This is a genomic window from Catenulispora sp. GP43, from assembly GCF_041260665.1.
Classification (GTDB): domain Bacteria; phylum Actinomycetota; class Actinomycetes; order Streptomycetales; family Catenulisporaceae; genus Catenulispora.
In genome coordinates this window covers 742,879-798,115 of sequence record NZ_JBGCCT010000001.1, presented here as the reverse complement: position 1 = coordinate 798,115, position 55,237 = coordinate 742,879, and the positions used below count along the sequence as shown (strand labels likewise).

Annotated in this window: 56 protein-coding genes and 1 pseudogene (2 of these 57 running past the window's edge); 31 read left to right on the top strand and 26 right to left on the bottom strand. The window is 71.2% G+C overall.

Annotated elements, in window-relative coordinates:
- The 3 genes from ABH926_RS03600 to ABH926_RS03590 form a co-directional block, all read right to left on the bottom strand.
- Window positions 1–865: the start of a cell wall-binding repeat-containing protein gene (locus ABH926_RS03600; RefSeq protein WP_370363796.1), read on the bottom strand. It extends 1,019 nt beyond the left edge of the window; the window shows 865 of its 1,884 coding nt (coding positions 1–865); it begins with the start codon at window positions 863–865; its stop codon lies off the left edge, out of view.
- Between the two features lie 84 nt (window positions 866–949).
- The gene (locus ABH926_RS03595; RefSeq protein WP_370363795.1) at window positions 950–2,110 is read right to left on the bottom strand and encodes a sensor histidine kinase; all 1,161 of its coding nucleotides are present in this window, start codon (window positions 2,108–2,110) and stop codon (window positions 950–952) included.
- A complete protein-coding gene (locus tag ABH926_RS03590; RefSeq protein ID WP_370363794.1) occupies window positions 2,103–2,912 on the bottom strand; it encodes a response regulator in 810 nt (269 codons plus the stop codon). Before ABH926_RS03590 ends, ABH926_RS03595 begins: the two co-directional genes overlap by 8 nt.
- Before the next feature lie 127 nt (window positions 2,913–3,039).
- Here ABH926_RS03590 and ABH926_RS03585 point away from each other — a divergent pair, with 127 nt between their 5' ends.
- The 3 genes from ABH926_RS03585 to ABH926_RS03575 all read left to right on the top strand — a co-directional run bounded on the left by ABH926_RS03585 (window position 3,040) and on the right by ABH926_RS03575 (window position 6,639).
- Window positions 3,040–3,468 (top strand): DUF3052 domain-containing protein, encoded by a 429-nt coding sequence (locus ABH926_RS03585; protein WP_370363793.1) that lies wholly within the window; start codon window positions 3,040–3,042, stop codon window positions 3,466–3,468.
- 135 nt (window positions 3,469–3,603) lie between these two features.
- Entirely contained in the window at window positions 3,604–5,769 is a 2,166-nt protein-coding gene (locus tag ABH926_RS03580) for a hypothetical protein (protein WP_370363792.1), read from the top strand.
- Window positions 5,770–5,793: 24 nt separating this feature from the next.
- A complete protein-coding gene (locus ABH926_RS03575) occupies window positions 5,794–6,639 on the top strand; it encodes an LLM class F420-dependent oxidoreductase (protein WP_370363791.1) in 846 nt (281 codons plus the stop codon).
- A gap of 120 nt (window positions 6,640–6,759) precedes the next feature.
- On the opposite strand, the gene ABH926_RS03570 is transcribed toward ABH926_RS03575, so the two are convergent.
- Both ABH926_RS03570 and ABH926_RS03565 read right to left on the bottom strand, forming a co-directional pair.
- Complete coding sequence (locus ABH926_RS03570) at window positions 6,760–8,820, bottom strand: MFS transporter (RefSeq protein ID WP_370363790.1); 2,061 nt, start codon at window positions 8,818–8,820, stop codon at window positions 6,760–6,762.
- A 93-nt stretch (window positions 8,821–8,913) separates the two neighbouring features.
- On the bottom strand, window positions 8,914–9,504 hold the full coding sequence (locus ABH926_RS03565; RefSeq protein WP_370363789.1) for a DUF4245 domain-containing protein: 591 nt from the start codon (window positions 9,502–9,504) through the stop codon (window positions 8,914–8,916).
- A 172-nt stretch (window positions 9,505–9,676) separates the two neighbouring features.
- Between ABH926_RS03565 and glpX the strand changes: the two genes are divergently transcribed.
- A complete protein-coding gene (glpX, locus tag ABH926_RS03560) occupies window positions 9,677–10,708 on the top strand; it encodes a class II fructose-bisphosphatase (protein WP_370363788.1) in 1,032 nt (343 codons plus the stop codon).
- Between the two features lie 48 nt (window positions 10,709–10,756).
- Here the strand turns inward: glpX and ABH926_RS03555 are convergent, their stop codons facing one another.
- Window positions 10,757–11,014, bottom strand: coding sequence for an exodeoxyribonuclease VII small subunit (locus ABH926_RS03555; protein WP_370363787.1), 258 nt, complete (start codon window positions 11,012–11,014; stop codon window positions 10,757–10,759).
- A 22-nt stretch (window positions 11,015–11,036) separates the two neighbouring features.
- Between ABH926_RS03555 and ABH926_RS03550 the strand changes: the two genes are divergently transcribed.
- Complete coding sequence (locus tag ABH926_RS03550) at window positions 11,037–11,540, top strand: N-acetyltransferase family protein (RefSeq protein ID WP_370363786.1); 504 nt, start codon at window positions 11,037–11,039, stop codon at window positions 11,538–11,540.
- On the opposite strand, the gene xseA is transcribed toward ABH926_RS03550, so the two are convergent.
- Window positions 11,515–12,795, bottom strand: a complete 1,281-nt coding sequence (xseA, locus tag ABH926_RS03545; protein ID WP_370363785.1) for an exodeoxyribonuclease VII large subunit — start codon at window positions 12,793–12,795, stop codon at window positions 11,515–11,517. The two genes, ABH926_RS03550 and xseA, sit on opposite strands and share 26 nt — an antisense overlap.
- A 97-nt stretch (window positions 12,796–12,892) precedes the next feature.
- Here xseA and ABH926_RS03540 point away from each other — a divergent pair, with 97 nt between their 5' ends.
- Window positions 12,893–13,879, top strand: coding sequence for a 4-hydroxy-3-methylbut-2-enyl diphosphate reductase (locus tag ABH926_RS03540; RefSeq protein ID WP_370363784.1), 987 nt, complete (start codon window positions 12,893–12,895; stop codon window positions 13,877–13,879).
- Between the two features lie 5 nt (window positions 13,880–13,884).
- Here ABH926_RS03540 and ABH926_RS03535 read toward each other — a convergent pair whose 3' ends face one another.
- The 4 genes from ABH926_RS03535 to ABH926_RS03520 all read right to left on the bottom strand — a co-directional run bounded on the left by ABH926_RS03535 (window position 13,885) and on the right by ABH926_RS03520 (window position 17,140).
- A complete protein-coding gene (locus tag ABH926_RS03535; protein WP_370363782.1) occupies window positions 13,885–14,454 on the bottom strand; it encodes a hypothetical protein in 570 nt (189 codons plus the stop codon).
- Between the two features lie 42 nt (window positions 14,455–14,496).
- Complete coding sequence (locus tag ABH926_RS03530) at window positions 14,497–15,117, bottom strand: DUF6542 domain-containing protein (RefSeq protein WP_370363781.1); 621 nt, start codon at window positions 15,115–15,117, stop codon at window positions 14,497–14,499.
- Between the two features lie 123 nt (window positions 15,118–15,240).
- Window positions 15,241–16,335 (bottom strand): DNA recombination protein RmuC, encoded by a 1,095-nt coding sequence (locus ABH926_RS03525; RefSeq protein WP_370363780.1) that lies wholly within the window; start codon window positions 16,333–16,335, stop codon window positions 15,241–15,243.
- An 88-nt stretch (window positions 16,336–16,423) separates the two neighbouring features.
- Window positions 16,424–17,140, bottom strand: a complete 717-nt coding sequence (locus ABH926_RS03520; protein WP_370363779.1) for a hypothetical protein — start codon at window positions 17,138–17,140, stop codon at window positions 16,424–16,426.
- A 203-nt stretch (window positions 17,141–17,343) separates the two neighbouring features.
- On the opposite strand from ABH926_RS03520, the gene ychF reads away from it, so the two are divergent.
- The 3 genes from ychF (at window position 17,344) to ABH926_RS03505 (ending at window position 19,184) form a co-directional block, all read left to right on the top strand.
- A complete protein-coding gene (ychF, locus tag ABH926_RS03515) occupies window positions 17,344–18,417 on the top strand; it encodes a redox-regulated ATPase YchF (RefSeq protein ID WP_370363778.1) in 1,074 nt (357 codons plus the stop codon).
- A gap of 236 nt (window positions 18,418–18,653) precedes the next feature.
- The gene (locus ABH926_RS03510; RefSeq protein ID WP_370363777.1) at window positions 18,654–18,875 is read left to right on the top strand and encodes a ribbon-helix-helix protein, CopG family; all 222 of its coding nucleotides are present in this window, start codon (window positions 18,654–18,656) and stop codon (window positions 18,873–18,875) included.
- Between the two features lie 99 nt (window positions 18,876–18,974).
- Window positions 18,975–19,184, top strand: a complete 210-nt coding sequence (locus ABH926_RS03505; RefSeq protein ID WP_370363776.1) for a Fic family protein — start codon at window positions 18,975–18,977, stop codon at window positions 19,182–19,184.
- Here the strand turns inward: ABH926_RS03505 and ABH926_RS03500 are convergent.
- Both ABH926_RS03500 and ABH926_RS03495 read right to left on the bottom strand, forming a co-directional pair.
- Window positions 19,150–21,132 carry a cell wall-binding repeat-containing protein gene (locus tag ABH926_RS03500; protein ID WP_370363775.1) on the bottom strand — a complete coding sequence of 661 codons (1,983 nt, stop codon included), beginning with the start codon at window positions 21,130–21,132 and terminating at the stop codon, window positions 19,150–19,152. The two genes, ABH926_RS03505 and ABH926_RS03500, sit on opposite strands and share 35 nt — an antisense overlap.
- 100 nt (window positions 21,133–21,232) lie before the next feature.
- Window positions 21,233–22,624 (bottom strand): MFS transporter, encoded by a 1,392-nt coding sequence (locus ABH926_RS03495; protein WP_370363774.1) that lies wholly within the window; start codon window positions 22,622–22,624, stop codon window positions 21,233–21,235.
- A gap of 97 nt (window positions 22,625–22,721) precedes the next feature.
- On the opposite strand from ABH926_RS03495, the gene ABH926_RS03490 reads away from it, so the two are divergent.
- Window positions 22,722–23,714: an ArsR/SmtB family transcription factor gene (locus tag ABH926_RS03490; RefSeq protein ID WP_370363773.1), complete on the top strand. Its 993-nt coding sequence runs from the start codon at window positions 22,722–22,724 to the stop codon at window positions 23,712–23,714.
- Window positions 23,715–23,860: 146 nt separating this feature from the next.
- Window positions 23,861–24,640, top strand: coding sequence for a hypothetical protein (locus tag ABH926_RS03485; RefSeq protein WP_370363772.1), 780 nt, complete (start codon window positions 23,861–23,863; stop codon window positions 24,638–24,640).
- A gap of 413 nt (window positions 24,641–25,053) precedes the next feature.
- Here the strand turns inward: ABH926_RS03485 and pstB are convergent, their stop codons facing one another.
- The 7 genes and pseudogenes from pstB to ABH926_RS03450 form a co-directional block, all read right to left on the bottom strand.
- Window positions 25,054–25,830 (bottom strand): phosphate ABC transporter ATP-binding protein PstB, encoded by a 777-nt coding sequence (gene pstB, locus ABH926_RS03480; protein ID WP_370363771.1) that lies wholly within the window; start codon window positions 25,828–25,830, stop codon window positions 25,054–25,056.
- 12 nt (window positions 25,831–25,842) lie between these two features.
- The gene (pstA, locus tag ABH926_RS03475; protein WP_370363829.1) at window positions 25,843–26,868 is read right to left on the bottom strand and encodes a phosphate ABC transporter permease PstA; all 1,026 of its coding nucleotides are present in this window, start codon (window positions 26,866–26,868) and stop codon (window positions 25,843–25,845) included.
- Between the two features lie 66 nt (window positions 26,869–26,934).
- Window positions 26,935–27,903: pseudogene (gene pstC, locus ABH926_RS03470) on the bottom strand (phosphate ABC transporter permease subunit PstC); the annotation flags it as partial.
- A 208-nt stretch (window positions 27,904–28,111) separates the two neighbouring features.
- Entirely contained in the window at window positions 28,112–29,296 is a 1,185-nt protein-coding gene (gene pstS, locus ABH926_RS03465) for a phosphate ABC transporter substrate-binding protein PstS (RefSeq protein WP_370363770.1), read from the bottom strand.
- A 272-nt stretch (window positions 29,297–29,568) separates the two neighbouring features.
- A complete protein-coding gene (locus tag ABH926_RS03460; RefSeq protein WP_370363769.1) occupies window positions 29,569–30,477 on the bottom strand; it encodes an NUDIX domain-containing protein in 909 nt (302 codons plus the stop codon).
- A complete protein-coding gene (locus tag ABH926_RS03455) occupies window positions 30,477–31,418 on the bottom strand; it encodes a CHAD domain-containing protein (RefSeq protein ID WP_370363768.1) in 942 nt (313 codons plus the stop codon). The genes ABH926_RS03460 and ABH926_RS03455 overlap by 1 nt, the downstream gene beginning before the upstream one ends.
- Before the next feature lie 172 nt (window positions 31,419–31,590).
- Complete coding sequence (locus tag ABH926_RS03450) at window positions 31,591–33,885, bottom strand: RNA degradosome polyphosphate kinase (RefSeq protein ID WP_370363828.1); 2,295 nt, start codon at window positions 33,883–33,885, stop codon at window positions 31,591–31,593.
- Window positions 33,886–33,912: 27 nt separating this feature from the next.
- Here ABH926_RS03450 and ABH926_RS03445 point away from each other — a divergent pair, with 27 nt between their 5' ends.
- On the top strand, window positions 33,913–34,665 hold the full coding sequence (locus ABH926_RS03445; RefSeq protein ID WP_370363830.1) for a hypothetical protein: 753 nt from the start codon (window positions 33,913–33,915) through the stop codon (window positions 34,663–34,665).
- A gap of 82 nt (window positions 34,666–34,747) precedes the next feature.
- Window positions 34,748–35,365, top strand: a complete 618-nt coding sequence (locus ABH926_RS03440; protein ID WP_370363767.1) for a class F sortase — start codon at window positions 34,748–34,750, stop codon at window positions 35,363–35,365.
- A 166-nt stretch (window positions 35,366–35,531) separates the two neighbouring features.
- Here the strand turns inward: ABH926_RS03440 and mshD are convergent, their stop codons facing one another.
- Both mshD and ABH926_RS03430 read right to left on the bottom strand, forming a co-directional pair.
- On the bottom strand, window positions 35,532–36,476 hold the full coding sequence (gene mshD, locus ABH926_RS03435) for a mycothiol synthase (RefSeq protein WP_370363766.1): 945 nt from the start codon (window positions 36,474–36,476) through the stop codon (window positions 35,532–35,534).
- Window positions 36,473–37,267 (bottom strand): response regulator transcription factor, encoded by a 795-nt coding sequence (locus ABH926_RS03430; RefSeq protein ID WP_370363765.1) that lies wholly within the window; start codon window positions 37,265–37,267, stop codon window positions 36,473–36,475. Before ABH926_RS03430 ends, mshD begins: the two co-directional genes overlap by 4 nt.
- 114 nt (window positions 37,268–37,381) lie before the next feature.
- Here ABH926_RS03430 and ABH926_RS03425 point away from each other — a divergent pair, with 114 nt between their 5' ends.
- The 11 genes from ABH926_RS03425 (at window position 37,382) to ABH926_RS03375 (ending at window position 44,866) form a co-directional block, all read left to right on the top strand.
- Window positions 37,382–38,353, top strand: a complete 972-nt coding sequence (locus ABH926_RS03425) for an alpha/beta hydrolase (RefSeq protein WP_370363764.1) — start codon at window positions 37,382–37,384, stop codon at window positions 38,351–38,353.
- The gene (locus tag ABH926_RS03420; protein WP_370363763.1) at window positions 38,350–38,601 is read left to right on the top strand and encodes a MoaD/ThiS family protein; all 252 of its coding nucleotides are present in this window, start codon (window positions 38,350–38,352) and stop codon (window positions 38,599–38,601) included. Before ABH926_RS03425 ends, ABH926_RS03420 begins: the two co-directional genes overlap by 4 nt.
- A gap of 55 nt (window positions 38,602–38,656) precedes the next feature.
- Window positions 38,657–39,883 carry a hypothetical protein gene (locus tag ABH926_RS03415; RefSeq protein ID WP_370363762.1) on the top strand — a complete coding sequence of 409 codons (1,227 nt, stop codon included), beginning with the start codon at window positions 38,657–38,659 and terminating at the stop codon, window positions 39,881–39,883.
- Window positions 39,880–40,641, top strand: a complete 762-nt coding sequence (locus ABH926_RS03410) for a DUF2993 domain-containing protein (protein ID WP_370363761.1) — start codon at window positions 39,880–39,882, stop codon at window positions 40,639–40,641. The genes ABH926_RS03415 and ABH926_RS03410 overlap by 4 nt, the downstream gene beginning before the upstream one ends.
- A gap of 100 nt (window positions 40,642–40,741) precedes the next feature.
- Window positions 40,742–41,275 (top strand): sigma-70 family RNA polymerase sigma factor, encoded by a 534-nt coding sequence (locus ABH926_RS03405; protein WP_370363760.1) that lies wholly within the window; start codon window positions 40,742–40,744, stop codon window positions 41,273–41,275.
- Complete coding sequence (locus ABH926_RS03400; RefSeq protein WP_370363759.1) at window positions 41,272–41,988, top strand: anti-sigma factor; 717 nt, start codon at window positions 41,272–41,274, stop codon at window positions 41,986–41,988. The genes ABH926_RS03405 and ABH926_RS03400 overlap by 4 nt, the downstream gene beginning before the upstream one ends.
- A 98-nt stretch (window positions 41,989–42,086) precedes the next feature.
- On the top strand, window positions 42,087–42,167 hold the full coding sequence (locus ABH926_RS03395; protein WP_344661945.1) for an Ms5788A family Cys-rich leader peptide: 81 nt from the start codon (window positions 42,087–42,089) through the stop codon (window positions 42,165–42,167).
- Window positions 42,168–42,368: 201 nt separating this feature from the next.
- Window positions 42,369–43,232 (top strand): sulfurtransferase, encoded by an 864-nt coding sequence (locus tag ABH926_RS03390; protein ID WP_370363758.1) that lies wholly within the window; start codon window positions 42,369–42,371, stop codon window positions 43,230–43,232.
- Window positions 43,229–43,528 carry a DUF1416 domain-containing protein gene (locus tag ABH926_RS03385; RefSeq protein WP_370363757.1) on the top strand — a complete coding sequence of 100 codons (300 nt, stop codon included), beginning with the start codon at window positions 43,229–43,231 and terminating at the stop codon, window positions 43,526–43,528. Before ABH926_RS03390 ends, ABH926_RS03385 begins: the two co-directional genes overlap by 4 nt.
- Before the next feature lie 292 nt (window positions 43,529–43,820).
- The gene (locus tag ABH926_RS03380; RefSeq protein WP_370363756.1) at window positions 43,821–44,354 is read left to right on the top strand and encodes an FABP family protein; all 534 of its coding nucleotides are present in this window, start codon (window positions 43,821–43,823) and stop codon (window positions 44,352–44,354) included.
- A gap of 68 nt (window positions 44,355–44,422) precedes the next feature.
- On the top strand, window positions 44,423–44,866 hold the full coding sequence (locus tag ABH926_RS03375) for a Fur family transcriptional regulator (RefSeq protein WP_370363755.1): 444 nt from the start codon (window positions 44,423–44,425) through the stop codon (window positions 44,864–44,866).
- Window positions 44,867–44,908: 42 nt separating this feature from the next.
- Here ABH926_RS03375 and ABH926_RS03370 read toward each other — a convergent pair whose 3' ends face one another.
- Entirely contained in the window at window positions 44,909–46,306 is a 1,398-nt protein-coding gene (locus ABH926_RS03370; RefSeq protein WP_370363754.1) for a hypothetical protein, read from the bottom strand.
- Between the two features lie 80 nt (window positions 46,307–46,386).
- Here ABH926_RS03370 and ABH926_RS03365 point away from each other — a divergent pair, with 80 nt between their 5' ends.
- From ABH926_RS03365 to ABH926_RS03350, 4 genes are all read left to right on the top strand, one after another.
- Window positions 46,387–47,394, top strand: a complete 1,008-nt coding sequence (locus tag ABH926_RS03365) for a folate-binding protein YgfZ (RefSeq protein ID WP_370363753.1) — start codon at window positions 46,387–46,389, stop codon at window positions 47,392–47,394.
- Window positions 47,395–47,598: 204 nt separating this feature from the next.
- A complete protein-coding gene (locus tag ABH926_RS03360; RefSeq protein ID WP_370363752.1) occupies window positions 47,599–48,153 on the top strand; it encodes an aerial mycelium formation protein in 555 nt (184 codons plus the stop codon).
- Window positions 48,154–48,161: 8 nt separating this feature from the next.
- Window positions 48,162–49,118, top strand: coding sequence for an asparaginase (locus tag ABH926_RS03355; RefSeq protein WP_370363751.1), 957 nt, complete (start codon window positions 48,162–48,164; stop codon window positions 49,116–49,118).
- A 58-nt stretch (window positions 49,119–49,176) separates the two neighbouring features.
- Window positions 49,177–50,157 carry a DUF5996 family protein gene (locus tag ABH926_RS03350; protein WP_370363750.1) on the top strand — a complete coding sequence of 327 codons (981 nt, stop codon included), beginning with the start codon at window positions 49,177–49,179 and terminating at the stop codon, window positions 50,155–50,157.
- 93 nt (window positions 50,158–50,250) lie between these two features.
- On the opposite strand, the gene ABH926_RS03345 is transcribed toward ABH926_RS03350, so the two are convergent.
- Together ABH926_RS03345 and ABH926_RS03340 are read right to left on the bottom strand one after the other, a co-directional pair.
- Window positions 50,251–51,615 carry an RNA polymerase sigma factor gene (locus tag ABH926_RS03345; protein WP_370363749.1) on the bottom strand — a complete coding sequence of 455 codons (1,365 nt, stop codon included), beginning with the start codon at window positions 51,613–51,615 and terminating at the stop codon, window positions 50,251–50,253.
- A 27-nt stretch (window positions 51,616–51,642) separates the two neighbouring features.
- Window positions 51,643–52,062, bottom strand: coding sequence for a YciI family protein (locus ABH926_RS03340; protein WP_370363748.1), 420 nt, complete (start codon window positions 52,060–52,062; stop codon window positions 51,643–51,645).
- Window positions 52,063–52,206: 144 nt separating this feature from the next.
- On the opposite strand from ABH926_RS03340, the gene ABH926_RS03335 reads away from it, so the two are divergent.
- Both ABH926_RS03335 and ABH926_RS03330 read left to right on the top strand, forming a co-directional pair.
- Window positions 52,207–52,566 carry a PadR family transcriptional regulator gene (locus ABH926_RS03335; protein WP_370363747.1) on the top strand — a complete coding sequence of 120 codons (360 nt, stop codon included), beginning with the start codon at window positions 52,207–52,209 and terminating at the stop codon, window positions 52,564–52,566.
- Window positions 52,566–53,621: a permease prefix domain 1-containing protein gene (locus ABH926_RS03330; protein ID WP_370363746.1), complete on the top strand. Its 1,056-nt coding sequence runs from the start codon at window positions 52,566–52,568 to the stop codon at window positions 53,619–53,621. The genes ABH926_RS03335 and ABH926_RS03330 overlap by 1 nt, the downstream gene beginning before the upstream one ends.
- Here ABH926_RS03330 and ABH926_RS03325 read toward each other — a convergent pair.
- Entirely contained in the window at window positions 53,526–55,052 is a 1,527-nt protein-coding gene (locus ABH926_RS03325) for an MFS transporter (protein ID WP_370363745.1), read from the bottom strand. The two genes, ABH926_RS03330 and ABH926_RS03325, sit on opposite strands and share 96 nt — an antisense overlap.
- An 87-nt stretch (window positions 55,053–55,139) precedes the next feature.
- Between ABH926_RS03325 and ABH926_RS03320 the strand changes: the two genes are divergently transcribed.
- Window positions 55,140–55,237, top strand: the 5' portion of a protein-coding gene (locus ABH926_RS03320) for a MarR family winged helix-turn-helix transcriptional regulator (protein ID WP_370363744.1). 403 nt of this gene lie beyond the right edge of the window; the window shows 98 of its 501 coding nt (coding positions 1–98); it begins with the start codon at window positions 55,140–55,142; the stop codon falls past the right edge of the window.

Below are 55,237 nucleotides of genomic sequence, written 5' to 3'. Positions count from 1 at the left end.
GGGTCACGTGCGAAGTGGGCGACAGGTCCACCTCGTCCTCGTCGACCTGGATCGCCGGCGAGCTGCCGTACTGGCGCGTCACGTCCAGGAAGTACTGGTGGATGCGCTGGTGCTTGGCCCAGTCGGTCGCCGGGACGTACGGGTCGTTCGTCGTGGCGTTGAAGTTCGGCTGGTCCGAGGTGCTGCCGGAGATGTCCACGGCGGAGATCTGGGCCTGGAGCCCCGGGTCCGCGGCCGCGTCGCCGACAGCGCTGTGGCCGCTGGCCGGGTTGCCCGAGGTGCCGTACAGGCCGAGCTTGAAGCCGGTCCCGTTCAGCGCGTTGCCGAAGCTCTTCAGATACGCCACCACGGCCTTCGCGGTCGCGTCCTCGTGGTAGGGCTCCATGTCGACGAAGATCGTCGTGCCCGAGCCGAACCCGAGGGCGCCGGCCTTCGCGACCGCGTCCTTGGCGTCCGAGACGCCGAGGGCTACCGGGTCGGCACCCGCGGCGGTCAGCGTCGGTCCCTGCTGCCCGGCGTAGATGGCCCACATTCCCCAGCCGGTCGCGGCCTGGTGCTGGACCCAGTCGGCGTTGTAGCCGCCGTCCGCCGGGGGGTTCGGGTTCGCGGAGGACTTGCAGTCCTGGTCGGGGTGGTAGGACGCCCCGCCGATGTAGACCCCGACGCCCCGGTATGGCGAGTGCGCGTACCAGTCGTCCATCTGCGTCGAGCTCGGCGCGACACAGGTGTCGAAGCCCTTGCCGCTGAACGCCGTGTTGGGGGTGGCCGACGCGGCGTGGGCGTCGGTCGCCGCGAGGCCGACCAGTCCGAGAGATCCCAGGGACGAGGCGGCGACGGCGGATGCGGTCAAACGAATGCGCTTCATAACGATCCCCTCCGTAAGTCCGGACCACCCTAGGGGCCCTACGTCGGCATCGCAGGTATTACCTCAACATAAACGCCCAGAACTTCACGCCGGGATGGGTAAAAGCATCTCAAAGCGACATCCGCCGTCGACGTTGCCCACCGTGACAGCACCCGAATGCGCTTCAGCGATGCCCCGCACGATCGCCAGCCCCAGGCCCGCCCCGGCCCCGACCGGGCTCTCCGTCTCCGGCGTGCGCGCGGCCGTCCCGCGCCACGCCACGTCGAAGACCCGCTCCAGGTCCTCGTCCGGGATCCCGCCGCAGGCGTCGGTCACGGCCAGCAGCACCCGCGGCTCGCCGTCCGCGCCGGCCGGGGCCAGCGCCGAGGCCTCGATGCGCACCGTGCCGTCCTCGGGGGTGTGCCGGATCGCGTTCACCACCAGGTTCGACAGCGCCCGTGACAGTTCCCTGACATCGCCGCGCACCGTGGCCGGGCCCGTGACCACTCCCGAAAGCTCGATCCCGCGGGCCCGGGCCAGCGGCTGCCCCTCGGCCAGCGCGCCGTCCACCAGGTCGGCTAGCGCCACCGACTCCAGGGTCAGGCGCAGCGCGCCGGCGTGGATCCGCGAGAGCTCGAACAGGTCGTCCACCATGCCGGCCAGCCGGTCCGCGGCCAGCCGCATCTGCATGTGGTAGCGGGCCGGGTCGGTGGCGACGCCGTCCTCCAGGGCCTCGGCCATGGCGCGCAGCCCGGCCAGCGGCGTGCGCAGATCGTGCGAGACCCAGGCGACCAGCTCGCGCCGGGAGCGCTCCAGTGCGCGCTCCCGTTCCCGCGACTCGGCCAGTTTCGCTCGTGTGGCGCGCAGTTCGCGGTCCAGGGCGGCCAGCTCGCCGGTCATCAGGGCCCTGCCGTGCGGGGCCGGGCCCGGGATCGACTCGTCCTGGCCCAGGGCCTGCAGGGCACTGCGCAGCGTGCGGCTGTCGTCCGCGACGCTGCGGCCCAGCAGGGTGGCCAGCGCCAGCGTCACCGCCGCGCCGGACAGCGAGACGATGACCGAGACCCCGGCGTCGTGCGAGGACAGGAACATCGCCCGGGAGGCGATCACGATGCCGGCGACGACCGCCAGGACCCCGGTCGCGGCCGAGGCGAACAGCGAGGCCCGCAGCGAACGCCCGCGCAGGCTCCGCAGCGCCAGCCAGCCGATGAGCGAGGCGCCGACCGCGGAGCCGGCGCCCATGGCGAAGATCAGCAACAGGTCACGCACCGGGACCCCCCGAAGCCTCGAGCCGGTAGCCGACTCCCCAGACCGTGACGATCAGTGAGGGCGCGGCCGGATCGGGCTCGATCTTCTCCCGGAGCCGCCGCACGTGCACCGTCACCGTCGACTGGTCGCCGAACGACCAGCCCCACACCTGCCGCATGAGCTCGGCGCGGCTGAACGCCTGGCCGGGGTTGGCCATCAGGAACGCCAGCAGGTCGAACTCGCGGCCGGTCAGGGCCAGCGGTTCCCCGGCCAGCCGGGCCCGGTGCGCGGTGAGGTCCACCTCCAGGCGGCCCAGGGTGAGGACCTCAGGGGCCTGCGGCTCGGCGCCGCCCGGGCCGCCCGCACCGCCGGCACCGCCCCGGCCGTGCCCGCGCGACCGGCGCAGCACGCTGCCCGCGCGCAGCACCAGCTCCCGCGGGCTGAACGGCTTGGTGACGTAGTCGTCGGCGCCGACCTGGAGGCCCAGGATCCGGTCGCCCTCCTCGCCGCGCGCCGTGAGCATGATGACCGGGACCTCGCCGAGGGCCCGCACCCGCTTGTGCACCTCGTAGCCGTCGAAGCCGGGGAGCATCAGGTCCAGCACCATCAGGTCCGGCAGATGCTCGGCCGCCGCGGCGACGGCCGAGGGTCCGTCGGCGGCCCGGCGGACGCGGTAGCCGGCGCGCGTGAGGTACGCGGCGACGACCTCGGCGACGGTGGCGTCGTCGTCGACGACCAGGATGTCCAGGGGCGGCTCGCCGTCGTGACGCTCAGCGGCTATGTCATTACCGAGCGCTGCATCGGTGGTGTCCGGCGTGGTCATCTGGTCGGCGTCCTCCTGGAGATCACATTGTGCCAGTCCGTCTTGTCCCGTTCCAAGGAAACACCGCGCGCGGTGCTGATCGGGGCTTTCCAGTGCTTACGGAACTGTGACGACTAGTGTTGCGGAGGTGACCTCCCCGCAGTCCTCCGGTTACTCCGGCACCCCGTTGCCCAAGAAGCTCGGCATCAAGGCCGGGCACTACGTGCTCTTCCACGACGCGCCCGACGGCTTCGATCCCCAGCCGCTGCCCTACGACGTGACGGTGGAGACGACCGAGGACGGCGGCGCGGGCCCCTACGACGTGATCGTGGCGTTCGCCAAGGACCGCGCGACGCTCACCGAGCACTACGCGACGCTTCCGTCTCTGCTCACCAAGAGCGGCGCGCTGTGGATGTGCTGGCCGAAGAAGGCCTCGGGCATCGTGACCGACGTCTCGGAGAGCGCGGTCCGCGAGGACGCGCTCGCGCTGCCGATCGGGCTGGTCGACGTCAAGATCGCGGCGATCGACGCCACGTGGTCCGGCCTGAAGCTGGTGTACCGGCTCGACCGGCGCTAGCCGCGGCCGTGGCGGGGAGATCGGACGCGCCGGAAGCGGCCGACCCACCGCTCACACCTGTCTCACAGGTCTCAACAGGAGCACGGTTGACGGGATCCGACATATCGCGAGCGTTCCACCAGTAGGCTGATACGCATGCGGCAGCCCCTGCAGACCCTCCTTGAGCATGTGCGGCGTGGCTTGGGCGGCGTCGTCCTGCTCGGCGGGGCGGCTCCGACGGACCTCGCGGCGATCGCGGGCCCCGTCGTCGAAGGCTTGACCCTGCTGCGGGCCGGCGGTGATCCGCAGGCCGGGCAGGTCCGGGTCGAGCCGGTCCGGGTCGAGCAGACCGCGGCGTACGGGCTTTCGGAGCGCGGGCTTTCAGCGTTCTCCGGGCTGGCCGATCTGATCCGGCCGCTGCTCGACGGCGAGGCCGGACTCGACCTCGAACGCGGGGCCGGCCACGTCGGGCGGGCCGCCGGGGAACTGCTCGCGCAGGCGGCGGCGGTGCAGCCGGTGGTCGCGGTGATCGCCGACGCGCATCTGCTGGACAAGCCGTCGGCGACCGCGATCGCGGTCGCGGTCCGGGCCACCCGCCTGGCGCCGGTGGCCTGGGTCATCGGGGTCGACGATGTGCGCCGGGCCCCGTTCGGCGCGCTCGGTGCGGTGGCGGTGCAGGTGCAGCGACCGGCCGGGTCCGGGGACCTGCCGAAGGCGACCACCCAGGCGCTCCTCGTCCTGGCCGCCAGCGCGACCGGTCACATCGACGAGGTCGGCGGCGCGCTGGAGCACCTCGGGCTGCGGGTCGGCGATCTGGCCCCGGCGGTCGCCGACGGCGTCGTGGAGGCCACGACCTCCGGCTGGCGGTTCCGCGACCTCGGTGTCGCGACCTCCATATACGCCACCGCCACTCCGACCGAGCGTCAGGCGACACACGCGGCGTTCGTCGACGCCATCTCCGAACTGCGGGAAGCCGAGAAGGGCGAGATTCTGGCCCGGCACCTCGCCGGCGCGGCGGCCGGCACCGACGGCCCGGCGGCCGAGGCGCTGGGCCGGGCCGCGGACGGCGCGCGGATGCGCGGGGCGCTGGAGGCCGCGCGGTCCTCGTACGGACGCGCGGCGAGTCTGTCCCCTGATCCGGGCGCCCGGGCCCGCTGGCTCGCCGGCGCCGCCGACACCGCGCGGCTGCTCGGCGATCTGGGCGGCGTGGGACGGGCGATCCGGGAGGCGCGCGTCCTCACCGACGACGCGACGCTGCACCACCGCCTGGACGGCATCGCGACCCGCACCTCGGTGCCGCGCACCCCGCAGACCGGGATCAAGGCCCTGCTGGAGACCGGCAGCCACACCACCGCGATCGGCCTGATCCTGGCCGGGCGCGCGATCGACGCCGAGGCGATGCTGGCGCCGGTGGTGTCCTCGGCGCTGCTGTCCGATCCGCTGGACATGGGGCCGCTGACGGTGCCGGCGATCGCGGCCGGGGCCATGTGGACGTGTGACGTCAGAGGCGCCGCAGCGGTACTGGACCGCTCAATCGCCTTATTGCGCGCGTATGGGGCGGCCGAACATCTGCCCGCTCTGTTGGCCGTGCGGGCCGAGGTGGGCTTCCGTTCGGGGCGCTGGCCGGCGGCCCGGGACGACGCGATGGAGGCGGCCGCGCTGGCGTCCCGGCTGGGGCAGGGGCCGATCCGGGCGGTGGCGCGCGGACTGGTGCTGCGTGTCAGTTCCCTGATGGGCGCGCCGGTCGAGGACGCGGCGGCGCTCGAGGCCGAGTCCTCGGGGTCCGAGGCTTATGGGCTGTGGCCGCAGCACGCCATCGGTGTCGCGTTGCTGGCCGACCGCCAGTGGGACGCGGCGGCGGCCGCGCTGGGCCGGGTCGCCGAGGGGCTGGAACGGCTGGGCGTGCGGGACCCGTCGGTGTTGCCGGTGGCCGGGGATCTGGTCGAGGCGCTGGTGCGGGCCGGGCAGGTCGCTCGGGCGCGGGAGGTGGCCGAGCAGGCGAGGGAGGCCTCGACCGCGTCGATGTCGATCGTGGTCCGCGCCGTCGCCGAACGCTGCCTCGGACAGGTCGGCCAGGCCAAGGGCGGCAAGGCGAAGCTGCACTTCGAGAAGGCCCTGCGGCTGCACGCCGAGACCGACGACCGCTACGAGGAAGCGCGCACGCTGCTCGCCTTCGGGCGTCAGAACGGGGACCCGGCGCGGCTGGAGGCCGCGGCCGACCGCTTCGCGGCGCTGGGCGCGTGGCCCTGGCTGGCGCGGGCGGAGGAGGAACTCGCCGGGAAGCGGGCGCGCAAGAAGCTCGGAGCGCTGACGGCGAAGTAGGCGTCGATGGGGTAGGACTGGCGTATGGCGAACCTCCGTTACGGGATCAAGCTCAGCCAGGACGCGACGATCGAGGAGTACAAGGCCGTCTGGCGCATCGCCGACGAAGCCGGCTTCGACCACTGTTGGAACATGGACCACTTCGCCAGCCTCGGCGGCGACGAGACCAAGGACATCTTCGAGGCCTGGACGGCCCTGGCGGGCATGGCGGCGCTGACGTCGCACGTGCGCATCGGGGTCTCGGTCACCGGCAACACCTACCGCCACCCCGCCGAGCTGGCGAAGATGGCGGTCACGGTCGACCACCTGTCGGGCGGCCGCCTGGAGTTCGGCATCGGCGCGGCCTGGGCCGAGAACGAGCACACGATGCTCGGACTGCCCTTCGGCACGGCCGGCGACCGCGCGGACCGGCTGGCGGAGGCACTGAAGATCATCACCTCCCTGTGGACCGAGCCCCGCACCACCTTCGACGGCAAGCACTACCAGCTCAAGGACGCGATCGCCGAGCCCAAGCCGGTACAGAGCCCGCACCCGCCGATCTGGATCGGCGGCAGCGGCCGCAAGCGCACGCTGCGCATGGCCGCCGAGTACGCGGCGGTGTGGAACGCCGCCGGCGGCGCCCCGGCGGACGTCGCGGAGGCCTCGGCGGTCCTGGACCGGCACTGCGCCGACATCGGCCGCGACCCGGCGACCATCCGCCGCTCGGTGCAGATCCGGGTCGGCGACGACTTCGACGCGCTGCGGCGCACGGTCGAGGAGTTCGCGGCGATCGGGATCAGCGACCCGCTGCTGATCCTGCAGACCGACGACCCGGTGGCGCGGGCCGAGCAGCTGGCGGCGGAGCTGCCGCGGTTGCGGGAGATCGGGTAGCGCTGCCGGCGAGATGCCCGGCGACTGTGCACGACGCGGTGGTTGCCGCCGGGATCGGACAGCGCTGCCTACGTTGAGATGCGAGCGGCCGGGGCAGGGGTGCGGGGGCGGAACCTCCGCTCACATCCCCGCCGCGGTGGCCGTCCCGGTCGCCTCGCCGGCCAGCAGCCGCCGGTCCTCCTGGTCCAACGTGGAATCCGCGAGCTGCCGCAGCATCGTCAGCAGCTCCGCGTGCTGCTCCGGCGACCATCCGTCCAGCTGGTCCACCAGGATCGCGCGCCGGGCGGCGCACAGCGCGTCCACCGCGGCCTCCCCGCCCTCGGTCATCACCACCGTCTGGTACGGCGGCGCGCCCTCGATCGTGACGCGGCCGGTCGAGACCAGTGCGTCGAGGTGGGGGCGGATCTCGGCCATCGAGAGGTTCAGGCGGGCCGGGACGTCCTCGACGCGTGTCGGGCCGTACTGCTTCAGGCGGAACAGGCCGTAGGCCTCCGGCACCGTGATGTCGATGCCTGATTTGTTGATTGTCTGCGTGTACCGCTCCTTCACGTTCTGGCGGCTGGACAGCATCGTCAGCGCGCGCTCCAGCTCGTCGATCGACGTGCGCTGCGTCGGGCCGGTGGAGGCCTCGGCGGCGCCGGTACCGCGGGTCGTGGTGCGCAGCGGGACTTCGCGCAGGAACAGCGACAGCACGAAGGCCACCATGCACAGGGGGACCGCGTAGAGGAACACGTAGTGCAGCGCGTGGGCGTAGGTGTGCAGGAAGGGCTGCGCCTCCGGCTTCGGGAACTGCTTGATGAGCTTCGGGTCCTCGATCGCCTTCTGGAACGGGAAGGCCGGATTGATCTTGCCGGCCGCCACCGCGGCCTTGATCTCGGCCGTCAGCTTGTTGGTGAAGATGGTGCCGAACAGCGAGGCCCCGAACGCGCCGCCGATGGAGCGGAAGAACGTCACCGCGCTGGTGGCCGTGCCGAGTTCCTCGTAGTCGACGTTGTTCTGCACCGCGATGATCAGGACCTGCATCACCAGGCCCAGGCCGAGGCCGAAGACCAGCATCGCGACCGCGTTGGAGGCGGTGGAGGTGGTGTCGCTCATCCGGGACAGCAGCCAGGCGCCGACCGTCATCACCGCGGTGCCGACGACCGGGAAGATCTTGTAGCGGCCGGTCCGGCTGATCAGCTGTCCGGAGCCGATCGAGGCGACCAGGACGCCGGCCATCAGCGGCAGCAGCTGCAGGCCCGAGGCGGTCGGCGTCGCGCCGTGCACGACCTGCTGGTACAGCGGCAGGAAGGTGAGGCTGCCGAACATGCACAGGCCGACCACGAACCCGATGGTGCTGCACATCGAGAACACCGAGTTCTTGAACAGGTGCAGCGGCAGCACCGGTTCCCTGGCGTGTTTCTCCGCGTAGAACCAGCCGATCAGGCACACCACGGCCAGCGCCCCGCACCCGAACACCTGCCACGAGCTCCAGGCCCAGGTGCTGCCGCCGAAGCTGGTGATCAGGATCAGCGAGCTGGCCGCCGCGGCGATGAGGAAGGTGCCCAGGTAGTCGATGACCGGCTTGCGGTGCGCGGTGTGGGTGTGCATGCCGATGGCGACCACGACCAGCGCGACCGCGCCGATCGGCAGGTTGACGTAGAACACCCAGCGCCAGCTGAGGTTGTCCACGAAGAAGCCGCCGATCAGCGGGCCGATCACGCTGGCCACGCCGAACACCGCGCCGATCATGCCCTGGTACTTGCCGCGGTCCCGGGGCGGCACGACGTCGGCGATCAGCGCCATCGCCAGCACCATCAGGCCTCCGCCGCCGACGCCCTGCAGCGCCCGGGAGGCGATCAGCTCGCCCATGTTCTGCGACAGCCCGCACAGCGCCGAGCCGATCAGGAAGACGACGATCGCGGTCTGGAAGACCCGCTTGCGCCCGAACTGGTCGCCGAGCTTGCCCCACAGCGGCGTCAGCGCCGTGGACGCCAGCAGGTAGGAGGTCACCACCCAGGAGATGTGGTTGGCGCCGCCGAGGTCGGAGACGATGGTCGGCAGCGCCGTGGAGACGATCGTCTGGTCCAGCGCGGCCAGCAGCATGCCCAGCATGACGCCGGCGAAGACCAGCGGGACCTCGTTCTTCTCGCCGGCGGCGGCCGCCGCGTGCCGGCCTCCGCCGGTCGACTCTGAGCTCACGTGTTCAGGTCACCATGGAACGCGTAGGCGTGCCAGGGTGCGACGGCGAATGGGTGAGACGTCTTTGTGTTCGAGGTGTTCGGGCTCTGAGGCCTACTGCTGCAGCGATCCGGCGAGCGTCTCCAACTCCGACATCGCGCCGCTGCCGGACACCACGACCGAGACCTTCCCCAGGGTCGTGGGCGCCGCGCTGCCCACCGGCGCGGTGGTGCGCACCAGCGCGTGCCGGCTGCCGTCCGGGGTCACGTAGACCTGCCACTGGTAGCCGCCGGCGGTGACCGTGCCGCCGGCGCCGGAGACCGGGGCGGCGTCGGGGGCCTGCAGGGTCAGCAACTCGTCCAGGCCCTTGCCGCCGGCGATCTGGTCCAGCGCGACGTACTGGTCGTCGGAGGTCAGGAAGCCGAGCTCCCAGCGCAGCTGCGCGCCGGGGTCGAAGTCGGCGTGCACCGAGGTGGCGCGCCAGCCCGGCGGCAGGCTGGTCGGGGCCAAGGCCTGGAAGGGGAGGTCGGCGTCGCGGCGGGCCTGGGCCAGCGGGATCGTGTAGTCGACCGTCTGGACCGCGTCCTCCGGCTTCTTGGAGTCGTGGGGGAACCACTCGACGATCGCGACGAGCGGGAGGGAGATCACCGCCATGGAAAGCAGCATGTCCCTCAGGGACTTCTTCAGCGGAGAGACGCGAGCCATACGGATATGGTCCCATCCGTCCACTTGAGGTTCGCGCCGGGTCCCGCCAGCGCCGGACATGACCCCGGCCACTTCGCGGTACCGGGCTCGTGCGAGCCTCGATACGATCTCCCTCGACATCCCTCGTGAACCGCGACGATGCGGATCCCCCTCCTCGAGGAGCTCTAAATACATGAACGCCGCAGACCCGCAGGCGAACGACAACCACACCTCCGACAGCTCCGAGGCCCCCGACCGCAACCTGGCGCTGGAGCTGGCCCGGGTCACCGAGGCGGCGGCGATGGCGGCCGGCCGCTGGGTCGGCAAGGGCGACAAGAACGCCGCCGACGGCGCCGCCGTGAACGCGATGCGCAAACTGATCAACACCGTCTCGATGCGCGGCGTGGTCGTCATCGGCGAGGGTGAGAAGGACCACGCGCCAATGCTCTTCAACGGCGAGGAGGTCGGCGACGGCTCCGGGCCGGAGTGCGACGTGGCCGTGGACCCGATCGACGGGACCACCCTGGCCGGCAAGGGCATGCCCAACGCGCTGGCCGTGATCGCGGTCGCCGACCGGCACAGCATGTACGACCCCTCGGCCGTGTTCTACATGGACAAGCTGGTCGCCGGCCCCGAGGCCGCGGACGTGGTCGACATCACCGCGCCGGTGGCCGAGAACATCCGCGCCGTGGCCCGCGCCAAGCGCCGCGAGCCCGGCGACATCACCGTGGTGGTCCTGGACCGCCCGCGCCACGAGGGCCTGGTCGCCGAGATCCGCGAGGCGGGCGCCCGCATCAAGTTCATCTCCGACGGCGACGTGGCCGGCGCGATCATGGCCACCCGCCCCGGCACCGGCGTGGACCTGCTGCTCGGCGTCGGCGGCACCCCCGAGGGCATCATCGCGGCCTGCGCGATCAAGTGCCTGGGCGGGGTGATCCAGGGCCGGCTGTGGCCCAAGGACGACGCCGAGCGCCGGCTCGCGGTGGACGCCGGGCACGACCTGGACCGCGTCCTGCTCACCGACGACCTGGTCTCCGGCGAGAACTGCTTCGTCGCGATCACCGGCATCACCGACGGCGAACTGGTCCGCGGCGTGCACTACACCGGCGGCGGCGCGACGACGCAGTCGCTGGTGATGCGCTCCAAGTCGGGCACGGTGCGCCGCATCGACTCCGAGCACCGGCTGGACAAGCTGCGGCAGTACAGCGCGGTGGCTTTCCACTGATTCCCGGCGTTCCCCGGGAGCTCTCCTGAGCTCCCGGGGCGCTTGAGCTCAGCTCTCCTCGCCGTTCCCGTTCCCATTGCCGGCGCCGATCGCGGCGTCCAGCCGGGCCCGCGCGCCGTCAAGCTTCGCCTGGCAGTGCTTGGCGAGCGCCTCGCCGCGTTCCCAGGCGGCCAGCGACTCCTCCAGCGTCAGGCCGCCGGTCTCCAGGCGCCGGACGACATCCATCAGCTCGTCGCGGGCCTGCTCGTAGCCGAGGTGGGACAGGTCCGGAGTCTCGCCGGAAATAATCGTCGTCTCGTTCGCCATGGCTTCAGGATAGTTTCCGGCTGTGACTGGTACCGAGGAAGTACGCGTGCGCCGGGCCGTGCCCGGTGACGAGGAAGAGATCCAGCGGCTGCGGCACAAGATGGCCTTCGACGTGTTCGGGGCCGAGCCGCCCGCGGCGGACGAGCCGAACCATGTGGCGGCCGTGAAGAAGCTCCGTATGTGGCTGGAGGCCGGGGACGAGGCGGGGACCGTGTGCTTCGTCATCGACGCGCTCGACGGGAACGGTCTCGCGGCCAGCGCTATAGGCACCATCGATGAGCGCCTGCCGAGCTCACGGAACCCGGCAGGGCAGTCCGGCTATATATATGGAGTCTGTACCGAGGAACGCTATAGGCGGCGCGGATACTCACGCCTGGTTCTCCAGGCACTCCTTGACTGGTACACGGCTCAGGGGATCGTTCGGCTGGAGCTCCACTCCAGTGAGTTCGGCGAGGGGCTCTACCGCGAACTCGGCTTCGAAGACCCCAAGGGCGTCGCCCTTACTCGCTGGGCTCCTCACCAGTAGAAGCGTCAGCAGGAGAATCGTCAGTAGGAGGAGCGTCGGAGAGGAACACTTCGGAGACCGCCGCGTTCAAGCGCCCGGAGGCGAGGCGGACGTCGAGCACGTCCCCCTCGCCGACCTCCTCGGCGGACCTCACGGCGTGTCCGGACGGCGCCAGGACGATCGAGTAGCCGCGCTCCAGGGTCGCCATGGGGGACAGCGCGCGGACCCGGGCCAAGGTGTGCCCGAGGTCGTCGCCGGCGCGGTCCAGACGGTGCCCGACGCTGGACCGGGCCCGCCGGACGAGCTCGTCGAGGTCGTTGCGGCGGCCGTCGATCATCGAGTACGGAGAAGCCAGTACCGGCCGCTGCCGGAAGGACGTCAGTCCCATGGCTTCGCGTTCCAGTATCCGTGCCACGGAGCGCCACGCACTGCGCCGCAACTCCGCGACCCGGTCCATCTCCTCGGCGACGTCCGGGACGACCCGCTTGGCCGCGTCGGTGGGCGTCGAGGCCCGGAAGTCGGCGACCAGGTCCAGGATCGGGGAGTCCGGCTCGTGGCCGATCGCGGAGACCACCGGTGTCTCGCACTCGCCGACAGCCCTGATGAGTGCTTCATCGGAGAAGGGGAGGAGATCCTCTACAGAACCTCCACCGCGCGCGATGATGATCACGTCCACTTCGGGATCCGCGTCGAGCTGGGCCAGTGCCGGCAGGATCTGCGGAACCGCCTTCGGCCCCTGCACGTCGGTGTTCACCACCCGGAACTGGACTCCGGGCCACCGGCGCTTAGCGTTCTCCAGTACGTCCCGCTCCGCCGCTGAGGCACGTCCGGTGATAAGGCCCACACAGTGCGGGAGGAACGGGAGCGGCTTCTTCCTGCGCGGATCGAACAGGCCCTCCGCCTTGAGCTTCGCCTTCAGCATCTCCAGGCGCGCGAGCAGTTCTCCGAGGCCGACCTGTCGGATCTCTTCGGCGCGGATGGAGAACGAGGAACGCGGGACGTAGAAGTCCGGCTTCCCGTAGACGATGACCCGTGCGCCCTCCGTAAGCGGGGGCACCACTGCTTCGAACACCCGACGGAACGTGGTGATCTGCACGGACACGTCCGCGGACGGGTCCCGGAGCACCAGGTACACCATCTGTGACCCGGGCCGCTTGTTGATCTGCGCCAGCTGTCCCTCGACCCAGATCGCCCCCAGCCGGGAGATCCACCCGGCCACCGCCTCGGAGACCGCGCGGACGGGGATGGGCTGTTCGGCCGAGGATTGCATCGCCATACAGAGGAGCGTAGCCATCGGGGGCGACGCGGCGCGGACGTGGCGAAGTTGTGGAGAGAGCCGATCATGGGACGCGGAGTCCGGCGGGCCGCCTACCATGGGAACCATGAACGTCTCTGCGCCTGAAGACCGCCGCGTCCTCCTCGCCGCGCCCCGCGGCTACTGCGCTGGTGTGGACCGCGCGGTCGTGACCGTGGAGAAGGCGTTGGAGCTCTATGGGGCGCCGGTGTACGTCCGCAAGGAGATCGTGCACAACAAGCACGTCGTGCAGACGCTGCAGAACCGCGGCGCGATCTTCGTGGAGGAGACCGACGAGGTGCCCGAGGGCGCGACTGTGGTGTTCTCCGCGCACGGCGTCGCGCCGATCGTGCACGACGAGGCGTCCCGGCGCGGCCTGAAGACCATCGACGCGACCTGCCCGCTGGTCACCAAGGTGCACAAGGAGGCCGTGCGCTTCGCCGAGCAGGACTACGACATCCTGCTCATCGGCCACGACGGCCACGAGGAGGTCGTCGGCACTACCGGCGAGGCGCCGGAGCACATTATCCTGGTCGACGGCCCGGACTCGGTGGCCGACGTGGAGGTGCGCGACCCGGCGAAGGTGGCCTGGCTGTCGCAGACCACGCTGTCGGTGGACGAGACCACCGCGACCGTAGACCGGCTGCGCGCGAAGTTCCCGCTACTACTGGACCCGCCGTCCGACGACATCTGCTACGCCACCCAGAACCGGCAGATCGCGGTCAAGCGCATCGCGGCCGACTCCGACCTGGTGATCGTGGTCGGCTCCAAGAACTCCTCGAACTCGGTGCGCCTGGTCGAGGTCGCGCTGGAGGCCGGCGCGGGTGCCGCGTACCTGGTCGACTTCGCCTCCGAGATCAGCGAGGAGTGGCTGGAGGGCGTCCGCACGGTCGGCCTGACCTCCGGCGCCTCGGTCCCGGAGGACCTGGTCGAGGGCGTGCTGGCGTGGCTCGCCGAGCGCGGGTACGGGACGGTCGAGGTCGTCCGCTCGGCGGAGGAGAAGCTGCTGTTCGCGCTGCCGCCGGAGCTGCGCAAGGACATGCGCGAGGGCGGCGGCGAGGCGTAACCGCCTCACCAGGCGGAACTGGGGGCCGCATCCCGTATGTGCGCGACCAGGGTCTGGCCCCGGCGCGGTTCGTCGCCCGGGAACGGCGGTTTGTGGCAGCTGCGGCAACAGGGCAGGCGTTCTCCGGTGTCGGCGAACACCCACGTCCGACGCCGGAGCCCTAAGGCGGGGCTGCGATGCTCCTCTAAGAGGAGCGGCCTGGAGAGCTGCGTGGCGATCCAGTCCGCAGCCCGCTGTGCCATCTCCTCCGGAGCCGCTTCCGGGTCCTGTACGTTGATGAAGCCCGGTGCACTAGGGGTGTAGTTCTCCCAGATCGTGCAGTCGTCGCCCCAGAAGCCGCCGAACTCCCTGTGCGCCATCCGCAGCTGGAGCCCGAACGGGGCCGTCTCCGGGACGGTGAGCACCGCCAGTACCGACGGCCCGGCCAGCGCCAGGGCCCAGGAGTCGAAGGCGATCACGCCGAGCGGACCCCAGCTCAGCGCGGCGCGGCGGAGCCCGGCCAGGAAGCGGCAGCTGTAGTCGTCGAGGGGGAAGCGGCCGCCGGGGTCGATCTCGAACCAGATCTCGCCGTTCATCTCTCGCGGTCCTTGCTTGCTCGCCGTGCGGGGTGGGCCGGGCTAGCGTTTGGCGGCGCTCCGCATCCCGGCCCACCGCGCCGCGATCAGCACCGCGGCCAGCGCCGTGCCCAGGAACAGCGGCCGCGGCTTGACCGCGAGCAGCGCGCCGACCGAGGCGAGTTGGCCGACCGGCCCGTGGCCGGCCCCCATGACGCCGAACTGCACCGCGGTGAGCAGCCCGGCGCAGTACGCCAGCGGCGGCACGATGACGCCGGCCAGCAGGTCCCGGCGCCGGACCAGGGTCGCGGCGTGGAAGGACGCGGCGACGAAGACCAGGTCGAAGAGCCAGTGCGCGTCCCCGGTGAGCAGCGCGTCGAGCGCGGCGGCGGTCATCGTGGGCCCGGCGACCATGAGCAGCACGCCCCAGGCGGTCAGGGCCTGGCGGCGCTTGGCGGCCCGGGCGGCCCGGGCTGCGGTGGGGGCGCCGACGGCGGCGCCGGCCTGGCCCGCCGGACGCGGACGGGGCCGCGAACCGGGCCGCGAACCGGGCCGCGTGGGACCGGTGGAGCGGAAGTCCAGCGGCGCGGTCATGCGCTCACGGCGCAGCGCGTCGCGGTCGCGGCGGGTCTGCGGGACCCGGGCGGCGGGGCGGGGCGCGAGGCGGCTGGCTCCTTCGTTCACAGATCCGAACCTACGACGCGATTGCGCACAATTCGGGTAGCGAAACGCCGCCGGACACAGGTGTGCTGGTCGGAGCGGCGGGCTGCGGCCGGCTGCGGCCGTCGGGTGGGTGAGCGCTGGTTCCTAGTCCGACAAAGCCCGTGTCTGGATCTCCACCTGCGCCGGCACCGTCAGCTCCTCGTCCACCAGCCCGAGCTCGTTCAGCCGCCGCGCCGTGACCAGCACCCGCGTCTCCAGCGAACCCACCGACTGGTTGTAGGCCGCGACCGCCGAGTTCAGCCCCTTGCCGACGCGGTCCAGGTGCCCGCTCATCGTGTTCAGCCGCGCGTACAGCTCCCGGCCGAGCTCGAACACCTGCCGGGCGTTCGCTGCCAGCGAGTCCTGGGTCCAGGCGTAGGCGACCGTGCGGAGCAGGGCGATCAGCGTGGTCGGGGTGGCGATCACCACCCGGCGCGCGGCGGCGTGCTCCAGCAGGTCCGGATCGATATCCACAGCCTGTGAAAGAAAAGCTTCGCCGGGGACGAACAGCACCACGAACTCCGGCGTCGGCCGGCCGCTGGCGCCCAGGGCCCGCCAGTAGGCCTTCGAGGCCAGCTGGTCGACGTGGGCGCGCAGGTGCTTGGCGTGGGAGGCCAGGAACTGCATCCGCTCGGTCTCGTCCGTGCTCTCCGCGGCGTCCAGGTACGCGGCCAGCGGGGTCTTGGCGTCCACGACCACGTACTTGTCCCCGGCCAGGTGCACCACCAGGTCCGGCCGCAGCATGCCCTCGGTGCCGGTGGAGCCGTGCGAGCCGGGGATCACGGTCTGGGTCTCGAAGTCGCAGCGGTCGACCATGCCCGCCAGCTCCACGGCGCGGCGCAGGTGCATCTCGCCCCACTGGCCGCGCACTTCGGGCCGGCGGAGCGCGGTGACCAGAGCCGCGGTCTGGGTGCCGAGCGCCCCGGCGGCGGTGCGGACGTCGTCGATCTGCTGGGCCAGCGCCGCCTGGGAGGCGGCGCGGCCCCGCTCGATGTCGCGGAGCCGGTCGTCCAGCCGCGACAGCGACTCGTTGATCGGCCGGCCCGCCGCGTCGAACTGCGAGCCGGCCAGCGCCAGCAGCCGGTCCGCGGACTGGTCCAGCGCCTGCGAGTTCAGGGTCAGGCGGCGGGACCGCTCCCACAACACGCCGAGCAGCGCGCCGAACGCGATCCCGATCACCAGCAGCAGCACAGGCATCATGGGTCCATATTGTCCCCCGGGGCACGCCTGTGCGGCGGGTCCTGCGGTTATGCCTCGCGCGCCTTGCGCGCCCCGCGCGTCGCGACGGTCAGCGCCGCTCCGGTGCCGACCAGGGCCAGGGCCGCCACGGCCTCGGCCGGCAGGCCGCCGGGGACGTCGGGGACGCCGGGGTCCGGGGTGTAGGTGACGGTGCCGTTCGAGTGCGACGTGATCGGGTGCTCACCGCGGCGTCCGGCCGGAACCAGCCGGCGGCGCCGTTGGTGTCGGCGACGTTGCCGACCAGGTAGGAGGTTCCCGGGTCCCAGGTCGGCTGGTCGGTCTCGGTCTCGGTCTGGCCGGCGCAGACGCTGGGCAGCGGCGTGCCCTGGCAGTAGTTGAACGAGCCTTGGAAGCCGACCGGCACCTGCCTGCCGGCGGCGTCGTAGGCGGTGACCCGGGTCTTCTCGGCGTCCACGTCGCCGAGGGCGAAGCCCCGGGTGCCCGGGACCAGCGGCCGGTCGAAGTGCACGACCGTGGCCGAGGGGTTCAGGCCCTTGGCGGAGCGCAGCAGTGCGTAGGGCTCGCCCTGGGAGCTGCCGAAGACCTGCGCGAAGGGCGTCGAGGCGTTGAGGAACGCGCTCCGGCCTGAAGCCTGGGAGGGCGCGGTGCTGTCCGTGGTGATCTGTACTGATGGGAAAGGCTGTGTGGGCGGGATGTTGAAGGCCGGAAAGGTCACGCTCTCGCCGGCGAAGTCGAAGTTCGCGTAGTGCGAGTGCCCGGCGGCGGCCAGGGCGGTCTTTTTGAATCTGACGCGGGTGTGCCGCACGCCGACCTCCGGGTTCTCTCGCACTGGTCGCGGACGGGCCCGAGCCTCGCGCGGGCGCTTCCGGGGGCGTCGGACCCGGTGTCCCGGACCGGGTGAGTCCCCTCGATCGGCGTAGCGGTCCCGGCGGGCTGCGATACTGGAGGACGGGCCGATTCCGGCTCCGCTCTGCATCCCGTACGCGACGTCGATAGGACAGTTGGACAATGGCGCTCACCATCGGAATCGTCGGACTCCCGAACGTGGGCAAGTCGACCTTGTTCAACGCGCTCACCAAGAACGACGTGCTCGCCGCGAACTACCCCTTCGCCACCATCGACCCGAACGAGGGCGTGGTCGGCGTCCCGGACCCGCGGCTGGCCAAGCTCGCCGAGCTGTACACCTCGCAGAAGGTGGTCCCGGCCACCGTCACCTTCGTCGACATCGCCGGCATCGTCCGCGGCGCCAGCGAGGGGCAGGGCCTGGGCAACAAGTTCCTGGCCAACATCCGCGAGGCCGACGCCATCTGCCAGGTGATCCGGGTCTTCACCGACCCCAACGTGGTCCACGTCGACGGCAAGGTCTCCCCGGCCGACGACATCGAGACCATCAACACCGAGCTGATCCTGGCCGACCTGCAGACCATCGAGAAGGCCCTGCCGCGCCTGCAGAAGGAGGCGCGGATGAAGAAGGAGATCCAGGCCACCGTCGCCGCGGTCGAGGAGGCCAAGAAGGTCCTGGACTCCGGCAAGACCGTCTTCGCCGCCCGCCTGGACCGCGAACCGCTGCGCGAGCTCCACCTGCTGACCGCCAAGCCGTTCCTGTACGTCTTCAACGTCGACGAGGACGAGCTCACCAACGACGCGCTGAAGGACGAGATGCGCGCCCTGGTCGCCCCGGCGGAGGCGATCTTCCTGGACGCGAAGATCGAGCACGAGCTGATGGAGCTCCCCGACGACGAGGCCCTGGAACTGCTGCAGGGCATGGGCCAGGAGGAGTCGGGCCTGAACCAGCTGGCGCGCGTCGGCTTCGAGACCCTGGGCCTGCAGACCTACCTCACCGCCGGCCCGAAGGAGTCGCGCGCGTGGACCATCCGCAAGGGTGCCACCGCGCCCGAGGCCGCGGGCGTGATCCACACGGACTTCCAGCGCGGGTTCATCAAGGCGGAGATCGTGTCGTTCGAGGACCTGATCGAGCTCGGGTCGGTCGCCGAGGCGCGGGCCAAGGGCAAGGCCCGGATGGAGGGCAAGGACTACGTCATGGCCGACGGGGATGTCGTCGACTTCCGGTTCAACGTGTAGTCGAGTCGTTACTGCGAGTGGTCGTTCCTGTCAAGCGCGCAGGTCGCAGGAGCCGAGCCCGCTAGGGCTCGGCTCCTGCTGCGTTCCGGTGCTGGATTGGTGCTGGATGGATTGCTCCGGTGAGTCAGGTGCGACGGTCGGCTGAGCGGGAGAGAAGGCTGGCCGACGCGCACACTCTGGTGCAATGCACCGTGGTGCGGTTTCGTATTGGAAGCATCTCCACCGGAGGGAGAACCATGAGCAGCAACGAGACTCGCGCCTTTACTGTGCGTGTCCCCGCCGAGCAGGCCGAAGCGCTGGAGCTGATTGCCAAGACCGATGGCATCTCGGTCGCCGAGGAGGTCCGGGGCGCCTTGTTGGAGCGCATCGAGGCTCGTAAGGCCGACCCTGAGTTCATGGCGTTGGTGAAGGCCACCGTTGAGCGCAGCCAGGCGGCTCTGGACCTGCTGGCCAAGTAAGGAACCCGGTACGACGTGAACATGTGGTAGCCGCGCTTAGAGGACCTGCTCGTCATCGGCGAGCAGGTCCTCGGCGTTCCTGCCAAAGATCTTGCCAAGGTGATCGACATCGCCCTGGCCGATTCCGCGTTGGCATCGCCTGCCGCGAGTTTCGGCGGTCACGAGTTCTACCCCGATCCCATCGTCAAGGCGGCCGTGTTGTGTTCGCACCTGTCCAAGAACCATGCGATGCCAGATGGCAACAAGCGGCTCGCTTATGTGTCCATGACGGCCCCTACCGCGGAATGCTCGCCGGGTCGGTCGCGGTGACGTAGCCGGCCGGGCCCGACAGGTTGGTGCCGAGCTCGGTGTCGATGCCGCCCGGCAGGGCGACCAGGCCGCCGAAGACCAGGGCGCTGTCGACGCTGCCGGAGTTGGCGGAGACCCATTGCTGCTCCTCGGTGCTGAGGCCCTTCTGTGGGTCCACCAGGAGCATCGGGCCTGAGAGTTTCGCCATGGCCGCGCCGCCGGCCAGGGAGTCGGGCCAGTTGAAGGCGGTCGCGGCTCCGAGGTATAGGCGGCCGGGTCGGGCGGGGGCGGCGCCGAAGAATTCGCGCGCCACCATGAACGAGGTCTCGAAGCGGTCGGTGCCGGCCAGGGCGATGGTTCGGGCCGTGCCGGTGGCGCCGGAGGTCTCGATCGCGGTCTTGGCCTGGCCGCCGACTTCGTAGAAGGTCGGTGCGCCGCCGGTGGGCGGGTACCTCACCTCCTTAAGGAAAGCGGCGGTCACGGGCGGCATCACCTTGCCGTCGGTGAGCAGGATGGGGTGGCCGGTCGCGCTGGCGGACAGGGCGTCGGCGAAGTCGTCGCCGGTGGCCACCACGTACGTGCGGTCGTAGGGGCCCGGCTTGATGGTGCTCTGGGCGATGTCCACGGCGGTCGCGAAGCGGTCCGGGCCGCCGAGGCGCTTCACTCCGTAGCCGAGGTCGGTGATCGCCTTCTGCACGGCCGGTGAGAGGGCCTGCGTGCCGCCGAGCAGGGTGACGACCGGCGCTCCGTGGTGTGCCGGCCCCAGCACGCGCACGATCTCGGCGCGGACCGCCGGGTCGAGCGCGGCCGAGGGGGTGAGCAGCAACGGTCCGTTCTTGGCGAGCACGCTGCCGGCCAGCGCGTCCGCGTACTGGTCGGAGCGGGCCAGCAGCACGGTGGTCGGCCGGGCGGCCGGCAGCGTGGCGTCGGGATACTCAGCCTTCGAGATCGCGATCGCGGTGCCGATCCGGTCGGCGCCGGCCAGGCGGGTCACGTGGGTGAGGGCCGTCGGGCGGTAGGCCGGGACGCCGGGGTGCTGCGAGACGACGGCGGGGGTGCCGCCGGCCGCCGGGATCGCCTCGACGTCGTTCGGCATGGACGGGGCGCCCATCCTGACGTACGACGTCTCGAAGGCGATCCTGGTGCAGTCGGGGGAGAAGGCCGGGTGGGACAGCTGGAGGTCGTCCAGGTGGGTCAGGACCTTCGGCGCCGAGGGCTGGAACGGGTTGCTGATGTCGACCACCGCGAGCTGCCAGGAGCCGTCGATGAACGCCACGGTTCTGCCGTCCGGGCTGACCGTGGGCTGCGTCCCGTCCGCGATCTTGTACGGCTCCCACCCGCCGGCGTACTTCCGGATGGACCAGATCTGCGCCGTGGAACTGCCGGCGGGCGTCTTCTGGAAGACATAGTTCGGGACGGTGTTCGTCGACGGGTCGGTCCCGTCCGGCGCGTAGACCGCGTCCGGGGAGGAGTAGGCCGCGCCGTCGTACGGGGTCCAGAGGTCGGCGATGTCGGATCCGTCGCCGCCGCCGGAGGCGCTGGTGCCGTAGCCGTCGGCCTTGGCGAGCTTGATGGGGCCGAGGGCGCCGTTGACCGACTCGGCGAAGGCGACGCTTGAGCCGTCGCTGCTCCAGGTCGGGCTGGAGATGGCGATCCCGGGCCCGCCATGGGCCAGGACCCGCGTCCGGCTGCCGTCCGGAAGCGTCGAGACCAGGTCCCCGGTGGCGTCGACGAAGGCGACTCGGCTGCCGTTGGGGGACCACGTCGCGTCGGTGACCGTGGTCGGGAAGGTCAGGGGCTGGCCGTCGACCAGCATCCGCTGGGTCCCGTCGCTGATCGTCAGGGAGCTGTCGGCGGGACCGGGGTTCACGGCGTGCGCCGAAGGCGCGGCGAACCCCAGGGCCGGTATGAGTGACGTCGAGAGGATCGCGGACAGCGCGAGAGGGCGCCGTCCAGAGAATTTTGACATGGACTCTCCACAAGAGTCATGAATAGTCCCGGATATCGAGACTCAAATCGTCGGACCAACAAGCGCTGAGAAAGGTTGCCCTTGCCGAGGAACAGCCTTCTCAGGCCTCTTCGACGCTCCGCCGGTCGATCGCCGGGCCCAGGGCCGCGAACCCGATCGTGGCCGCGACACCGGCGGCGAGAGTCCCCCACCACAGGAACGCCGGGCCGGCGAGGGTGTAGGCGGTGGTGCCGGCGGCCAGGGCCAGGAAGCGGGCCGCGCCCCAGGTCCAGCTGAAGGCACCCTGGTAGCGGCCGCGCGCGTGGGCCGGGGCGAGGTTGGCGATCAGGCCCGCGGGGGCGCCGCCGACCACGACCTCGCCGACCGACCAGACGGCGACGGTCGCCGCGTAGGCCGCGGGGGTGTGGGCGAGGCCGGTGAGGGCGACGCCCGCCACGACCAGGGCGCTGCCGGCGACGTAGACCGGGGTGCGGGCGAAGCGGGCCAGGACGGTGGTGGCCAGCGGCTGCAGGAGGACGACCAGGCCCGCGTTCACCGCGGCGGCCAGGCCCATGACCGCGGGGGACAGGCCGTCGGTGCGGATGGCCAGGGGGAGGGCGCTCTCGGTGAGGGAGTAGATGAACAGCTGGACGGCGAACAGCAGGAGGAGCCGGCGGGTGAGGCGGTCGCGGAAGACGACGCCGTAGCCGGAGTCGGTGGCGGTGGTGGCGGTGGTGGCGATGGCCGGGATGGCCGGGATGGTCGCGGTCGCGGCGGCCGGGCTGGTCGCGTCGGCGGCACTGGCGGCGGTGGTCGAGTCCTGCGTGCCAGTACCAGAACCCTGCGGTCCGACCTGCTTCGTCCGGTCCGCCGGCAGCGCCAACGCCACGATCACCGCGTACCCCACCGACGTCCCGGCGTCGATCGCGAACAGCATCCAGTAGCCGTGCGCCGCGAGGTATCCGCCGAGCACCCCGGCAACGGCCGTCCCGATGTTCACGGCCCACCCGATCAGCGCGAAGGCCTCGCGCCGGCGGGTCGGCCCGACGTTGTCGGCCAGGGTCGCCGAGGCCGCCGGCGGCACCATCGTCGCGGTGGCGCTCAGCGCGACCGCGGCGACCGCCATGGTCGCGGCGTCGGGCGAGGCGAACAGCGCGCCCTGCGCGGCCGCCGTCCCGAGCAGGCCGGCCAGCATGGTCAGCTTCCGGCTGCTGCGGTCGGCCAGCCAGCCGCCGACCGCCGGGCCGATCAGGTTGCCGGCGCCCAGAGCGCCAAGGACGTAAGGGGTCTGCGACGCCGGGATTCCGCGCGAGCCGAGGAAGAAGACGAGGAACGGCCCGACCAGGAAGCCGATCCGGTTGACGACGGTGCCGGCGAAGATGACCCAGATGGCCTGGGGGAATCCGGCGAAGGCGGACGGGGCGCGCAGGGCCCGGCGCCGGCGGGCCCGGGTGGCGGGGCCCTGGTGGGAGGCCGGTGCGGACGCCTCCGGGCAGATGCTCGTGGTGGTCATGGCGCCCAGAGTGGCGCCGGGCGGCGATCATGGGACAATCATTCGGCCCCGCCCGAATCAGAGGGCGTGGGGTGGCGGCACCGGGAGGGGAAACGCTGTGTCGGCGACGTTGTCATTCACCGCGGACGAATTGGCGCAGGTGCGCTTCTCCGTCTCCCCGATGTGGGAGGTTCTCACCAGTTTCCGGGTCCTGACCAGGCCCGGACTGTATCCGGTCCACGGCCCGTGGTTCGACCAGGTCCGTCCGCGGCTGGCCGCCGCGGGACTGTTGACCGGAAGTCTTTCCGCGCTATTCCATGCACAATCCTACGTTCCCGACTTCCTCAACCCGGCGCCGACGAAGTCCGCGCCGACTCTGGAAGAAGAGCTCGCAGCCATTCAGGCGACGCCCGACGACCATCTTTCGGCTGATCTCGATCTGTATGACCAGAAAGTGCCGAACGGAGCGTTACCGCCGTTCGCCGCGCGTTTGCGAAGCCATCGCGAGCAAGCGCTCTGCGAACTGTCCAAGGACATCGAGCACTATTTCCAGATCGCACTCGCCCCCTATTGGTCGCGGATCAGGACCCTGCTGGAGGCGGACATCTACCACCGTGCGCGGCAGGTCGCCGAGTACGGTGCGGCCCGGTTGTTCAACGACCTGCACCCGGATGTCAGCTGGAACAGCGGGACGCTGCGGATGCTGCACCGGCAGCGCGTGCTGTGCCGCGACGACAATGCTCCGGGCCTGATCCTGGTCCCGTCGGCCTTCGCCTGGAACAAGATTCTCACCAGGGCCGCCACCGGTGACGTGCCGCAGTTGTGCTTCGGGGCGCGCGGTGTGGGGACCCTGTTCGCCCGCCGCGCGGCCGAGCCGTCGGACGCCGTGGCCGCCGTCATCGGACGCTCGCGGGCCCTGCTGCTCGCCGAGTTGGAGGCCCCCGCGTCCACCACCGAACTCGCCTCGCGGACCGGGATGTCGGCCGGCGGGGTGTCCGAGCACCTGACCGCGTTGCGGGGCGCGGGCATGGTTTCGGCGCATCGCGCGGGACGTTCGGTGCTTTACGCCCGTACCCCCGTGGCGGACTCGCTATTGGCGGCAGCGGCTTGACAGCGTGTCCCACAAAACGGCCGAGATCGGGGTAATCCGAAGAAAGGTTTGACGCGCCCCTGGCGCGCCGGTGGCGTCAGGTGCTTCAGTATTTGGCGGGGAGAGAACGGAGCGCTGTCAGCCTTTAGCTGAACGGAGTCATGGCGATGCCGCGATCACGCCGAAAGTTCGACATCGACGAGTTCGTCCGCGAGTGCCTGCAGGCCTGGGAGGCCGACGGAGCCGACGCGGTGAAGGACGTGCTGGACCGGATACTCGGGCGCGGATGCGCGCCGGTGCGCGAGTGCTTCGGTGACCCGCGCGAAGCTCACTTGCAGGTCCTGTATCCGGGCCCTGAGCTGGTCATCGAGAATATGGTGTGGGCGCCGGGGATGTCCTACCCGGCGCACAACCACAACACGCCGGTCATGACCGGCGTCTACGCGGGGCTGGAGGTCAACGACTTCTACCAGGCCGGCTCCAGCGCGGGCGCGCGCTTACAACGGACCGCTACGGTCGACATCAACGAAGGCCAGGCGGTGCTCATGGCGCACGACGCCATCCACCGGATTGCGAATCCCAACAGACGCACCTTCACCGGCGCGTTCCACATATACATGGGCGACTACCTGCACTCCTCGCGGTCCATCTGGTACCCCGACGAGGCCTCGGAGACGCCCGCCTCCTTCGCGGTGACCAAGGACATCTTCGCCGCCGCGAACCGCGACCTGGCCGCCGCCCGCGCGGCGGAGGAGGTCCACAAGAAGAAGAGTGTGGCCGCCGGCCTCGGCGGCTCGACCGGGCCCGGCTCGGCCTCAGGGCCCCCGTCCGGCCCGACCGGCCACCCGCACAACGCGACGCACTCGGCGCCGCACGCCCCGGGCCGCGGGCCCACGCGGCGGGGCGCCAGGTCGCCGCTGCATTCGCCGCCGGGCGATCAGGGGTAGGGCGCGGCTGACGGGCCGCGCGTGACGCGCCCTGTCTTGGGGTGATCCTCGGGGCGGGGGCGCGGTGCTGTCCAAAAAGAACAACGGTGCTGTCCGAAGAGCTGCGCGTGACGCGCCCCTGCCTTGAGGCGAGCCTCAGGTGGGGGCGCGGTGCTGTCCGCTGCGAAGCGATCAGGGCTCGTGTGTGACATCGTCCGCCGCGGGGCGAGAGTGCTGATTCGCTTCAGGCCGGCGGCATCGGTGGCGGCGGTTCGGCCGTGACAGGCCTTCTGGAGCCCTTCAGCGCCCGCCTCAGCCCCTGCGGACCCCGGGGCCTTCCCGGAAGCCGCGAAGGCCCCCAGCACATCCCTCGAGTGCTGGGAGCCTTCGCTGTGGCGGCCGCGAGCGTCGCGGCCGCCGGTCTTAGCCGACCGTCATCCGAACCGGCCGGTGATGTAGTCCTCCGTGGCCTTCTCCGTCGGGTTGGCGAAGATGCGGGAGGTCTCGTCGATCTCGATCAGGCGGCCGGGGGTGCCGGTGCCGCTGATGTTGAAGAACGCGGTGCGGTCCGAGACGCGGGCCGCCTGCTGCATGTTGTGGGTCACGATCACGATCGTGTACTCCGACTTCAGCTGCGAGATCAGGTCCTCGATCGCCGTGGTGGAGATCGGGTCAAGGGCCGAGCAGGGCTCGTCCATCAGGAGCACGTCGGGGCTGACCGCGATGGCGCGGGCGATGCACAGGCGCTGCTGCTGGCCGCCGGACAGGCCGGCGCCCGGCTTCTTCAGCCGGTTCTCGACCTCCTTCCAGAGGTTCGCGCCCTTCAGCGACCGCTCGACGATGTCGTCGAGCTCGCCCCGCTTCTTCACGCCCGCCAGGCGCAGGCCCGCGGCGACGTTGTCGTAGATGCTCATCGTCGGGAACGGGTTCGGGCGCTGGAACACCATGCCCACGTGCCGGCGCACGGCCACCGGGTCGACCTGGGCCCCGTACAGGTCCACGTCGTCCAGGGTGACCTTGCCCTCGACCCGCGCGCCGGGGATGACCTCGTGCATGCGGTTCAGGGTGCGCAGGAAGGTGGACTTCCCGCAGCCGGAGGGCCCGATGAAGGCCGTCACGGTGCGCGGCTCCACGGTCATCGAGATGTCCTCGATGGCGCGGGTGGGGCCGTAATAGGCGGACAGGCCCGCGACGTCAATGCGCTTCGCCATTTTCGATCTCTCCTAGGCCCGGCCGGGCGTCTTCCACCAGGCGATGAGCCTGGCGATGATGTTCAGCACCATGATGATGATGATCAGCAGCAGCGCGGCGGACCACGTGCGGTCGTTGGAGGCGTGCTCCGAGGAGGTGTAGGTGTTGAAGATGACCGTCGGCAGGGTCGCCTGCCCCATGGTCTGGCTGAACGGGTTCGGGTTGATGCTCTGGATGTAGCTGACCACCAGCAGGATCGGCGCGGTCTCGCCCATCACGCGGGCCACACCCAGCATCACACCGGTGATGATGCCCGGCAGCGCGGTCGGGATCACCACTTTGGTGATGGTGCGCCACTTCGGCACGCCCAGGGCGTAGGACGCTTCGCGCAGCGAGTCGGGAACCAGCTTCAGCATCTCCTCGCTGGAGCGGATCACCACCGGCAGCATCAGGATCATCAGTGCCAGCGCCCCGGCGAAGCCGTTCTGGTACTGGTGCAGCGTGATGATCCACAGCGACAGGATGAACAGGCCGGCCACGATCGAGGGCAGGCCCATCATCACGTCCACGAAGAACGTCACGGCCTTGGCCAGCATGCCCTTGCCGTACTCCACCAGGTACACCGCGACCAGGATGCCGATCGGGACCGCCATCAGCGCGGCCAGGCCCGCCATCTCCAGGGTGCCGATGATGGCGTGGTACACGCCGCCGCCGACCTGGTCCTCGGAGATGTTGCGCAGCGAGTGGGTCAGGAACTCGACGTTCAGCGCGTGGACGCCGCGCGAGACCACCAGCCACATGATGGAGATCAGCGGCACCACGGCGAGCACGAACGCCAGGGTCGTGACCGCGCCGGCGGCGCCGCTGCGGATCCGGCGCGGCAGCGAGGGCGAGACCAGGACGCCGCCGCCGATCGTGCTGTGCGCCGCGCGCCGGGTCCGGGACCGGCCGGCCGCCTCGTCGGCGGCCACCTCGTCCGCGGAGTCCTTGGGCTCGAACGCCCCGCGTCGGTCCGGCACGTCCGCGGCGTTGGCGTCGTAGGAGGACTCGTAGCTCATCGAGCGGCCGCCGCGGCCACGGAACACCGAGAACAGGCTCCAGCGCTCGTCCTTGGGGGCGCCGGCGCGCGAGGTGATCCGCCGGGCCAGCAGGTTCACCAGGAACGTCACCACGAACAGCACCAGGCCGGAGGCGATCAGGGCGCCCTGGCCGGTCTGCAGCGCGTTGCCGAACTGCAGGGCGATGTTGGCGGCGATGGTGTTGCCGCCGGGCTGCAGCCACTTGGTGACGAAGTTGTAGCTGATGGACAGCACCATCGCGACCGCGATGGTCTCACCGAGTGCGCGGCCGAAGCCCAGAACGATCGCCGAGCCCACGCCGCTGCGGCCGTAGGGCAGCACCGCGAGCTTGATCATCTCCCACTTGGTGGAGCCCAGCGCGTAGGAGGCCTCGACCTGCTCGCGCGGGGTCTGCAGGAAGACCTCACGGGAGATCGCGGCGATGATCGGCAGGATCATGATGGCCAGGATCACCCCGGCGGTGAACACCGAGCGGCCGAAGACGCCGGAGGAGAACATCGGGATCCAGCCCAGGATGTCCGAGACGAACTGGGAGGGGCCCTGCATGTGCGGCACCAGGAACAGGATGCCCCACAGGCCGTAGACGATCGAGGGGACCGCGGCCAGCAGGTCGACGATGTAGCCGAGCACCTGCGCCAGCCGCCGCGGGGCGTACTGGGTGATGAACAGCGACACGCCGACGGCCACGGGAGCGGCGATCACGATCGCGATGGTCGAGGTGACAAGCGTGCCCCAGGCCGCCGCTCCGATGCCGAACTTCGGCGGGGAGTCGTCCGGGGCCCACTGGCCGGTGTAGGTGAGCACGTTGGCCGTGTTCGCCGACAGCGCGCTGCTGGCGCGGTAGACCAGGAAGGTGGCGATCGCCGCCATCAGGAGCAGCAGGAAGAAGGCGGCGCCGCGGACCACGCCGGAGAAGACCGCGTCGCTCCGGCGGGTGCCGGAGTCGAGGACCCCGCCGCCGGAGCCGCCGGGGCGCGGGGTGGGCCGGGTGGCCGTCGGCGCTATGCCGCTCATTCGGGTCCTGCCTCGTGGCTCGGGCGCCCAACGGCTACAGCTGGGCCTGGAAAGGATGCGTTCACTGCGAGTTTCGATTCCGTTAGACCAAAACGGACAAGCCGGGACGGCACGGGTACGGCATTCCGGCACCGACACGTCGGAGCCGATCGGTGGTGACCGACGGCTCCGACGTGTCGCATCGTTCAGCTCTGTCTCGCTGGACTGCTTAGCTCAGGCCGGCGTAGATGGCCTGGACCTTGGCCTGCTGGTCGGAGGTCAGGGGCACGTAGCCCATGCCCTCCAGCTGGCCCTGCGCGGCGCTGCTGGCCGTGTAGGACAGGAAGTTCTTCAGCAGCGGCAGCTTCGCCGAGTCGTTGCCCGAGGAGCAGACGATCTCGTAGGTCACCAGCACGGCCGGGTAAGCGTCGTCGGCCGAGTAGGTGTAGTCGAAGTTGAACAGGTAGTTGCCACCGGTGGTGTCCACCTTCGCCTTGGCGATGAAGTTCCCGGCGTTCGCGACCGTCAGCGGCACGAACTTGCCGGCCGCGTTGCCGACCGAGGCGGTGTTCAGGCTGTTCGAGGTCGCGTAGGAGACCTCGGCGTAGCCGATCGCGCCGGAGGTGGTCTTCACGGCCTGGGCGACGCCCTTCGAGCCCTGTGCCGATTGGCCGCCGGTGCCCGGCCACTGCTTGTTCGCCGCCGCCGGGAAGTCCGTCGCGGCGGTCTTGTTCAGGTAGTTCGAGAAGTTGTACGAGGTGCCGGAGGCGTCGGACCGGTGGAAGGTCTGGATCGCCAGGTCCGGCAGGGTCACGCCGGCGTTGTCGGCGACGATCGCCGGGTCGTTCCACTTGGTGATCTTGCCGTTGAAGATCTTGCCCAGGTTCGACGCCGACAGGTTCAGCTTGCTCACGCCCGGCACGTTGTACATCACCGCGATGGCGCCGGGGATGGTGCCGACGGAAAGCGCCTTGCCGCCGGTGCAGCGCGCGTCGGCCTGCGGCTGCTGGGTGGAGTTCAGCGCGTAGTCCGAGCCGGCCCAGTCGGCCTGCTTCTGGATGAACGCGGTCACACCCGGGCCGGAGCCGGTGCCGTTGTAGTTGATGTTGGTGCTGTTGCCGCACTGCGTCTGGAAGTCCTTGATGAACTTCACGATCGCGGTGTTCTGGGCCGTGGACCCCTGGCCGGAGAGCGTGCCGTTGGCGCAGGTGATGCCGCCGGCGGCGCCCGTGGACGAACCGGAGGCGGAGGTGCTGCTGCCGCCTCCGGCCGCCGAGGTGGTGGACGAGGAACCGCCCGAGCTCGACGAGGAGTTGTTGTCAGAACCACAGGCCGTCAGGCCGGCCATGGCCAGAGCCAGAACTCCGGCGCCGACCGCGGCACTGCGCCCATTGAAACCAGCGTGGATCTTCACCGGGAAGTCCCTTCGAATCATCGGAAGTCATTGCATGCGTTGTCTTCGTCGAAGCTAGGGAGGCCAGGTGAATCGATGGACGGGTGAAGGTGAACGGAGGGTGAACGGTCCCGGGCGGCCGAGCGCCGCAGCCCCTGTTCAGGGCGGGTAAAAGTGCCCTCGCGAACGCTTTCGGCGACCATCGCCTGAACGGCGGTCGACAACGGGGGACCGGACCGGTGTCGGTCTGGGACGCCCGGTCACCGGATCTTGACAAGGCGTGATGGATTTGCTCACCGCTTCAGCCGGTCGATCGCCACGACGTGGCCGTCGCGGGCGTGCAGCACCCAGGCCTCGGCCGGCGCCAGCGCCCGGCGGCCGGAGTGCACGGCCTGGCCCAGCGGGCTCTCGGCGAGCAGCTCCGGCAGCACCGGGCGGTGGGAGCAGGCGATGGTCGTGCGCCCGGACTTGAGCGCCTCGCGCAGCCAGGCCCGCCCGGCGTCCGGGTCGGCGCCCTCGCCGAGCGCGGGTTCCAGGGCCAGGGCGGCGCCGGCGGACCGCGCGGTCGGCTTCAGCGTCGCCACGCACCGGGCGAAGGGCGAGGCGGTCAGGTCCGCCTGGCCGTACGCCGCCAGCACCGGGACCAGCGCCTCGGCATCGTCGCGGCCCCGTCCGGTCAGCGGCCGCTCCAGCTCCTCACCGTCCCAGCGCTTGCGCGGCACCGCCTCGGCGTGCCGCAGCAGCAGGACCGGCACGGTGTCGACCGGCGCCGCGGCGAACGCCCGCAGCAGGTCGCGGTCGGTCGGGCGGGTCAGCCGGTCGCGCGCCGCGGCCAGCGGGAGCCATTCGAGCCGGTCCACCTCGGAGTTCGGCTGGAAGTCGGAGTCCACCGCGGCCTGCGCGGCCCAGTACTTGACCCGCTTCATCCGCGCCGCGCCGCCGAAGGAGACGTCGTAGACCTGGGTCGGCAGCCGCCGTCCCAGGACCACCGGATACCCGGTCTCCTCGCGCACCTCGCGGACCGCCGCCTGGACGTAGCCCTCGCCGGGGTCGAGCTTGCCCTTCGGGAACGACCAGTCGTCGTAGCGGGGGCGGTGGATCAGCGCCACCTCCGGACCGGCGGGCCCGGGACGCCACACGACGCAGCCGGCCGCCCGGACCCGGATCGGCGCGGTCTGGTCGGCTTCGCCGGCGGCGTTCATCAGTGCGCGGACCTCTCTGGTACCGCCAGCGGCGCCGTGCTCCGGGCCCGGATCACCGCCAGGCGTTGTTCCTCGTGCAGTCTTCCCAGTACATATCCGGTTGTGGCGGCGATGCGCGGTGTGTCGGCCGCCCGATGGACGCAGGCCGCGGCCAGGACCGCGTCGCGCTGCTCGGCCAGCGCCTCGGCGATCCGCGCGAGCCGGTCCAGCAGGTCCGCGGGATCCTCGCCGGCGATCAGCGTACCGGCGGGCCGGCACAGCTCGACGGTGTGCAGGGCGGCCCGGCCGGCGTCCTCGGCGGCCAGCCAGGCCGCGTCGCCGCCGGCGTCCTCGGCGGCCAGCGGCTCCGGCAGGTCGCGGGCCCGCCGCGCGAACTCCTCGCAGGCGCCCTCGGCCAATCCGGGGAGGACCTGCCGGCACGGCCGGTCGGCGGCCGGGGTCAGCGGCACGTCCCGGGCCAGCGTGGCCATCCGGTCGGCCAGGGCGTGGAAGGCCGGGCCGACCAGCGCCGCGGTGGCCTGGCCGTGCGCCGCCGAGCGCTCCCGGTCCAGCATCCGGGTCAGCAGGGTGCGGGTGCGGGCCGCGCCGCCGTCGGGGTAGCGGCCCTCGGCGATCCACCGGTCCAGCGGCGTCAGCAGCCGGGGCCGGACCGCGTCGGCGTCCCGCTCGGCGGCCAGCACCAGCGCGGTGCCGCGCAGCTCCCGGCCGAGCTCGTCGGCCCAGACCGCGTCCACCAGTTCCCGGCACGCCGCCAGCGCCGTGCCCACCCGCAGGCAGGCCGCGCGCAGCCGCACCGCGGCCGGCTGCTGCACCGGCAGCGCGCTGTGCGTCAGGAAGGCGCGCGACTGCTCGGCGAGGTACCCCCGTACCGCCAGTCCCGCCGGTCCGTCGGGACCCGCCGCCCCGAATCCGGCCATCGCGCGCTGAGTCGCTGCATCCATGTGTCCGCCACTGCCCCCACGACGTGCGTCAGGCCTCTGCCTGACGGTTCGGTTCCGCCGTTGCCTCCGATGGCGGCGCTCTTCTTCGGTCCCACCGGTCCAACCCCACAGCACGGACCGCCCGGCGTCGCCGGACGGTCCTGTCCCCACCACGACCCCGCTCCCACCGCGCTCATCCGGTCCGCCGGCTCCACCAGTCGGCACGCTCGGCGATGAGCGTGTTCTGCAGATCGGCCAGGGGGGAGCCGTCCTCGGCGTACTCGCTCCGGGTCCAGGTGCCGTCCCCGGCCAGGTCCCAGGCCGCGGTCTTGGGGTCCATGGCCAGGTCGAACAGCGCCGAAATGGCCCGGCGCTGGACCGGTTCGACCAGCCGGACCAGGGCCTCCACCCGGCGGTCCAGGTTCCGGTGCATCAGGTCCGCGCTGCCGATCCAGACCTGCGCCTCCTCGTCCGTGCCGAACACGAAGGCGCGGGAGTGCTCCAGGAACCGGCCCAGGACGCTGCGCACCCTGATGTTCTCGCTCATCCCCTCGACCCCCGGCCGCAGGGCGCAGATGCCGCGGACCCAGACCTCGACCGGGACGCCGGCCTGCGAGGCCTCGTAGAGCGCGTCGATCAGGATCTCGTCGACGATCGAGTTCACCTTGATCCGGATCCGCGAGCTCTGGCCGGCCTCGGCCTTCTCGCGCTGCTGATGGATCAGCTCCAGCAGTCCGGGCCGCAGCGCGTTGGGCGCGGTGAGCAGCCGGCCGAACTTGGTGGGGTGGGCATACCCCGACAGCCGGTTGAACAGGTCCGACAGGTCCGCGCCTATCTCGTTGTCGCAGGTCAGCAGGCCCAAGTCCTCGTACAGCCGGGCGGTCTTGGGGTTGTAGTTGCCGGTGCCCACGTGCGAGTAGCGCCGCAGGAAGCCGCCCTCGCGGCGCACCACCAGGGACAGCTTGCAGTGTGTCTTCAGGCCGATCAGGCCGTAGACCACGTGGCAGCCGGCCTGCTCCAGCTTGCGGGCCCAGGAGATGTTGGCGTGCTCGTCGAACCGGGCCTTGATCTCCACCAGGACCAGCACCTGCTTGCCGGCCTCGGCGGCGTCGATGAGCGCGTCGATGATCGGCGAGTCGCCGCTGGTGCGGTACAGGGTCTGCTTGATCGCCAGGACGTTCGGGTCCTCGGCGGCCTGCTCCAGGAACGCCTGCACGCTGGTGGCGAAGGAGTCGTAGGGGTGGTGCAGCAGGATGTCGCGGCGCCGGATCGCGGCGAAGACGTCGGCGGGCTTGCCGGGCCCCTCGTCGGCCAGGTCCGGGTGGGTCTTGGTGACGAACGACTTGAAGCGCAGCTCGCTGTACTCCCCGGCCTTGCCGATGTCGGCGATCTGGTTCAGACCGGTCAGGTCCAGCGGCGCGGAGAGCTTGAAGACCTCGTCCTCGTTGATGTCCAGCTCGCGGATCAGCAGGTCCAGCACCTGCGGCCGGATGTTCTCGTCGACCTCCAGGCGCACCGGCGGGCCGAACCGGCGGCGCATGAGCTCGCGCTCCAGGGCCTGCAGCAGGTTCTCGTCGGTGTCGGCCTCGACTTCCAGATCCTCGTTGCGGGTGACCCGGAAGGCGTGGTGGTCCAGGATCTCCATGCCCGGGAACAGCAGCTCCAGGTGCGCGGCGATGACGTCCTCGACCGGCACGTAGCGGCCGGAGTTGGCCTCGATGAACCGCGGCAGCAGCGGCGGCACCTTGACCCGGGCGAAGTGCTCCTGCCCGGTGTCCGGGTCGCGCAGCGAGACCGCCAGGTTCAGCGACAGGCCGGAGATGTACGGGAACGGGTGCGCCGGGTCCACGGCCAGCGGCGTCAGCACCGGGAACAGCTGGTAGCGGAACAGCTGGAACAGCTTCTCCCGCTCCTCGGGGTCCAGCTCGGCCCAGCGGATGATGTTGATCCCGACCGCGGCGAGCTCGGGGCGCAGCACCTGCTGGAAGACCGCGGCGTGCCGGTCCATCAGGTCCCGGGTCTCGGCCAGGATGCGGCGCAGCACCTCGCGCGGCGGCAGGCCGGAGGCCGAGGTGGTGGCCACGCCGGTGGCCAGCCGCCGGCGCAGGCCGGCGACCCGGACCATGTAGAACTCGTCCAGGTTGGAGGCGAAGATCGCCAGGAACCGGGCCCGCTCCAGCAGTGGAACCTGGGCGGAGTCCTGGGCGAGTTCCAGGACACGTTCGTTGAACCGAAGCCAGGAGATCTCCCGGTCCAGGAAGCGCGTTTCGGGAGCCGGGCCGGTCATGATTCTCAGCCTGACACGTGGGCGTGAACGAGAGGTATCCAGAGGGTGGATTCTCGGCGTCCGGGTGACCTCCTGCGCCATCCGGGCGAAAATGCGCTGCTCAACAGGTGAAACCCCTTCCGCGACGGTATCGATGGATCTGGAAGGCGTACCCCGCTGGGGTCCAGCGTTCCCAGCTTTTGCCGCTTCGAACCCTGACAGAACCGTAGACGACGGGAGGCCCCCGCGATGTTCGGGATGAAGACCCTGGTGGTGGGCGGTGGCGCGGTCGCGCTGTTGTGGATGATGAACACGCACGCCAGTGCCGGGGACCTGGTGAACGGCGTCCAGAACGGCGCGTCGACCGTGTCCAACGGCGTCCAGAGCGTCCAGAACGGCTATCAGAGTGTTTCCAGCGGCATCTCGAACGTGCAGAGCGCGCTGAACAGCGTGAGCAGCGGCGTGAACAGCCTCGCCGGCAGCGGCGCCGCCACCAGCTCGACCAGCTCGACCAGCACCACCAGCACTACCAGTGCCACCAGCGGCAGCGGTCTGAGCGGTCCGGCGGTGGAGCTGAACCCGAGCGCGGCCAAGCCCGGGCAGCAGGTCCTGATCACCGTCCCGACCTGCATCCAGCCGGACTCCGGGACCGCGACCTCCGCGGTGTTCGCCAACAACGGCTCGGTCTCGCTGACCCGCAACCCCAAGGGCGCGGGCCTGGCCGGCACCGCGACCATCATCTCGAACGCGCAGAACGGCCAGTGGTCGGTGAACGTCACCTGCGGCACCGGCTCCAACAGCCTGAACGGCGTCACCAGCATCACGATCTTCGGCGGCGTGAGCCCGACGCCGACCAACCCGCCCAAGGCCGGCGGCGGCGGTTCGGTGATGAAGGGCGACCTCGGCATGACCGCCGGCGGCATCGCGCTGGTGGCCGGCGGCATCGGCTACGGCCTGTGGACCATGCGCCGCCGCGGGGCCGACGGCACACATGCCGGCTGACCTCTCGCCGGCCGCGGGCCCGGACGGCGCAGGCGCCGCTCCGGGCCCGCGGCCCGCGGCGCCGGGCGGCGCCCGGCCCCGCATGGGGCACCGAGGACTGAAGATCGTCATCGCGGCGGCCGTCGCGCTGGTCGGCGCGAAGCTGCTGGGCAGCGGCGTCACCGCGCTGTCCGGCCCGCCCTCCCCGACCCAGGGCGCGCTGTTCGGCAACTGGTCCGGTCCGGCCGCCGCGCCGCTGCCGCGCTCGGTGCCGCTGCGGGTCCGGGTCCCCTCGGTGGGCATCGATGCCCCGCTGATCCGGCTGGGCCTGGACCGCGACGGCGCCGTGGCGGTGCCGCCGATGTCGGTCCCGACCGAGGCGGGCTGGTTCACCGGAGACCCGACGCCGGGGGAGCGCGGCGCGGCGGTGATCGTCGGGCACGTCGACACCGACTACGGCCGCGCGGTGTTCTACCCGCTGGGGAACGTGCAGCCCGGCGCGATGGTGATCGTGGACCGCGCGGACAAGACGCACGCGCAGTTCCGGGTGACGTCGGTCGAGGTGGTCGACAAGAACCGCTTCCCGGCGGGGCGGGTATACGGGAGCGATGACAGCGGGACGCCGCAGCTGCGGATCATCACCTGCGGCGGCGCCTTCGACGGCCAGCACTACGCGGACAACCTGGTGGTGTACACGCAACTGGTCGGGGTCACCGGCTGACCTCGGGGCCGCCGATCGGGTCCGGCCGGTGGGGCAGAGTCAGGGCACGTCGATCCAACGGGCCGCGGCCTCGCAGGTGGTGTCCGGCCGGGAGTTGAACGCCCGGTGCACCCCGCCGCCGATCACGAGGACCCGGGGCGCTGGTGTCGAAGCGTCCGACCTCGTCTCAGAACTGGTACATGACGTCGGCGCTGCGGCGGGTGAAGCCGAGCTTGGTGTAGACGGCGATCGCGGCCGCGTTGTCAGCCTCCACATACAGGATGACGTCGCTCAATCCGCGGTCGTGCAGGTACCGCAGCCCGACCTGGGTCAGAGTCCGGCCCAGGCCACGGCCCTGTTCGGCCGGGTCCAGGCCCAGGACGTAGACCTCGCCGACCGGGCCGTCGCCGTAGGCGCTGTGGTCGTGGACCTTGGTCCAGTGGAAGCCGGCCAGCTCCGGGCCGCGCCAGGCCAGGAAGAAGCCCTCCGGGTCGAACCAGGGCTCGGCCATGCGCTCGCGCAGGTCCTGGACCGTCATCGAGCCCTGCTCCGGGTGGTGCGCGAAGGCGCGGGCGTTGACCGCGACCCAGGCCTCGTCGTCGACGCCGGGGCGGAAGGCGGCGATGCGGATGCCCTCGGCCGGCTCCGGTTGCGGCACGTCGGCCAGCGGCCGGGCCATCACCCACAGCTCGCGGACCTTCTTCAGGCCGCGCTTGTCGGCCAGGGCCGCCGCCGCGGGCAGGCCGCCGTGCGCCCAGACGCGGACCGGCTTGTCGTCCCGGCGGACCTTCATGCGCAGCGCGTCCAGCAGGGCGCCGCCGACGCCCTGGCGGCGGGAGTCCGGCGCGACCACGACCTCCGCCGTGGGGCCCTCGTCGGGGTTCGACTTGTCCAGGAAGGCGTAGCCGATCAGCTCCGAGGCCTGGGTGTCGGACAGCCGCCGGGCCACGAAGTGCCAGGCGTCGGCATTGGCGTCGGCATCGGCATCGCCGGAGTGCTTGAGGTGGAGCAGCACCTGCTCCGGGAGCGGTGCCACCCCGTCGGCCCGCTCGGCGGCCTCGGCGAGGGACCGGATGGTGGCGACGTCCGCCTCGTTGGGTCGGCGGACGACGCCGATGGAGAAACCTGTCACCCCACCACGGTACGGGGTGCGGTCATCGCGTCGGAGGCTCGAACCTCGTCGGCGCTCTCCTCCTCCGTCTCGGTGCCGGCGCTGGAGCCGGTGGGCGTGCTCGATCCGGTGCGCTTGTCCGGCATGACGAAGCGGTAGCCCACGTTGCGGACCGTCCCGATGAGCGCCTCGTGCTCGACCCCGAGCTTGGCCCGCAGCCGCCGGACGTGGACGTCCACGGTCCGGGTGCCGCCGAAGTAGTCGTATCCCCACACTTCCTGGAGCAGCTGCGCTCGCGTGAACACCCGGCCCGGGTGCTGCGCGAGGTACTTGATGAGCTCGAACTCCTTGAAGGTCAGGTCGAGCACCCGGTTCCGGACGCGGGCGGTGTACGTGCCCTCGTCGATGGACAGGTCGCCGCTCTTGATCTCCAGCGGGACGTCCTCGGCGACCGCGCCGGCCGCCAGTTTCCCGATCGCCAGCCGCAGCCGGGCCTCGACCTCGGCCGGGCCCGCCGAGTCCAGCAGGACGTCGTCGATGCCCCAGTCGGCGGTCACCGCCGCGAGCGCGCCCTCGGTGGTGATCAGCAGAAGCGGGCAGTCCACTCCTGTGGTGCGCAGCAGCCGGCACAGGGAACGCATTTGCGGCAGGTCGCGGCGCGCGTCCACCAGGATCGCGTCGGCCGGTGGGGTGTCCAGGAGTGCCGACGCCTCCGCTGGAGCCACGCGAACGTTGTGCAACAGCAGACCGAGAGCCGGCAGGACCTCGGAGGAGGGGGTCAGGGAGTTGGTCAACAACAGCAAGCTGGACATCCGCGGATCGCTCCTCTTTTGTCCGGGGGTACCTCTTGTCGCACCCGCCAGAAAACACGTAGAGGACCCGTGGGGCTTCGTCGCCCGGATCCTCTGTCAGGAAGGATAGCCGTCATGAAGCGTTTCCCCGAGGTTTCCGTGCCGGAGTTCACACGTATTTTACCTGGACAAAGGCGCAGCTCGGGGCACCAGGAGCCGGGCCAGACGCTTTTGACGGCCGACGGTGTCCGCCTTAACGCCGTGCACAGAGCGGGTGTCGATCGACGATGGGCGTTCGTCTTGTGCCACGGATTCAGCGGCTCCTGGCGCACCGGCGACATGGCGCGGATCGCCGCCGTGTTGCGGCCGTATGGCGGAGTGGTCGCATTCGATTTCCGCGGTCACGGACAGTCACACGGCCGATCGACGCTCGGTGATCTCGAGGTGCTCGACCTGCACGCCGCGGTCGAGTGGGCCCGCGTCCTGGGTTACGAGAATGTGGCGACGGTCGGCTTCTCCATGGGCGCCTCCGTGGTCGTCCGGCACGCCGGGCTGTGCGGCTCGGGCGTCGGCCCGGGCTCCGCGACCGACGCCGTGGTGTCCGTGAGCGGCCCCGGCTGGTGGTTCGAGCGCTCCACGCGCGCCATGAAGCTGGTGCACTTCCTGGTGCAGCATCCGGTGGGCCGCGCTGTTTCGGCGTGGCATCTGAAGACGCGCATCCTGCCGGACGGCTGGAACCCGGTCCCGGAATCCCCGGTGGAGTTGGCGGGGCGCATCGCGCCGGTGCCGCTGCTGGTGGTGCACGGCGACGCCGACAAGTACTTCCCGCTGGGCCACGCCGAAGCGCTGTACGCCGCGGCCGGCGAGCCGCGCGAGCTGTGGATCGAGCCCGGGTTCGGGCACGCGGAGGCCGCGGCGGCCCGGGAGGCCTCCGGCCGGGAGCTGGTCGGCCGGATCGGCCGCTGGGTGCGGGAACTGCCGGCCGCCGGTGCGCCGGCCGGCTCCGGGAGGGCGTCCGGATCTTCCCGTGCCGCGAAGGGCGAATATAAAAGACAGAAGGGGGAGCTCGGCGAGGCGGGAGAGGTCATGGAGGGCGAGGCGGGATGAGCGGGCTGATCCGGTACTGGGCGGCGGCGAAGGCGGCGGCGGGCATCGCCGAGGAGCCGTTCGAGGACGAGGTGCTGGCCGACGTGCTGGCCGCGGCGGTGGCCCGGCACGGGGCCCGGCTCGGCGAGGTGGTGCGGCGGGCGTCGTTCCTGGTGGACGGCACCCCGGTGGGCCGGCGCGACCCGGCCGACGTGCGCCTGGCGGACGGGGCCGTGGTCGAGGTGCTTCCGCCGTTCGCCGGGGGCTGAGCGACCCGGCTGGTATACCTTGCAGGCGGGTAGACGTCGGCAGGAGGAACGCAGGGTGGGCGAGTACACGGGCCGACGGCGCGGGCGGGCGGCGTCTGAGCCGTCGGCGCAGCAGCCCGAGTATTCCGATCCCTATGCCGGCCAGGGCTATCAGGACCCGTATGCGCAGCCGCAGCCCGAGGGCTATGGACCTGAGGGCTATGGACCCGAGGGCTATGGATACGAGTACGGCGGCTACGAGCAGCCGGCTGCGGAGTACCAGGGCTACGAGTACGCGCAGGACCCGGCATACGGCTACCAGGAGGCTCCGGGCTACGAGCAGTACCCGAGCTACGAGCAGCAGCCCGGGTATGAGCAGCAGCCGGGCTATGAGCAACAACCGGGCTATGAGCAGCAGGGCTACTACGCGCAGGAGTACCAGCCCGAGTACGACCAGGGCTACGGCTACCAAGAGCCTTACTACCAGGAGGCGCAGCAACAACAGGGCTACCAACAAGAGGCCTATCAACAAGAGGCCTACCAACAAGAGCCCTATTACGAGCAGCCCTACTACGAACAACCCTATGAGGAGTCGTACTCCGATTCCTATACAGAGCCGTATGCGGAGCCGTACGCAGAGCCGTACGCGGAGCCCTACTCCGACCAGTACGCCGAGCCGTACACCGACACACACGCCTACGCCGACGACTACGACTCCCCAGCGCCCCGCCGTCAGCCGCTCTCCCTCCTGGCGCACCTGCCCTTCATCGCGGCGGCGACCGTCGGGCTCGCCGTCGGAGCCTTCGTCTCCGCCAAGGCGGTGGCCGCCGTCGTCCTGCCGCTCCAGCTCGTCGTCGCCTGGGCGGTGCTCGGCCTGGCCGGCCATGCCTCCCGGCGCACCGCCGTCCTGGCCGCGCTGCCGACGCTGGCCGGCACCGCCGCCGTCTTCAAGTTCCAGCCCGACGACGCCGTGCTCCCGGTCGCGGCCGGCCTCGGCGTGGGTTTCGTGCTGGTCGCGGCGGACGCCGTGCTCCGGGCGCGGCGGCGCGGGGTCGAGCCCGGCTCGGTGCGCGCCTTGTCGGCGGCCGCGTCCGCCCTGCTCTTCGCCGGGCTGACCGGCCTGTTCGTGCCGGCCGCGGTCCTGCACGGCCCGTCGGTGGCGGTCGGGGCGGCGGTCTGCGGGCTGGCCTCGCTGGTGGCCGCGCGCAACCCGGAACTGGGCGTGAGCCGGGCCGCGGTGGTCGCGATACCGGTCACGATCGCCGCCCTCGCTTCGTACGCCGCGGCTATCCTCGTCCCATGACTTCCGAGGAGGGGCTCGATCAGCTGCAGTGGGAGGCGCATCCGCCGCCCAGACGCCGCAGGTGGCCCACCAGGCTGGCGATCACGCTGCTCGTGCTCGCGGGTCTTTTCGTGGCCGCGGACCGGATCACGGTGAGCATCGCGGAGAGCCAGATCGCCAAGCGCATCCAACAGTCGCAGAACCTGCAGAGCAAACCGTCGGTGAACATCGCCAACTTCCCGTTCCTGACCCAGCTCATCGGCATGAAGCTGGACAAGGTCTCGGTGGACGCGCGCGGCGTGGTCCACAACAACGTGCGCGTCACCGATCTGCACGTGGACCTCAACGGCGTTGCGCCCTCCAACGGCTTCAAGGAGGCCGACGTCGACCACCTGTCCGGCACCGCGCTGTTCAGCTGGACCGACATGGAGTCGGCGGCCGCCGCGCAGGGCCTGGACGTGACGCTGGCCGAGGGGCCGGACAACACGGTCCGGGTCACCGGCAACATCCCGGGCCTGGGCAAGGTCACGCTGCAGAGCAGGCTGTCGCTGAGCTCGGGCAACCGGCTGCAGCTGACCGCCAACAAGATCGAGTCCTCCTCGCTGGGCGGCCTGGCCGGCGAGGTGCCGCGCCAGCTGGACTTCCCGATCAACGTCGGCACGCTTCCGATGCAGCTCACCTTGCAGATGGCCAACATGCAGACGTCGGCCGACGGGCTGCGCGTCTACGCCGAGGCGGACCACGTGCGGGTCACCGGCTCCGGGGTTTCCTCCAGCTAGGCGCGATCCGCTGTCGAAGGATCACCGGTGGTGCCATCATCGGCGTGTGACGTGGTGGCGGCGGGTTGAACCGGATCCACCTCCTTTGCGTGTCCCAGGTGTGGACGTCGCGAGCGCGGACGCGGAGCGCCTCAGATCCCTCTACGCGGACCACGCGGGTCCGTTGCTGGGGTACGTCCTGAAACTGACGGACGGCGACCGGGGACGGGCCGAGGACGTGGTCCAGGAGACGTTCCTGCGAGCCTGGCAGCACTCCGAGGCCTTCGCCCCGGAGCGCGGGTCTCCGCGCGCCTGGCTGTGCACGGTCGCCCGGAACATCGTGGTGGACCAGGCGCGGGCCCGCCGGTCGCGGCCGAAGGAGGTCGGCGACGAGGGGCTGGCGCTGGGGATCGCCCGCGAGGCGGTCGTCGAGGATGATCATGACCGGATACTGCTCGGATGGGAGGTGGCCGAGGCCATGGCGACACTGAGCCCCGACCACCGGGCGGTGCTTCGGGAGACGTACTTCAAGGGCTTGTCGGTGGCCGAGGCCGCCAAGGCCCTGGGCATCCCCCCGGGTACCGTCAAGTCGCGCACGTACTATGCGCTGCGCGCGCTGCGGACCGCGTTCGAAGAACGGGGGATCAAGCCGTGAACCGGGAGCCGGAGACCAGGCCGGGCGCCTGCGACGACGAGGACCTGCGGATGGCCGTCGGTGCTCTCGCGCTCGGCGCGCTGGACGCGGACGAGGCCCGCGAGGTGCGGCAGCATCTGGCGCGGTGCCCGGAGTGCCAGCAGGAGTACGCCTCGTTCGTCGGGGTGAAGCGGGTCATGGACATCGGGCTGGTCGGGGCGCCGATGCCGGAGACGGTGCCGCCGGAGCCGGCCGGGCAGCGGGGGCGCACGGGCCGGCGGCGGCTGTTCGGCACCCGTACCCCGCCTCCGTTCCGGGCGCCGCGCCGGCAGCGGATCATGGTGGCCGCGGCCGGCGGAGCCGCCGCCCTGGTGCTGGTCGTCGGCGGGTTCTGGGCCGGGCACGGCGGGACCTCCTCGAGCGGCTCCACGAACGCCGAGGTGCTGCCCGCGGTGACGCAGAGCGGCGTGACCGCGCAGATCTCCTACCAGGACCACAGCTGGGGCACCTCGGTCACCGCGAAGATGAGCGGGACGCCGGACGGGCTGACCTGCACGCTGTACGTCTACGACAAGAACCACGACGCGATCCAGCTGTCGAACTGGAAGTCGGTGGCCGGCAAGCCGATCGACATCCCCGCCTCGACCGCGCTGCCGGCCGGGCAGATCGACCACTTCGAGGTGCGGGTCGTCGGCTACGGCGCCTACGACATCACCGTGCCGATGGACTCCTGAGCGCGGGCTGACCAGCCAGGCGTACAAAACGTAAGACCGGCGTCTCATAGTGCGGTACGTGCGTGACACCGCCCAAAGGGGTCTCTAGAGTCGGTGACATGAAGCAGCAGGCGGACTTCACCAAGCGACGCGCAGTCGACCTGTGCCGCGTCGCCGCCTGCCTGTGTCGAATGCGCTGACCCCGGAGGGCCGGCTGCTTTCCGTGACCCCGTTCTTCCGGGGACGCGACGCCCGATCACTGTAGGACGGGCCACCCTCTGCCTCAGCGCGGACCCAAGCAAGACACCCACGTGCTTCCGCGTGCCCGCGGTACTGGAACAACCGTTTCCGTGGCCGCACCCCCGCTCCGTTCCGAACCCCGAACCATCCGGAGGACTCCCATGAGTCGCAACGACGTCCTGGTCGACGCCGACTGGGTCCAGGCGCACCTGGACGACCCGAAGGTCGTCCTCGTCGAGGTCGACGAGGACACAGCCGCCTACGACAAGAACCACATCCGCAACGCCATCCGGATCGACTGGAAGCGCGACCTGCAGGACCCGGTCCGCCGGGACTTCGTGAACCAGGAGCAGTTCGAGGCGCTGCTGTCCGAGCGCGGCATCGCCAACGACGACACCGTGGTGCTCTACGGCGGCAACAACAACTGGTTCGCCTCCTACGCGTACTGGTACTTCAAGCTCTACGGCCACGGCGACGTGAAGCTCCTCGACGGCGGCCGTAAGAAGTGGGAGCTGGACTCCCGCGAGCTGGTCGTCGAGCAGCCGACCCGCGAGGCCACGACCTACACCGCGCAGCCCCAGGACCAGGCGATCCGCGCCTACCGCGACGACGTCGTGGCCGCGATCGGCACCGACAACCTGGTCGACGTGCGCAGCCCCGACGAGTACTCCGGCAAGCTGCTGGCCCCGGCCCACCTGCCGCAGGAGCAGTCGCAGCGTCCCGGCCACGTGCCGACCGCGCGCAACATCCCGTGGTCCAAGGCGGCCAACGACGACGGCACGTTCAAGTCCGACGCGGACCTGACCGCGCTGTACGAGGGCGAGGGCGTGGACCTGTCCAAGGACACCATCGCCTACTGCCGCATCGGCGAGCGCTCGGCGCACACCTGGTTCGTCCTGCACGAGCTGCTGGGCCAGCCCAACGTGAAGAACTACGACGGTTCGTGGACCGAGTACGGCTCGCTGGTCGGCGTGCCGGTCTCGCTCGGCTCCAACCCCGGCTCGCCCGAGGGCGGCCAGCAGTGACGGCCTCGTGCGGCGCTCCCGCCGGCGGATTCAGCATCGAAGGAGTGGACGTGGCGAAGGAAACTGTCATCCAGGGCGCGGTCAGCAAGGACGGCGCGCCGGTGACCGGGTACGTGCGGCTGCTGGACAGCACCGGCGAGTTCACCGCCGAGGTGCCGACCAGCCCCGAGGGCGGGTTCCGGTTCTTCGCGGCGCCGGGCACCTGGACGGTGCGCGCGCTGGTGCCCGGGGGCAGCGTGGACGCCTCGGTCGAGGCGACGCTGGGCGAGGTCGCCGAGGTCGCGCTCGCGGTCTGAGCCGCTGAGCCGCTTATTCGCTGAGCGGACGAGCGTATGAGGGGAGCGCCCGCTCCCCGGTCCTCCGGGACCGGGGAGCGGGCGCCGTCATGGTCGGACGGCGGCCGGCGCGGGCGCCGCGCGACGCGTGCCCCGAAGAGACCCAGCTCACCGAACACCTCCCCACCGGCTCCGATAAACTCCCCACCATGAGCGTCCAGACCCTTTTCGACATCCTCCTGGTCCTGGTGGCCCTCGCCGTCGTGTGGTTCGCGTCCTTCACGGTGCTGCGGCTGTTCAAGGGCCAGAACTGATGCCGCTGGAGATCCCCTCCGACCTGCACCCGAACTGTGTGCCGCTGGCGTTCCTGCTGGGCACCTGGGCCGGCGCGGGGGTCGGGGGGTACCCGACCATCGAGTCGTTCAACTTCGGGCAGGAGGTCGTGTTCTCCTACACGCCGGACAAGCCCTTCCTGAAGTACGAGTCGCGGTCCTGGCTGCTCGACGAGGACGGCAACCAGGTCCGGCCGCTGGCGACCGAGTCGGGCTTCTGGCGCCCGCAGGAGCGCACCGAGGAGAACGGCACCGCGGGCACCACCCGCACCCTCCTCGAAGTGGTCCTGTCGCACCCGACCGGCTTCGCCGAGATCTGGGTCGGCGAGGCCGACAGCGCGAAGGTCGAACTGCGCACCGACGTGGTCGCGCGCACCGAGACCGCCAAGGAGTACACCGCCGGACACCGCCTCTACGGCCTGGTGAAGGGCGATCTGCTCTGGGCGTTCGACATGGCGGCCATGGGCCAGCCCATGCAGTCGCATCTCTCGGCCCAGCTCAAGCCGGTCAAGTGACGCCCAGGAACAGCTTCGGCATATGAACGGTGGCGACCGCTGTCCCCCACCGGTGGGATAGTGGTGGTATGGAAACCGCGCCCACGGACCTGACGAAGGAGCTGCGCGCGAAGGGCTACCGCCTCACGCCGCAGCGCCAGTTCGTCCTGCAGGCCGTGGCCTCTCTGGACCATGCCACTCCGGACGCCATCTGCGAGGAGGTCCGCCGCACCGCCCGCGGCGTGAACCTGTCGACCGTGTACCGCACCCTGGAGCTCCTGGAGGAGCTCGGGCTGGTCACGCACACGCATCTCGGACACGGTGCGCAGATCTACCACACCGCCGACCAGCCGGCGCATGTGCACCTGGTGTGCCGCGGCTGCGGGCGGATCCTCGAGGCCGCCGACTCCGCGGCCGAGCCGCTGGTGCAGCGGCTGATGGAGGACTACGGCTTCCAGACGGACGTGCGGCACCTGGCCGTGTTCGGGACGTGTTCCGAATGCCGGGGCCGGGAGCAGAACGAGGCTTCTTAAACGTTCACACCGACTTCAAGCACTCATACAAGTCTTGGGTATTCACACAGAGCTGTGCAGCCACTTGGCGAAGCCCTGGGTGAACTGATCCGTGGTGATACCCAGGACGCTCTTCATCGCGTCGTCGACGCACGTCGATCCGGTCGCGTGCTTGTAGACGGCCAAGACGAACTGGTCGACCTTGTCCGCTCCGTACTCGTCGGCCATATAGCGGATCGCCATATGCGAGTAGAAGTACCCCAGCGCGGACGTATCAGAGTTCGAGCTGTACACGTCGCTGTCTGTGGGCAACGCATGGGGGACTCCGTGCTTGCCTAGGTAGGTGTGCAGAGTCTCGCCGTCATAGAGGAGTTCCTCTGTGGAGTACATCCTCTGCGATTCCCACTCCGCGAACCCCTCTATGACCCACAGGTGGTCCTGTCCGGAGCTCGCGCTCTGGTCCTCGAACGGACCGATCATCGCGTGCGCCATCTCGTGCTTGAACACTATGTCGGCGTCGGCGGGGTCGACGTTCTTGTACTGCGTGGTGTCGACCGCTATACGGGAGCTCGGGTAGAACCCGTCGTCTTTCCCCGCAGCGGCTATCGGCACCGTGACGCCGACGGACTCGGCACGGTTCTGGCTGTATATGCCCTCGTACCGGGACCGGTCCGCGGTGAGGAACACCGCGAAACCAGGTGCGCTGCCGGAGCCGCCGCTCCAGTGGGCGAAGTCGTACTCCGCGTCCCGCTCCATGGCGTCGGCGTGGCTCTTGGCGAAGGACGCCGAGGTGTCGTCCGCCATGATCACGACCTTCGGCCGGGTGAGCACGGTGAGGCCGGCCACGTCGTCCCACGGAGCCGGGTAGTTGTGCTCGGAGGTGGCGCCGGCTATCGCGGTGACCTCCAGGGTCCCGTTCAGGCCGGTGCGCTGCACGGTCCACTTGTAGCGTTCCTCGACCGGGACGCTGTCCACGCCGGTGATCTGGTGGTCGAACGCCACGGTGACCGTCGCGGTGGAAGTCCCGCCCTGGGCGGGTGTGCTCTCGTCCACCATGGTCACCGCGTACTTGGCGGTGGTGAACGGGATCTTCTGGAGGTTGTCGTACAGCTGGCCCTGGCTGGTGACCAGGTCCGGGTGCCCGGGGTCGACGATCGAGACGAAGCCCGCGCGGTTCTTGCTCTTCAGCGCCGCGGAATGCCCGGCCGCGAACGCGTCGAGGTCGGCGTAGCTGATGGAGCTGTCCGTGCTGGTGGCGGTGGTGGGCGGCGGCGTGGCGCCAGGGCTCGTGCCGCTCGTGCTGCTCGTGCTGCTCGTGCTGTGCGGGCTGACCAGCGCCTTGGCGGCCGCCGCGCCGTGGCCCGGGTGGTCCTTTGCCGAGGCGAGCCCGCTGACCGCCAGCGAGGCGACCACCGCCAGGGCGGCGCTCGCCGCCCACACGGTTCGAGTCCGCCGTGCCATGGATTTCCCCGCCCTGCGCGTTACACCGGATTGAGCCCCGGCAGCGTAACAGGCGCTTTGCGATAGGAGAGACTGAAGCCATGACGAGCCCTCTGCTGAACCTCCCGTCCGCCGTCCCGGCCGACCCGCCGGACGCCGGCGTCGCCGCGCACTACGGCGATCCGCACGGTGAGCAGCGCAGGCTGGCCGAGGAACACCGCGGCTTCGTGGACCTGTCGCACCGCGGTGTGCTGCGGGTGTCCGGCCCGGACCGGCTGACGTGGCTGCACTCGTTCACCAGCCAGCACCTGGAGGCGCTGAAGCCGGGGGTGGCGGTCGAGGCGCTGATCCTGTCGCCGCAGGGGCGCGTCGAGCACGCGCTGTACCTGGTGGACGACGGCGAGGCGACGTGGTTCCACGTGGAACCGGGCACCGCGCCGGAGGTGCTGGCGTTCCTGCAGAAGATGCGCTTCATGATGCGCGTCGAGCCGGAGGACGTGACGGACGCCTACGCGGTGGTCCTCACCACCGGTCCGGTGCCCGAGGGCGTGCCGGCCCGCGAGGTGGAGCTGGGCCACGAGCTGTTCCTGCCCCGCGAGCGCCTGGCCGGCTTCGTCCAGGACGGCGGCGCGGGCGAGCCCGCCGGCATGTGGGCCCACGAGGCGCTCCGGATCGCCGCCCACCGCCCGCGCGTGGGCCTGGAGACCGACGATCGCACCATCCCGCACGAGATCGACTGGATCGCCACCGAGGGCCACCCGGGCGCGGTGCACCTGAACAAGGGCTGCTACCGCGGCCAGGAGACGGTCGCGCGGGTGGACAACCTCGGCCACCCGCCGCGCCGCCTGGTGTTCCTGCACCTGGACGGGACGCCCGAGCGCCTGCCCGCGCACGGGGCCGACGTCACCACCGCCGACGGGCGCGTGGTGGGGCGGGTGACGTCCGCGGCGCGGCACTACGAGCTCGGGCACGTGGCGCTGGCGGTGGTGAAGCGGACCACGCCGGTCGAGGACCAGCTGCTGGCGGACGGGATCCCGGCGGCGCAGGAGGTCGTGGTGGCGCCGGATGCCGGGGCGAACCGGCGGCCGGCGTTCCGCGCGGCGCGGTAGGGCGGCACTGCGGAGCGGAGTAGTCGGCCCGCGGAGTAGCTGGCCCTGCGAGTTTCGGCGGCCGGCCACTCCGGCCCCGAAGCGCGGCGCGGCCCGTCTGACAAGTCCGAAGACCGCATCCGGACCCGCGACGCGCCGTCGCGATCGGGTGGCGATACGCCCAACCTCGATCCGCACTATTCCCCTGCATGGAACGATGCTGTTATGGGCACCCACGCCACCAGACTCGACCGCGTCCTGACCGCCGCCCGGCGGCCGGACGCGGAGGTCGAGGCCCTCGAAGTCGCGGCCATCCGGCGCGAGCGCGGGGACGCGCTGCGCGAGGAGACCGAACTCTCCTACCTCCGCCGGGTCTTACACGGCCGGATCGACATAATCGATGCCGAGTTGCGGCGGCGCGCCGCGGGGTCGGCCGAGCCGCTGGTGCAGTCGCTGGCCGCGATCCTCGCCGACGACCCGCCGGCCAACGCCCGCTCGCCGCGTCATATGGACATCGTCCCGGATCCGGATCCGGGGGAGTACCGCTCGCAGATGGAAGAGCGGATCGACGCGGCGGGGCCGGCGATCGTCCTGGACCTGTCCGACGCGCAGTTGGCCGAGGCGCGCTTGACGCTCAAGGCCTATGAACGGGAGGTCTCCGAGTACCGGCGCATCGCGCAGGCGGTGATCGACCGGTTCGCGGCGGAGCTGGCACGCCGCTACCGTGAGGGGCAGGCAACCGTCGACGATCTGCTCAATGAGGAGCAGAAGATGGAGTAACACCGCACATGACCGCACAGGGAGTCGTCCCCCTCGCCGAGATAGTCCGTTCCGGGTTCACCGAGGGGTGGCACGACGGCCGCCTGGTGGCCCTGGCCGCCGACGGCAGCGTCGAGTTCGCCTACGGCGACGTGGAAGCGGTGATGATGCCGCGCTCCAGCAACAAACCGATGCAGGCGGTGGCGATGCTGGAGAGCGGTCTGGACCTGACCGGCGAACTCCTGGCGCTGGCCGCCGCCTCGCACGCCGGTGAACCCTTCCACCTGGAGGGCGTGCGCAGGATCCTGGCCGGCGCGGGGCTGGACGAGCAGGCCCTGGCCTGCCCGCCGGACTGGCCGCTGGCCGAGCAGGCGAAGCTGGCCCTGGTCCGGGCCGGCGGCGGCCGGCAGCGCATCACGATGAACTGCTCCGGCAAGCACGCCTCGATGCTCGCCACCTGTGTGGTCAACCGCTGGCCGACCAAGGACTACCTGGCCCCGGACCACCCGATGCAGCGCGCCTCCCGCGCCGCAGTCGAGCGGCTGTCCGGCGAGCCGGTCCGCCACGACGCTGTCGACGGCTGCGGCGCCCCGCTGTATGGCATCTCCCTGACCGGTCTGGCCCGCGCTTTCCGCGCCGCTGTCCTGGCCGCGCCGGCCGCCCCCGAGCGCCGCGTCGCCGACGCGATGCGCGCCCACCCCGAGTACGTCTCCGGCACCGACCGTCTCGACACCGACCTGATGGCCGGCGTCCCCGGCCTGCTGGCCAAGGGCGGCGCGGAGGGCGTCCAGGCGGTGGCGCTGCCCGACGGCCGGGCGATCGCCCTGAAGGTCGGCGACGGCGACCTTGAGCGCCGTGCGGTGGGCCCGGTGCTGGTCGCGGCGCTGCGCCGGCTCGGGGTCGAGGCCCCGGTGCTCAGCCGGTACGCCGAGTCGCCGCTGCTGGGCGGCGGGCACCCGGTCGGCGCGGTGCGCTCGCTGATCTGAGTCCCGGGCGGGGAGGCATGACGGGCGCTCGGCCGGTTTCGCGCTTAGGCTCGCGGACATGACCGAGTCGGAAGTCCTCCCCGCCATTCCTTATGAGGAGTGGCGTCCTACGAGGGAAACTCTGCACCGTTACCTACAGATCGTCGGCAAGCTCGCTCTCGCGCGGGGGATCCGGCGTAATCACTGGTGGCACATAACGCTGCGTGACCGGCCGCGCGGCTGGTCCACCGTCGAGCTCGGCACCGCGCGGTCGGGGCCGCTGTTCACTTGCGAATTCGACTTCTTCGACCACGTCCTGCGCATCGACACCGACCACGGCGGCCAGGCACTGGTCCCGCTGGCCGACCAGACCGTGGCGTCGTTCTACGCGCAGACCCAGGACGCGCTGCGTGCGCTGGACATCGATCCGCACATCGCGCACCCGTATCCGTACGACCTGCCCGACAAGGAGCGTCCCTTCGCGGAGGACACCGAGCACAAGATCTACGTGCCCGAACACGCGCACCGCGCCTTCAAGGTCTACAGCCAGGTGGGACGCGTCCTGGAGGAGTTCAGCGCGGCGTTCTCCGGCAAGGTCAGTCCGGTCCAGGTGTACTGGCACACCTTCGACATCGCGACCCAGCGCTATTCGCCGCGCCAGATCCCGACCGCCGAAGGCATGGACGAGGCGACCCGCGAGTCCTACTCCCGGGAGCAGATCAGCTCCGGGTTCTGGTTCGGCGACCCCGACACCCCCGAGCCGACGTTCTATTCCTATACGTATCCCGAGCCAAAGGGCATCGAGGAGAAGGCACTGCGGCCCGATCCAGCCCGTTGGGTCGTGGCGCGGGGGAGTCATACCGCGTACTACTCCTATGACCAGGCTCGTAAGTCAGACGATCCTGTGGGCTGTGCGCTGGCGTTCTACGAGTCCGCCTATGAAGCCGGCGCGGAACTGGCCGGCTGGGACAGCGCAGCGCTGGCGTGCTGGGACGGCATCACGGACCCGCTTCTGCAAAGCAAAGAGCCGCTCGGGAGGCATTGGCCCGAGCAGCCCTAGAAGCCTTTCTCCAGAGGGAGACCGTCAGCCGCCCCACACCCACCACTTCGCCGACTTGGTTCGGATGTCGTGGGCCTGAGCAAGTGGGCTGAGTCAGTCCCCGCACGCGGCGGCGCGCGCCAGCAGCAGCGCGCGCTCCCGCGTGTTGGCGGTGAGCCCGGCCGCGCGCTCGAACTCGGCCCGGGCCTCGGCGCGGCGGCCGAGGCGGACCAGCAGGTCGCCGCGCACGCTGGGCAGCAGGTGGTAGTTCCGCATGGCGCGCAGGCCGGTGAGCGTGTCCGTGATGGCCAGGCCGGCGGCCGGGCCCTGGGCCATGCCGACCGCGACGGCGCGGTTCAGCTCCACGACCGGGGAGCGGGTCTGCCGGACCAGGCGGCCGTAGAGACCGGCGATCAGCTGCCAGTCGGTGTCCTCGGCGGACCGGGCCCGGGCATGGCAGGCGGCGAGGGCGGCCTGGAGGTGGTAGGTGCCCGGTTCGGCATCGGGATTCCGGGAGACGTCTGCCGCGTACGCCTGGTCGGCGCGCACCAGCGCCGCCAGCCCCCGCTCGATCTGCTGCCGGTCCCACTTCGCACGGTCCTGGTCCAGCAGCAGCACCGGCTCCCCGTCGGGTCCGGTCCGGGCGCGCAGCCGCGAGTCCTGGATCTCCATCAGCGCCACCAGCGCGTGCACTTCCGGCTCGGCCGGCATCAGCCCGGCCAGTACGCGTCCCAGCCGCAGGGCTTCTCCGCACAGGTCGGCGCGCAGCCAGTCGTCGCCAGCGGTGGCCGAGTAGCCCTCGTTGAAGATCAGGTACACCACCTCCAGCACCGAGGCCAGGCGCCGCCGCCGCTCGGGGCCGTCGGGGACCTCGAACAGCACGCCGGCATCGGCCAGCGCGCGCTTGGCCCGCACGATCCGCTGCGCCGCCGAGGCCTGCGACAGCAGGAACGCGCGGGCGATCTCGGCGGTGCTCAGGCCGCCGAGGACGCGCAGCGCGAGCGCGACGCGGGCCTCGGCGGACAGCACCGGGTGGCAGGCGGTGAAGACCAGGCGCAGGAGGTCGTCGTCGATGGCGGTGCCGGAGGCCTCGGCGTCCACCGCGTCCAGCGCCGCGTCGGTGTCGGCAGTGGCGGCCGTGGCGGCGTCGATCTCCAGCTCGCGGCCGAGCTCGCCGATTTTGCGGCGCAGCGTCTCGGCGCGCCGGAACTGGTCCACGGCGCGCCGCCTGCCGACCGCGGTCAGCCAGGCCCCGGGCCGGGCCGGCACCCCCTCGGCCGGCCACTGCTCGAGCGCCGCGACCAGCGCGTCCTGGGCCAGCTCCTCGGCCAGACCGAGGTCGCCGGTGTAGCGGGCCAGGGTGGCCACCACCCTGGCGGCCTCCAGACGCCAGACCGCCTCGACGGTTGCTGCGGTCGTGGCGGCCGTGGCGGTCGCGGGGGTCCCGGCCGTCGCGGCGGTCGAGGTCGCGTCCGTCATCCCCTCAGTCTGGCAGCCCGCGCCGACTCACTGGTCGAGCCGGCTCCGCAGCTCCTGTTCGGCCTCGCGCAGCTCCGGCGTGAACTCCGGCCCGAGGTCGTCCATCGAGGCGACGGGCCGCACCTCCAGCGTCAGGCCGCCGCCGAGCGGCGCGCGCTTCACCCACTCCAGCGCCTCCTGGAGCGAGGAGGCCTCCAGCAGCCAGTAGCCGGCGACGATCTCCTTCGCCTCGGTGAACGGCCCGTCGATGACGGTGCGCCGCTCGGTGTCGTCGAACCGCACCTTCGCGGCGGCCGACGTCGGCTTCAGCCCTTCTGCGGCCAGCAGCACGCCGGCCTTGGCGAGCTGGTCGTTGTACGCGCTCATCACCTCGAACAGGTCGGTCGGCGGCATGACGCCGGCCTCGGAGTCGGCGTTGCCCGGCATGAAGACCATGAACTTCGGCATGGTGGTCGCTCCTCGCGTTGGGGCTGGTCGGTCCAGCCTCTCCGAGAGCGTCGGACGGCGCGCGCCGGAATCGACAGTCCGGCGGGGAAATCCCGGGCGGATCCGTCTTGATACCGAGGCCATCTAAGCCTAGGCTTCCTAGGTATGAGTCAGGACATGATGCGCGGGCACCTCGACGGTCTGGTGCTGGCGGTGCTCGCCACCGGGCCGTCGCACGGCTACGGACTCATCGAGGCGCTGCGCGACCGCAGCGGCGGGGTCTTCGACCTGCCCGAGGGCTCGGTGTACCCGGCGCTGCACCGGCTGGAGCGGGCCGGGCTGGTCGCCAGCGGCTGGTCCGAGGTCGGCGGACGCCGGCGGCGGGTCTACAGCCTGACGGCCTCGGGCCGGCGCGCCGCCGAGGAGCGGCGCAGCGAGTGGCGGTCGTTCTCGGCGGCGGTGGAGCGGGTGTTCGGCGGCGGCGACACCGGCGGCCGCGCCGACGCGGGTCCGGCGGTGGCGTGATGACGTACTACCGGTCGATCGAGGGCTACGTCGACGATCTGGCGTGGCGGCTGCGAGTCGGGACGCGGGGGCGCCGGCGGATCGTCAGCGAGGTCGCGGCGCATCTGGCCGATCTGGCTGCCGAGGAGGAAGCGGCCGGGTACACGCCGCAGGCCGCGGCGCGCCGGGCGGCTGCGCGCTTCGGCGCGCCGGAAGAGCTGGCCGCGGAGTTCAACCGGGACAGCGCGCTGCACAGTGCGCGCGCCGCGGCGTGGGCGCTGGTGGCGTGTGTGGTCGCGGCGGTCGGCGCCGCCGGGCTGGCGAACCGGGGCGGGGCGCCGGCGGTGCCGTGGCCGGATCAGGCTGTGTACTACGGCGTCCCGGTGCTGCTCGGCCAAGTGGCGGGGATGTGCGCGGGGACGGCGTTCCTGCTCACCGTGATCGCGCCGCGGCTGCTCGGCCGAGCCCCGCGGACGCTGGGGACGACGGTCCGGGCGCAGGCCGCGGCGGTCCTGGCGTTGGCGCCGATCGCCGTGGTCGCGGCTGGGAACGTCGCGCATTCCGCGTGGATGGTGGGGGCGGCCTCGGCGCTGGTGGCTCTCGCGGTACCGGTCGCGGTGGTCTTCAGTGTCCGGGCCCTGCTGCGGGTCGACACGGTTGCCGGGGGAGACTCCACGCTCGACGTGATCGCCGACTGCTGCGAGGCGCTGGCTTCGCGGTGGATGTGGAGCACCCGGGTCTTCGAGCAGGTGAGCCGGGTCTGGACGGCGGCCGCCGTCCGGATGCCGCGCTTGATGAGCTGGCTCGAGATGCGGCGGCATCCGTGGCGGTCGGCGGTGACGATCTCGGTGGCGGCGGGGATCGCCTTGAAGGCGCCGGATCTGCTGAAGGGCGATGTCGACTACCCGGCCGCGGTGATCGAGGCGGCCGCGGCGTTCGCCGGGTACTGCCTGTTCAGCGGATTGCTCGGGCTGCGCGGGCTAGACGGTCGGCGCGAGGTCCAGGCTGGGTTCGAGGCCGGGGTCGGACGCGAGACCGGAGTCGGATTCGAGGCCGGGGCCGGCGCCGAGGGCTGAGTCGTCCGGGCCGCCGGTACCGGCGCCGCGCAGCACGAACACCGCGATCACCAGCGCCGCCGCCAACAGCCCGACGCCGATCGCGAAGGCCACGTGGTAGCCGCCGCTCAGGGCCTGCGCAGGGCTGTGGCCGGTGTGCAGCAGACGGGCGGTGCGGCCGGCGGCCAGCGTGGACAGCACCGCCGCGCCGGTGGCCGCCCCGACCTGCGCCGTGGTGTTGTAGAGCCCGGATACCAGGCCGGCGTCCTCCTCGCGGGCGCCGGACATGCCCAGCCCGGCCGTCGCGGGCATCGCCAGGCCGCCGCCGGCGATCAGCAGCATCGTGGGCAGCAGGTCGCGGACGTAGTTCGGGTGCGTCGGCATGCGGAGCAGCAGGGCCAGCGCACCGGTGAGCATCACCAGGCCGGTGATCAGGACGCTGCGGGCCCCGAACCTGGCGATCAGGCGCGCCGAGGCGCCCAGCGCCACGCCGCCGATCGCCACTGCCGCCGGGAGCATCGCCAGGCCGGTCTGGGTGGCGTCGTAGCCCAGGACCTTCTGCATGTCCAGGGCCACGATGATCTGGAAGGCGAACATCGCCGCGATCATCAGCATCTGCACCGCGTTCGCGCCGGCGACGGCGCGTGAGCGCAGGATCCGCAGCGGCATCAGCGGGTCGGCGGCGGTGGCCTGGCGGACGAAGAACCCGGCGAGCAGCAGCGCGGACAGGGCGGCCGGGCCCAGCGTGCGCGCCGAGCCCCAGCCGTGGTCGGCGGTGCCGATCACGGTGTGGATGGCGAGCATCAGGCCGCCGGTGACGAGCAGGGCGCCGATCAGGTCGACGCCGGCCCGCAGCCCCAAGCCCCGGTCGGCCGGGACCGCCCTGACCGCGGCGGCCAGCGTCAGCAGGCCGATCGGGATGTTGATCAGGAAGATCCAGTGCCAGCTCAGCGCGTCGGTCAGCACCCCGCCGAGCACCTGGCTGATCGAGGCCCCGGCGGCCCCGGTGAAGGCGAAGACGCCGAGCGCCTTGGCCCGCTCGCGCGGCTCGGTGAACAGCGTGACCAGGATCCCCAGGCTCACCGCCGAGGACGCCGCGCCCCCGACCCCCTGCGCGACCCGCGCCGCGACCAGCATCGCCGGCGAGGTCGCGGCACCGGCCGCGGCCGAGGCCGCGAGGAAGAGCGCGGTGCCGGCCAGGAAGACGCGCTTGCGGCCCAGCAGGTCGCCGAGCCGGCCGGCCAGCAGGAGCAGGCCGCCGAAGGCGAGCTGGTAGCCGTTGACCACCCAGCTCAGGCCGGCCGGGGAGAAGCCGAGGCGGGACTGGATGGAGGGCATCGCGACCGTGACGATGCTGCCGTCGAGGACGGCCATCAGGGCGCTGGCGGCGATGACCAGGAGCGCCAGGCGCGGGGAGCCCGCACGGCGGGCTGTGGAGTCTGCGGAGGACATGTGAATGACCGTAGCGGATAGTTTTGAAGCAGACAATCTTTTACAGGAAGATCTACTCCTGGAGTTGTCTCGGAGTAGACTGCCCCCATGACCTCCCTGGCCCCGGCGCGCGCCGAAGCCGTCGCGTGCACGTCCCCCGACCTGTCCTTCCTGCTGGACCACACCTCGCACGTCCTGCGCACCAA

Bases quoted from the DNA above. Each gene is read 5' to 3' on its own strand.
- ABH926_RS03590 (WP_370363794.1), bottom strand. From the start codon at position 2,912: ATGACCACGCCGGACACCACCGATGCAGCGCTCGGTAATGACATAGCC.
- ABH926_RS03580 (WP_370363792.1), top strand. From the start codon at position 3,604: ATGCGGCAGCCCCTGCAGACCCTCCTTGAGCATGTGCGGCGTGGCTTG.
- ABH926_RS03575 (WP_370363791.1), top strand. From the start codon at position 5,794: ATGGCGAACCTCCGTTACGGGATCAAGCTCAGCCAGGACGCGACGATC.
- ABH926_RS03565 (WP_370363789.1), bottom strand. From the start codon at position 9,504: ATGGCTCGCGTCTCTCCGCTGAAGAAGTCCCTGAGGGACATGCTGCTT.
- glpX (WP_370363788.1), top strand. From the start codon at position 9,677: ATGAACGCCGCAGACCCGCAGGCGAACGACAACCACACCTCCGACAGC.
- ABH926_RS03555 (WP_370363787.1), bottom strand. From the start codon at position 11,014: ATGGCGAACGAGACGACGATTATTTCCGGCGAGACTCCGGACCTGTCC.
- xseA (WP_370363785.1), bottom strand. From the start codon at position 12,795: ATGGCGATGCAATCCTCGGCCGAACAGCCCATCCCCGTCCGCGCGGTC.
- ABH926_RS03540 (WP_370363784.1), top strand. From the start codon at position 12,893: ATGGGAACCATGAACGTCTCTGCGCCTGAAGACCGCCGCGTCCTCCTC.
- ABH926_RS03535 (WP_370363782.1), bottom strand. From the start codon at position 14,454: ATGAACGGCGAGATCTGGTTCGAGATCGACCCCGGCGGCCGCTTCCCC.
- ABH926_RS03525 (WP_370363780.1), bottom strand. From the start codon at position 16,335: ATGATGCCTGTGCTGCTGCTGGTGATCGGGATCGCGTTCGGCGCGCTG.
- ychF (WP_370363778.1), top strand. From the start codon at position 17,344: ATGGCGCTCACCATCGGAATCGTCGGACTCCCGAACGTGGGCAAGTCG.
- ABH926_RS03510 (WP_370363777.1), top strand. From the start codon at position 18,654: ATGAGCAGCAACGAGACTCGCGCCTTTACTGTGCGTGTCCCCGCCGAG.
- ABH926_RS03500 (WP_370363775.1), bottom strand. From the start codon at position 21,132: ATGTCAAAATTCTCTGGACGGCGCCCTCTCGCGCTGTCCGCGATCCTC.
- ABH926_RS03495 (WP_370363774.1), bottom strand. From the start codon at position 22,624: ATGACCACCACGAGCATCTGCCCGGAGGCGTCCGCACCGGCCTCCCAC.
- ABH926_RS03485 (WP_370363772.1), top strand. From the start codon at position 23,861: ATGCCGCGATCACGCCGAAAGTTCGACATCGACGAGTTCGTCCGCGAG.
- pstB (WP_370363771.1), bottom strand. From the start codon at position 25,830: ATGGCGAAGCGCATTGACGTCGCGGGCCTGTCCGCCTATTACGGCCCC.
- pstA (WP_370363829.1), bottom strand. From the start codon at position 26,868: ATGAGCTACGAGTCCTCCTACGACGCCAACGCCGCGGACGTGCCGGAC.
- ABH926_RS03460 (WP_370363769.1), bottom strand. From the start codon at position 30,477: ATGAACGCCGCCGGCGAAGCCGACCAGACCGCGCCGATCCGGGTCCGG.
- ABH926_RS03455 (WP_370363768.1), bottom strand. From the start codon at position 31,418: ATGGATGCAGCGACTCAGCGCGCGATGGCCGGATTCGGGGCGGCGGGT.
- ABH926_RS03445 (WP_370363830.1), top strand. From the start codon at position 33,913: ATGTTCGGGATGAAGACCCTGGTGGTGGGCGGTGGCGCGGTCGCGCTG.
- ABH926_RS03440 (WP_370363767.1), top strand. From the start codon at position 34,748: ATGGGGCACCGAGGACTGAAGATCGTCATCGCGGCGGCCGTCGCGCTG.
- ABH926_RS03430 (WP_370363765.1), bottom strand. From the start codon at position 37,267: ATGTCCAGCTTGCTGTTGTTGACCAACTCCCTGACCCCCTCCTCCGAG.
- ABH926_RS03425 (WP_370363764.1), top strand. From the start codon at position 37,382: ATGAAGCGTTTCCCCGAGGTTTCCGTGCCGGAGTTCACACGTATTTTA.
- ABH926_RS03420 (WP_370363763.1), top strand. From the start codon at position 38,350: ATGAGCGGGCTGATCCGGTACTGGGCGGCGGCGAAGGCGGCGGCGGGC.
- ABH926_RS03410 (WP_370363761.1), top strand. From the start codon at position 39,880: ATGACTTCCGAGGAGGGGCTCGATCAGCTGCAGTGGGAGGCGCATCCG.
- ABH926_RS03395 (WP_344661945.1), top strand. From the start codon at position 42,087: ATGAAGCAGCAGGCGGACTTCACCAAGCGACGCGCAGTCGACCTGTGC.
- ABH926_RS03390 (WP_370363758.1), top strand. From the start codon at position 42,369: ATGAGTCGCAACGACGTCCTGGTCGACGCCGACTGGGTCCAGGCGCAC.
- ABH926_RS03380 (WP_370363756.1), top strand. From the start codon at position 43,821: ATGCCGCTGGAGATCCCCTCCGACCTGCACCCGAACTGTGTGCCGCTG.
- ABH926_RS03375 (WP_370363755.1), top strand. From the start codon at position 44,423: ATGGAAACCGCGCCCACGGACCTGACGAAGGAGCTGCGCGCGAAGGGC.
- ABH926_RS03370 (WP_370363754.1), bottom strand. From the start codon at position 46,306: ATGGCACGGCGGACTCGAACCGTGTGGGCGGCGAGCGCCGCCCTGGCG.
- ABH926_RS03365 (WP_370363753.1), top strand. From the start codon at position 46,387: ATGACGAGCCCTCTGCTGAACCTCCCGTCCGCCGTCCCGGCCGACCCG.
- ABH926_RS03360 (WP_370363752.1), top strand. From the start codon at position 47,599: ATGGGCACCCACGCCACCAGACTCGACCGCGTCCTGACCGCCGCCCGG.
- ABH926_RS03355 (WP_370363751.1), top strand. From the start codon at position 48,162: ATGACCGCACAGGGAGTCGTCCCCCTCGCCGAGATAGTCCGTTCCGGG.
- ABH926_RS03350 (WP_370363750.1), top strand. From the start codon at position 49,177: ATGACCGAGTCGGAAGTCCTCCCCGCCATTCCTTATGAGGAGTGGCGT.
- ABH926_RS03345 (WP_370363749.1), bottom strand. From the start codon at position 51,615: ATGACGGACGCGACCTCGACCGCCGCGACGGCCGGGACCCCCGCGACC.
- ABH926_RS03340 (WP_370363748.1), bottom strand. From the start codon at position 52,062: ATGCCGAAGTTCATGGTCTTCATGCCGGGCAACGCCGACTCCGAGGCC.
- ABH926_RS03335 (WP_370363747.1), top strand. From the start codon at position 52,207: ATGAGTCAGGACATGATGCGCGGGCACCTCGACGGTCTGGTGCTGGCG.
- ABH926_RS03330 (WP_370363746.1), top strand. From the start codon at position 52,566: ATGACGTACTACCGGTCGATCGAGGGCTACGTCGACGATCTGGCGTGG.
- ABH926_RS03325 (WP_370363745.1), bottom strand. From the start codon at position 55,052: ATGTCCTCCGCAGACTCCACAGCCCGCCGTGCGGGCTCCCCGCGCCTG.